The following is a 57,520-nucleotide window of genomic DNA, read 5'->3' as shown; positions in this document are numbered from 1 at the left end:
GGCCTCTTCGCGGGCAAGCCCGCTCCCACAGGGATTCATGTAGTCCTTGTGGGAGCGGGCTTGCCCGCGAAGGCGTCAGCCCAGACACCACACATCTCAAGCCCACCCCCTAAAGCCCTGCCGTCTGCGCTACCATGCCTGGCCGGACGCAGCAGCCTGCTGCGCGCAGGAGTCAGCATGGCCCACCCGTTTGAAACCCTTACGCCAGACCTCGTGCTCGATGCCGTTGAAAGCATCGGCTTTCTAAGCGACGCACGCATCCTGGCCCTCAACAGCTACGAGAACCGCGTCTATCAGGTCGGCATCGAAGACGCCGAACCGCTGATCGCCAAGTTCTACCGGCCGCAACGCTGGAGCAACGAAGCGATTCTGGAAGAGCACCAGTTCACCGCCGAACTCGCCGACTGCGAGGTGCCGGTCGTGGCGCCGTTGATCCACAACGGTGAAACCCTGCACGAGCACAACGGTTTCCGTTTCACCCTGTTCCCCCGCCGTGGTGGCCGCGCGCCGGAGCCGGGCAACCTTGATCAGCTGTATCGCCTTGGCCAGTTGCTCGGGCGCCTGCATGCGGTCGGCTCGACCCGGCCGTTCGAGCACCGTGAAGCGCTGGCGGTGAAAAACTTCGGCCATGACTCGCTGGCCACGTTGCTCGACGGCAATTTCATCCCCCGTAGCCTGCTACCGGCCTACGAATCGGTGGCCCGCGATCTGCTCAAGCGTGTGGAAGATGCCTACAGCAACACGCCGCACCAGAACATCCGCATGCACGGTGACTGCCACCCCGGCAACATGATGTGCCGTGACGAGATGTTCCACATCGTCGACCTCGACGACTGCCGCATGGGTCCGGCGGTGCAGGACATCTGGATGATGCTCGCCGGCGATCGTCAGGATTGCCTGAGCCAGTTGTCGGAACTGATGGACGGCTACAACGAGTTCCACGACTTCGACCCCCGTGAACTGGCCTTGATCGAACCGTTGCGCGCCTTGCGCCTGATGCACTACAGCGCCTGGCTCGCCCGCCGCTGGGACGACCCGGCCTTCCCCCGCAGTTTCCCGTGGTTCGGCACCGAGCGTTATTGGGGGGATCAGGTATTGGCGTTGCGCGAACAACTGGCGGCGCTCAACGAAGAGCCACTGAAGCTCTTCTGACAAACACAGACCCCATGTGGGAGCGGGCTTGCTCGCGAAGGCGGTCTATCAGTTGAAACATGAAGTGACTGACACCACGCATTCGCGAGCAAGCCCGCTCCCACAGGTACTGTGTTCACAAATGACCTACCTATTCAGTCAGGACATTCGCAGACAATTCTCCTTACAATCCCCTCTTTGTTAGCTGCCTAAGCAAGGATTCTGCATGCAAGCCGCCAACCCGCGTCGCGGGTACATTCTGGGCCTGAGTGCCTACATCATCTGGGGACTTTTCCCCCTCTACTTCAAAGCCATCGCCAGCGTGCCCGCCGTGGAAATCATCATCCACCGGGTGCTGTGGTCGGCGTTGTTCGGCGCCTTGTTGCTGTTGGTCTGGAAGCATCCCGGCTGGTGGCGCGAGCTGCGGGAAAACCCGCGACGCCTGGCGATCCTGGCCCTGAGCGGTGCGCTGATCGCGGCCAACTGGCTGACCTACGTCTGGTCGGTGAACAACGGCCGCATGCTGGAGGCCAGCCTCGGTTACTACATCAACCCGTTGGTAAACGTATTGCTGGGCATGCTGATCCTCGGCGAACGGCTGCGGCGCATGCAATGGATTGCCGTCGGTCTGGCGGCTGTCGGTGTGGCCCAACAGGTCTGGCAGGTCGGCAGCCTGCCGTGGGTGTCGCTGGTGCTGGCACTGACCTTCGGTTTCTATGGCCTGATTCGCAAGCAGGCGCCGGTCAAGGCGCTGCCAGGGCTGGTGGTGGAAACCTGGATGCTGGTACCGATTGCCATCGGCTGGTTGCTGCTCAATCCGACGGCCAGCAGCGCCCAGGCCGAATTCTGGACCACGTCCCAGGCCTGGTGGCTGGTCGCCGCCGGTCCGATCACGCTGGTGCCGCTGGTTTGCTTCAACGCTGCTGCACGGCATTTGCCCTACACGACACTGGGGTTCCTTCAGTACCTGGCGCCAACCCTGGTTCTGCTGCAAGCAGTCCTGCTGTTTGGTGAGCACCTGTCGTCCAGCACCTTGGTAGCGTTCATGTTTATCTGGGCCGGCCTGGCGGTTTACAGCGTCGATGCGTGGATAAGTTTGCGCCGCCGCAGCTGATCAAAAAACGCACAAAAACCTACAGGCCACGTCTCCCGTGGCCTGCATCATTCCTTCCCAAGGTTATCCACAGCGTGATCCCCGCCGTTTGTGCGCAAGTAGCTGAAACTGCTGGTTTTTTGATCAGAACCTGAATAGCCCCGGTCGGCGTGGCCTGGCGGAGTGTCTCTACAGGTTATCCACAGGCCGGTGCACGTTTAACTTGGATAACCTGATCAAGGTTCACTGCGCAGCACCAATTCGACCATCAGGTCGTCAGCCAGGGTTTCCAGGCGCGATTGCAGTACGTCCAGCGACAGCGTCAGCGGGACCGCGAGAATCGCTTCGGCATGGAACAACGGCTCGCTGCTCATCGGTGCCGGGCGCACTTCGGTGACCAGCCGTTCAAGACTCACCCCCTGCTCGCTCAACAAGCGCGTGATGTCACGCACGATCCCCGGGCGATCATTGCCCACCAGCTCCATGGCGATCGGTTTCCAGGTGCAGGATTGTTCGATGCTGCTTTCGGCGATCAATACGCGAATGCCCAGGGTGGACAAGCCTTGCAGGGCATCGACCAATTCGTCGTAGGCCTCGGCCGGCACCCCCACTCGAAGAATCCCGGCGAATTGTCCCGCCATGCGCGACATGCGGCTTTCCAGCCAATTGCCGCCGTGCTCGGCAATGCACTGGGCGATGCGCTCGACTTGTCCGGGCTTGTCCGGAGCAAAAACAGTGAGTACGAGGTGGTCCATGGCACAGCCCTCTGGTCATGACTTTTGTTATAGAGAACCAAGTATAGGCAAGGGATGGGAGGTGCCTGGGCAGATCCGGAATCAAAGGTGAATCGACTGGCCCCTTCGTCGGAACGCCGCCCGGACCAAGCCCGCTCCCACAGGGTCATGCGCTGTCCTTGCGGGAGCGGGCTTGCTCGCGAATGGATGCACCGCCGATCTGACCGACCAAACAAATCGTGTACAACTTTTGATATTTAACTGGAACAATCTACTGGTTTTTTGAGAACATCCTGCTCCGCGCCGTGACCGCAATGCGTCATGGAGTCGCAGAACGACGTAATTAGTCTAATTTTCACAACCGCAATTCATCATGTAGTATGCCGCAGCGCGCACTACATAACGTTGGATCGATGTCTGCCGCAGGCACGTTCGCAACCCTGAAAGCCCTGTCAGCAAGGCCCCAAGCCGTTGATTGGTCCCAACCCAGCCGCCCGTCATGGGCATGTACTGGTAGAGGGGTTTGTGGTTTAAATGGCCAAAGGCTTCATTGTTAAATTGAAGAGCTGAAAAGCGAAATAGCTGAGCAGAGTGAGGCAAGCAATGACTGAACACGTTCAAGTCGGTGGCCTGCAGGTCGCCAAAGTCCTGTTCGACTTCGTGAACAACGAAGCCATTCCCGGTACCGGCCTCACCGCCGATAAGTTCTGGGCCGGTGCCGACAAGGTCATCCATGACCTGGCGCCGAAGAACAAAGCCCTACTCGCCAAACGCGATGATTTCCAGGCTCGTATCGATGGCTGGCACCAAGCGCGTCGAGCTCTTGGGACAGCCCAGGTGCACGACCCGAAAGCCTATAAAGCCTTCCTGCAAGAGATCGGTTATCTGCTGCCAGAAGCGGCCGATTTCCAGGCAACGACGCAAAACGTCGACGAAGAAATCGCCCGCATGGCCGGCCCGCAGCTTGTAGTGCCGGTGATGAATGCCCGTTTCGCCCTCAACGCCTCGAACGCCCGTTGGGGTTCGCTGTATGACGCGCTCTACGGTACCGACGCCATCAGCGAAGCCGATGGCGCGGAAAAAGGCAAAGGCTACAACAAGGTACGCGGTGACAAGGTTATCGCTTTCGCCCGTGCCTTCCTTGACGAAGCAGCGCCTTTGGCCGCCGGCTCCCACGTCGACTCCACCGGCTACAAGATCGTCGACGGCAAACTGGTGGTCGCCCTCAAAGGCGGCAGCAACACCGGCCTGCGCAACGATGCGCAACTGATCGGCTTCCAGGGCGATGCCGCTGCACCGACCGCGATCCTGCTGAAAAACAACGGCCTGCATTTCGAAATCCAGGTCGACGCCAGCACCCCGGTCGGCCAGACCGACGCGGCCGGCGTCAAAGACATCCTGATGGAAGCCGCGCTGACCACCATCATGGACTGCGAAGACTCGGTTGCCGCCGTCGACGCCGATGACAAAGTGGTGATCTACCGCAACTGGCTCGGCCTGATGAAGGGCGATCTGTCGGAAGAAGTCGCCAAAGGCGGTCAGACTTTTACCCGCACCATGAACGCCGACCGCACCTACACCGCTGTCGATGGCAGTGAACTGAGCCTGCACGGTCGTTCGTTGCTGTTCGTGCGTAACGTCGGTCACCTGATGACCATCGATGCGATTCTGGACAAAGACGGTAACGAAGTGCCGGAAGGCATTCTCGATGGCCTGGTGACTTGCCTGGCATCGATGCACAACCTGAACGGCAACACCTCGCGCAAAAACACCCGCACCGGCTCGATCTACATCGTGAAGCCGAAAATGCATGGCCCGGAAGAAGCAGCGTTCACCAACGAGCTGTTCGGTCGCATCGAAGACGTGCTGGGCTTGCCGCGCAACACCCTCAAAGTCGGGATCATGGACGAGGAGCGTCGTACCACGATCAACCTCAAGGCCTGCATCAAGGCGGCGAGCGAGCGAGTGGTGTTCATCAACACCGGCTTCCTCGACCGCACGGGCGATGAAATCCACACCTCCATGGAAGCCGGCCCGATGGTGCGCAAGGCGGACATGAAGGCGGAAAAATGGATCGGCGCCTACGAGAACTCCAACGTCGATATCGGCCTGAGCACCGGCCTGCAAGGTCGCGCACAGATCGGTAAAGGCATGTGGGCCATGCCTGACCTGATGGCGGCGATGCTCGAACAGAAAATCGCCCACCCGATGGCCGGTGCCAACACCGCCTGGGTACCATCGCCGACCGCTGCCGCTCTGCACGCGCTGCACTACCACAAGGTTGACGTGTTCGCCCGTCAGGCCGAACTGGCCAAGCGTGCCCACGCTTCGGTGGACGACATCCTGACCATCCCGCTGGCGGTGAACCCGCAGTGGACCGCCGAACAGATCAAGAACGAACTGGACAACAACAGCCAGGGCATTCTCGGTTACGTGGTGCGCTGGATCGACCAAGGCGTTGGCTGTTCGAAAGTGCCGGACATCAACGATGTCGGCCTGATGGAAGACCGTGCCACGCTGCGTATTTCCAGCCAGCACATCGCCAACTGGCTGCGTCACGGCATCGTCACCGAAGAGCAAGTGATGGAAAGCCTCAAGCGCATGGCGCCGGTGGTTGACCGTCAGAACGCCGGCGACGCGCTGTACCGTCCGCTGGCCCCCAACTTCGACAGCAACATCGCCTTTCAGGCGGCGGTCGAACTGGTGGTTGAAGGCACGAAGCAGCCGAACGGCTACACCGAGCCGGTCCTGCACCGTCGTCGTCGCGAGTTCAAGGCTGCCAATGGCCTGTAACTGAGCGTCTGCGCCGGACATGAAAAAGCCCTGATCGAAAGATCAGGGCTTTTTTGTTTGCAATGATTTGTTGCTCTTTGTGGGAGTGGGCTTGCTCCGGGCGGCGTTCCGACGAAAGCGGTGCATCTGCCAAAAAATACTCGACTGACACTACGTATTCGCGAGCAAGCCCGCTCCCACAGGGATTGTGCAGGGTTTACCGGCTTGGACTAAGGCTCCATCCCAAGCTCATGCTTGACCAACTCCAGCAGCTTGCCGGCATCGATCGGCTTGAGCAGAAAGTCCACCACACTCAAATGCATCGCGGCGATCGCATCTTTTACGTCGGCATCGCCCGATACGATGATGACCGGCAACGCCGCCCGTACCGACTCGCGGACCTGCCGGATCAGGTCCAGCCCGTCGACATGACCCATGCGCAGGTCGGTAATCAACAGTCCGATCGAAGGTTTCTCCTCCAGCATCTTGAGTGCCGCTTCGCCACTGGCCGCGGTCAGGCAGCGAATACCGTCCAGCGCCAGGATCTCTGACAGCAGGTCCCGGGCGTCTTTATCGTCATCGACGATCAGCACCCGTTGCGGTGGCAGGTCAGGTTCCAGCATGACGGCACTCAGCGCTTCGCGCTCGGCGTCGCTCAAAATATCGTGGTCGGACATGACTTTCCCTATATGTTCAATACCATTCCCTGGCACAGCAGTGAGGCATCCCTAAGCAGACCATCAATGTGCACCTCGTCGGAGAATAGTCCAATAGGGCAACAGAGAGGTTTTTCGCACAATTGCGTAGGACTTTTCCGACATTTCAGCGCGCTAACCGCCTACCTAGACTTACGTCCAATGGGCACCCCGACCGCAGGGGTCGACCATGTCCATGTCATCCGACTACAACAATTCAAAAAAAGACTGCGGTAATGGTTATGAGTAAAGCGGACGCCTTCACACAGGCAGGGAAAACCGCGGTGTTGCAGAACATCCAGGGCACGTTGCAATTCCTTCAGCGCTTCCCGCCCTTCAACCAGATGGAACACGCTCACCTGGCGTATCTGGTCGAGCAATGTCAGCTGCGTTTTTACGCCCCCGGCGAGAGCATCATCAAACCCGCCGACGGGCCGGTCGAGCACTTCTATATCGTCAAGCAAGGCCGGGTCGTGGGCGAGCGTCCGCATACGGCAAAAGGTGGCACCGAAACGGTCTTCGAGATCACCACCGGCGAGTGTTTCCCCCTCGCGGCGTTGCTGGGTGAACGGGCGACCCGCACCGAGCACCTGGCCGGCGAGGACACCTTCTGCCTGCAACTGAACAAACCGGCGTTCATCCGCCTGTTTTCGCTGTCGGACACCTTCCGTAACTTCGCCCTGCGCTGTGTCAGCAGCCTGCTGGATCAGGTCAACCAGCAAGTGCAGCAAAAAGCCGTGGAAACCCTGGGCACCCAATATTCGCTCAATACCCGACTGGGCGAACTGGCCATGCGCCACCCCGTAACGTGCGGCCCGCTGACGCCATTGCGCGAAGCCGTGACATTGATGCACGAACAACAGGTCGGCAGCATCGTGGTGGTCGATGAATTCAAGGCGCCATTGGGGATTTTCACCCTGCGCGACTTGCGTCAAACCGTGGCCAACGGGAGCAGTGATTTCAACGAAGCCATCGAAGGACACATGACCCGGGCGCCGTTCTTCCTGTCGCCGGATCACAGTGCATTCGACGCGGCGATTGCCATGACCGAGCGTCACATCGCCCATGTCTGCCTGGTCAAGGACCAACGCTTGTGCGGCGTGGTTTCCGAGCGCGATCTGTTTTCCCTGCAACGGGTCGACCTGGTGCACCTGGCGCGCACCATCCGCAACGCACAGAAGGTGGAAAACCTGGTGGCGCTGCGGGGCGAAATCGGCCAACTGGTCGAGCGCATGCTGGCCCATGGTGCGTCTTCGACGCAGATCACCCACATCATCACCCTGCTCAACGACCACACCGTGTGCCGGGTGATCGAACTGACCCTCGCCGAAAAAGGTGATCCCGGCGTGCCATTCAGCTGGCTGTGTTTCGGCAGTGAAGGCCGTCGCGAGCAGACCCTGCACACCGATCAGGACAACGGCATTCTGTTCGAAGCCAGGGATGCAGCCCATGCCGCCGAGATTCGCGGCAAGCTGTTGCCCATTGCCCAGCAGATCAACCAGAGTCTGGCGCTGTGCGGCTTCACCTTGTGCAAAGGCAATATCATGGCCGGCAACCCCGAGCTGTGCCTGTCCCGGGCCGAATGGGCGCGGCGCTTTGCGGCGTTCATCCGCGAAGCCACCCCGGAGAACCTGCTGGGTTCGAGCATCTATTTCGATTTGCGCGTGGTCTGGGGCAGCGAGCAAGGCTGCGAGCAGTTGCGTCGGGGGATTCTCGATCAGGTCGGCGACAACCGTTTGTTCCAGCGCATGATGGCTGAGAATGCGCTGCGCAATCGCCCGCCCGTAGGACGTTTCCGCGAGTTCGTGCTGGCGCGCAAAAATGGTGAGAAGGCCACCCTGGACCTTAAGATCCAGGGCCTGGCACCGTTTGTCGACGGCGCCCGGTTGCTGGCCATGGTCCACGGTATCGAAGCGAACAACACGCTGGAGCGTTTTCGCCAGCTGATCGACAAGGAGGTCATCGATCCCCTGGACGGCGCCGCGTACGAAGAGGCCTATCACTTCATTCAGCAAACCCGCATGCAGCAACACCAATTACAGACCCGGGAGAATTTTCCCTACTCGAACCGGGTCGATCCCGACAGCCTCAATCACCTGGACCGGCGCATCCTGCGTGAGTCCCTGCGCCAGGCACTGCGCCTGCAAAGCAGCCTGGCCTTGCGGTATCAGTTATGAGCCTGTTTTCGTGGCTGCGCCCGCCGAGCCTCACCCTGTCCGCCGACCTGCAGCATCGCCTGGAACGCTTGCCGGCCGCTGCCGCCCTGGGCGAATGCAGCCTGCGTGAGCAGCGCTGGGTGGTGCTCGATCTGGAAACCACCGGGCTGAACCTGAACAAGGACCATGTGTTGTCGATTGGTGCGGTAGCGATCGAGGACGGGGCCATCGACTTTCGCCAGCAGTTCGAACGCACCTTGCAATATCCGCAAGTAAAACTCGGCCCCAGCGTGCTGATCCACGGCATTGGCCCCAGCGCCATTGCAGCGGGCAGCGACCCGGCAGAAGCACTGCTCGACCTGATGGAGTACATCGGGGACAGTCCGGTGCTGGCCTTCCACGCGCCGTTTGACCAGCACATGCTCGGCCGTGCGCTGAAAGATCATCTGGGTTTCAAGTTGCAGCATCCGTTTCTGGACGTGGCGGACATTGCCCCGCTGCTATGCCCCCAGGCGCACTTTCGCGAGGCCGGGCTGGACGACTGGATCGACTGGTTCAAGCTCGAAGTCTTCGAACGCCACCACGCCAGCGCCGACGCCCTGGCCACCGCCGAATTGATGCTGATCCTGTTCAGCCGCGCGCGGCAGCAGCAGATTCATAGCCCGTTGAATCTGCAACAGCGCTTGAGTCAGTGGAAACGGCGCCAACAAACACCTTCCTTCTAGTCTTCGGCGCCTGCTCCGGCTTCATCGCGGGCAAGCCCGCTCCCACAGGAGTACCGAAATCCCTGTGGGAGCGGGCTTGCCCGCGATGAACGATGACGCGCTCTCCGACCAACGCCAATTGCTTACCTCCCTCGCCTCTGCCACAATCGCGAACAATTCTCGTTAGTTAATATTTCCCAATCGGTGATGCTGCGTGTCGTCAGTTCCAAGCCCTCAAAGTGAGCTCGTCGGTGCGTTATATCGCGACCATCGCGGTTGGCTATTGGCCTGGCTTCGACGCAACGTCGCCTGCCCGCAGCGGGCCGAAGACCTGAGCCAGGACACGTTCGTACGTTTGCTGGGCCGTGAGGAACTGAAGGTGCCGCGCGAGCCCCGGGCGTTCCTGGTGGCGATAGCCAAGGGCCTGCTGTTCGATTATTTCCGTCGCGCCGCGCTGGAACAGGCCTACCTCACCGAACTGATGCTGATCCCGGAAGCCGAACAACCTTCGGTGGAAGAACAGCAAATGATCCTCGAAGACCTGAAAAACATCGACCGCTTGCTCGGCAAGCTATCCAGCAAGGCCCGGGCGGCGTTCCTCTACAACCGCCTCGACGGCCTCGGCCACGCAGAAATCGCCGAGCGCCTCGGTGTGTCGGTGCCGCGGGTGCGCCAGTACCTGGCCCAAGGCATTCGCCAGTGCTACATCGCTCTGTATGGTGAGCCGACGTGAACCCGGTCAGTTCCAAACCAGTATCGGCCAACGTGCTGGATGCGGCGATTGCCTGGCAGTTGTCCATGGACTCCGCCAACCCGATAGAACGCGAAGAATTCGCCAAATGGCACGCGGCCCACGAAGAACACGCCCGCGCCTGGCGCCAATTGGGCATGCTCGACCAGCGTTTCAACGTGGCCAGCGGCCCGGCCCGCACGGCCTTGCTGCAATCGCGCGCAGGCATTCGCCGGCGAGTGCGCAAGCTTGGCAACGGTGTCGCCAGTATCGTCGCCGTGATCGGCCTGGCCCTGTTCGCCGGGGATCGTTACCTGTCGATCGACTATTGGCTGGCCGACCAGCGCACCGCCGTTGGCGAGCAGCGCACCCTGCGTCTGGCTGACGGCACGCTGATCAATCTCAATACCCACAGCGCGCTGGATCTGCGTTTCGATGAAAAGCAGCGGCGCATCGTGCTTCAGGAAGGCGAAATCCTGGTTGAAACCGGCCATGGCGATCCCCGGCCGTTCATCGTCGAAACCCGCGAAGGCAGCATGCGTGCGCTGGGTACGCGGTTTCTGGTCAAGCGCGAGGAAGACGGAACGCGCTTGAGCGTCTTGCAGTCGGCGGTGGCGGTTCACCCTGAGTCCAACCCGGACGAACAGATTCTGCGCGAAGGCCAACAGGTGCTGATCCGCAACAACGGCCTGGGCCCGGTTCTGGCCGTCAACCTCGGCGCGGATGCCTGGACCCGTGGCATGCTGGTGGTGGACAACACGCGGCTGGAAGATCTGGTGCATGAAATCGGCCGCTATCGAAACGGATACGTCGGGGTCGCGCCGGAAGTGGCCGACCTGCGCATCACCGGCAGCTTCCCGCTGCGCGACACCGACCTGGCACTCAATGCCCTGCTGCCGACCTTGCCGGTGCAGATCGAACAGCACACGCCATGGTGGGTGAAGGTGGTGGCCAAGGCTGATACCAAGCCCTGAAATCGTAGCGCCAGACAGTCTGCCTTCGCGGGCAAGCCCGCTCCCACAGGGGACCGCATTCAACTGTAGGAGCGAGCTTGCTCGCGATGACGGCGTTCGACTCCCCGCAAAAACCGGTTTGACCCAACAGGCGCTGCAACCGAGCGCTGAATCGAAATTATTTTCATCCAGCCCTATCACTTTTTGATTTTCGTTCGGCACACAGGCAATTGAGAAATGTTTCCATTCAGGAGCCGCTGTATGCCTCGTTCGCTAGACTCCCTGTTGCGCCACAGTTTGCTGGCGATCGCCATTGCCCTTTGCACCCCGTTGGCCAGCAGCCAACTGGTCGCCGCTGAACAGGCGTCCAGCGTCCGCGCCTACAACCTGCCGGCCGCGCCGCTGTCCAGCACCCTGAACCAGATCGCCAGCCAGGCCGGTTTGGCCCTGTCGCTGAATCCTTCCCTGGCGGCGGGCAAGACCTCGGCGCCGGTCAAAGGCCAATTCGACGCAGCCGGCGCCCTGCGCGAAGCCCTGCGTGGCACCGGGCTGCAATTGGAACAGAGCAATGCGGGCACCTACAGCCTGATGGCCGTGCCCGAGGGTGTGATGGACTTGCCGGCAACCAGCGTGATCGGCGTGCAAGACACTGAAAGCGCCTGGGGCCCGGTACAGGGCTACCTGGCCAAGCGCACCGCCGCCGGCACCAAGACCGACACCGCGCTGGTCGAGGCGCCACGTTCGATTTCGGTCGTCACTCGTGAGCAGATGGATGACCGCAACGCGCACACCCTCGATGATGCCGTGCGCTACTTGCCGGGTATCACCTCCAGCAGCTTCGGCAGCGACACCCGCGCCGACTGGTTGCGCGTGCGGGGGTTCGAGCCAACTCAATTCCTCGACGGCCTGCCACTGCCAAAAGGTGTGTACTCCAACCCGAAACAGGAAACCTGGAACCTCGACCGCCTGGCGCTGCTGCGCGGCCCGGCCTCCTCGGTGTACGGCCAAACCCCGCCGGGCGGCCTGCTGGACATGGTCAGCCGTCGCCCAAGCGCTGAAGCCAACACCGAGATCCAGTTGCAATACGGCAGTGACAATCATCGCCAGATCAACTTCGCCAGCACCGGCAAGATCGACGACGAAGGCCAGTTCCTGTACAGCCTCAGCGGCGTACTGCGCGACGGCGGTACGCCCATCGACCACATCGATGACAAGCGCTACAACATTGCACCGAGCCTGACCTGGAACATCGACGAAGACACCAAATTCACCCTGCTCACGCAGTTCACCCGTGACGATACCGGTATCACCAGCCAGTTCTATCCGATCCAGGGCACCAAGATCGACATGCCGTTCGGCGATATCTCCCACCACAAGAACCTGGGTGACCCGAACTATGACTTCTACGACCGCACCTACTACGCGCTGGGTTATGCCTTCGAACACCGCCTGAACGATGTCTGGCAGTTTCGGCAGAACCTGCGCTACACCAAGTCGGAGCTGTCGTTCCAGGCCGTGACCGTCAATAGTTACGGCCCCTCTTACGGGTCTATTGTTGACGATCAAGGCAACACCGGCCGTGGCACCACCAATGTCGACGAAGACATCGCCCAATTCGCCGTGGACAACAACTTCCAGGGCGACTTCGTCACCGGCGACGTCAGTCACACCTTGCTGATCGGCCTGGACCACCAGCGCAACACCACCAACTACCTCTCGATCTTCGGCACCGCGCCAGACATCAACGTCAACGACCCGGTCTATGGTTTGCCGATCACCCGTCCGCCACGCTCCACGGCGTTCTACGACTACGAACAGAAGACCCAGCAGACCGGCCTGTACATCCAGGACCAGATGGCCCTCGGCCAATGGCGCCTGACCCTCGGCGGCCGTGAAGACTGGGTCCATACCGGTACCACGTTCTTCAACAAGGGCGATGCCACCAACACCGAACGCGACAAGAACTTCAGCGGCAACGCGGCGATCAGCTACGTGTTCGACTCGGGCTTCGTGCCCTACCTGTCCTACGCCGAATCGTTCCAGCCGACTAGCAATGCGGTCGCCTCGCCGACCGAGTCGTTCAAGCCGACCGAAGGCAAGCAATGGGAACTGGGGATCAAGTACCAGCCACCGGGCAGCAACACCCTGTTGACGGCGGCTGTGTATGACCTGACCCAGAAAAACGTTTCCGTCACCAACAACGTGGGCAACGTGACCGTCACCAGCCAGACCGGCGAAGTGAAAGTCAAAGGCCTGGAGCTGGAAGCCGTTTCCGACGTGACCGAAAACCTCAAGGTCACCGCAGCCTACACCCTGGCCAAATCCGAAGTGCAAGAGGGCATCTACAAGGGCAATCGCCTGCAACTGATGCCTAACCAGCAAGCTTCGGTGTGGGGCGACTACACCTGGCACAACGGTGTGCTGGATGGCTTCGGCATCGGCGCCGGCGCGCGCTATACCGGCAATACCTATGGCGATCAGGCCAACACCTGGCTGGGCAAAGCCGATGCCTACACGGTGTTCGACGCGGTGGTTCACTACGACCTCGGTCGCCTGGACAACAGCCTCAAAGGCGCTTCGCTGGCCGTTAACGCAACCAACCTGCTCGACAAGGACTACATCTCGACTTGCGACAGCTACTACTGCTACTACGGCGACCAGCGCAGTGTCGTCGCAAGTGCAACCTACAAGTGGTAACGCGTTGAGCTGACACGCCCAATGACCAGGCCGTCCTTCGTGGACGGCCTTGGTTTTTCTGAAGGCTATGAAATGAAAAGTAAAACAATTCGCCGCTGGTCCGCTGTTCATACCTGGGCCAGCCTGATTTGTACGGTGTTCCTGTTGCTGCTGGCACTGACCGGCCTGCCGTTGATCTTTCACCACGAGATCGACCACTTGCTGGGCGATGCGCCGCAAGTGAAGGCAATGCCGGCGGACACCCCGCACCTGAATTTGCAGCAGTTGGTGCAGGCCGCCGAGCAACATCGCCCCGGTGAAGTCATGCAGTATTTTGGCTTCGAGGACGATGAGCCCAACGCGGTGCTGACCATCATGGCCGCGACCGCGGGCACCGAGCCGAATTCGTCCCACACCTTCATGCTCGACGCCCGTACCGGCGAAGCACTGGAGACGCCATCGGCCAACGGCGGTTTCATGATGACCATGTTGCGCCTGCACGTGGACATGTTCGCCGGCTTGCCAGGCAAGTTGCTGCTGGCGTTCATGGGCATTCTGTTCGTGGTGGCGATTGTTTCCGGTACGGTGCTGTACCTGCCATTCATGCGCCGCCTGAAATTCGCCACCGTGCGCCAGGACAAATCCACGCGCCTGCGCTGGCTCGACCTGCATAACCTGATCGGCGTGGTGACGTTGACCTGGGCCCTGGTGGTCGGCATGACGGGCGTGATCAGCGCCTGCGCCGACCTGATCATTGCCGCCTGGCGCAACGACAGCCTGAGCGCGATGGTCGCGCCGTACCGCGATGCGCCACCGCTGACGCAACTCGCGCCCGCGACCCGTTTGCTCGATATCGCCAAGGAAGTCGCGCCGGGCATGCAGCCGGACTTCATCGCCTTCCCCGGCACGCGCTTTTCCAGTGAGCATCATTACGCAGTGTTCATGAAGGGCAGCACACACCTGACCTCGCACCTGCTGACGCCGGTACTGATCGACGCCAGCACCCTGCAAGTCACCGCCGTGGCCGAACGACCGTGGTACATGGACGCCATGGGCATGTCACAACCGCTGCACTTCGGTGACTACGGCGGCATGCCGATGCAGATACTCTGGGCGACCCTGGATGTGCTGACCATTATCGTGCTGGGCAGCGGGGTCTACCTGTGGGTGGTGCGACGCAAGGCGGCCAGGCCGGTACCGGAAAAAGCGGAGAGCGCGGCATGAAGCCCCGGCAGTCGAATTTCTGGAAGGTCTTCTCGACGCCCACGGTAATCGCCCTGTTCAGCGCAGCCGGATTGTTTGCCGCACTACTTGGCGATGGAATCTGGGACGCCCTGAGCTGGCTGGGACTGGGAACTCCAGCCATCCTCGCCCTGCGCGGCCTCCTGCAACCCCGATAACCCGTAGCAGCTGCCGAGCCTGCGAGGCTGCGTTCGGCTGCGCAGCAGTCGTAAAACCTGCAATCGTGTTCTTTCAGGAGAACCGCATCCCCTGTATTACGACTGCTGCGCAGCCGAACGCAGCCTCGCAAGCTCGGCAGCTGCTACGAAATCCTGTCCACCTCTAACTGGATCACCTAGCTACTTGAGCTGTGGGTTCAACACGCTATGCTGCCCGTCACTGCCACCGATCGAGACGCTGCCATGTCCGCCCCGAGCATGACCCTGTACCACAACCCGCTCTCTCCCTTCGTTCGCAAAGTCATGGTGCTGCTGCACGAAACCGGTCAACAGGACCGCGTGGCGCTGCAGACCAGCGTCCTCACCCCGGTTACCCCGGACCCGGCCCTGATCGACGACAACCCCCTGAGCAAAATTCCGGCGTTGCGCCTGGCGGACGGCAATGTCATCCATGACAGCCGGGTCATCCTCGACTACCTCGATCAGCAACACGTCGGCAACCCGCTGATCCCCCGCGAAGGCTCGGCCCGCTGGCGGCGCCTGACCCTCGCTTCCCTTGCCGACGGGATCATGGACGCGGCCGTGCTGGTGCGCTACGAAACCGCCCTGCGTGCCCCGGAGAAACACTGGGACGAATGGCTCGACGGCCAGCGCGACAAGATCCGCCGCGCCCTGGCCCTGCTGGAAAAGGACGCGATTGCCGAGCTGACCTGCCACTTCGACGTGGCCGCGATCAGCGTGGCCTGTGCACTGGGTTACCTGGACCTGCGCCACCCGGATCTGGATTGGCGCGAAGCCAATCCGCAGCTGGCGGCGTGGTATTTCGAGGTGAGCCAGCGGCCTTCGATGATTGCGACGATGCCGAAGGTTTAGATCTTCGCTGACTGCTCCCCCCCTTCGCGAGCAGGCTCGCTCCCACCTTTGACTGCGGTCCCATGTGGGAGCGAGCCTGCTCGCGATGGCAGCACAACGAATCTGGCTCAAACAACCCGGCAATCAGCGTCGCCAACACCCTCCCCTCTCGCTGGTCTTCCCGCAACCCCACCGACCGGCTCATTGCACCGCTCCAATATCGAAGTCCAAAGGTTTCGGCGTTTTTTGCCCAACCCCATACCAGTCCAGCTTGCGGGTCAACACCATGAACACGCCCAGCAAGCCGAACAGCAGCAACGAGCCCATCAACAACGCGTAATCCTCAGCACTCAACAACCCGTAGAGCAGCCCATACAACGCCGCCAATCCTGCGGAAAAGCTCAGCCCGTGTCGCACGCTGCGCAACACGTGGCAAACGTAGAACCCGATCAACAACACACAACCGCTGGCTGACAACAGGAACGCCAGGGCAAAGCCGATGTGCTCGGACAACGACAGCAACAACAGGTAGAAGAACGCCAGTGCCACCCCCACCAACGCGTATTGCACCGGGTGCACCGCGAGGCTTTTCAGCACTTCGAACAGGAAGAACCCGGCGAAGGTCAGGACAATGAACAGCAACGCGTATTTAATCGCCCGATCGCTTTTCAGGTACTGGTCCACCGGGTCGATGAAGCTCACCCCGAAGCTGCGGCCGGACAACGTCTCACAACCGCCGCGGGACACGCAGCTGTTCAAAGTTTCTTGCAGGTTGGTGGAGAAAAATGAGGTCTGCCAATGGGCGGTAAAACCTTGATCAGTGATCTCGCGCTGGGCAGGCAGGTAGTTGCCGATGAAGCTTGGATGCGGCCAGTTGGCATTGAGCGAAACTTTGCTGGTCTTGCCCACCGGCAGGATCTGTAACTGACCGGTGCCTTGCAGCTTCAGGTCAAAACCGAAGGAAAACTCCGTGGCCTGCTTTGTCTCCAACACCGGCAGGGTCACGTGTACGCCTTCACCCAGCCAGCCCACCTGGCTGCCCGGAATGAAATCCAGTTTTTGGCCGTTGAGTTCAAGCTTCAAAGCGTTTTCGATACCCCGAATGTCGCTGATACCAACGGCGAGGAACGGCTGGTCGAATCGGTAATCGGCGAAATCTTCCTTGATGCCCAGTTGAACCGGCAGGGAAAAGTGGCCGCTGATGCGGTTGTCGGCATGGAACAGCCGCGCCTGGTAGATACCTCGGGAACGCAGTTCGGTCTGAACGTCTGCGTCGAGTTCGAAGCGCTCCGGCAGAAAATACAAACGACCGCGTTCCTCACCGATCTCCTGATAACGCTTGTTGGTTTTTTCGTGGATCTTCCAGGTGCGCACGACTTTACGATACGGCACCACCATCAGCGGCCCGCTCAATTGCTGGCTGTAACTGGAACTGCGGGCAATGTCTTCGAGCACGCCATCGCGCAGTTGCTGGCGGTCCTGGATCACGCCGTTGATCATCAGCAGTGGAACCAGCAGTAACAGAATCAACAGGGCAATTGCCCCGAATTTTAGGGCCAGGCTACGGTTCATGGGGCTCTCCCTGTTTTGGATGGGGAAAGTCTGGGTTGGCTGTGTGAGGAATGAATGGAGGGAGTGTGGAGACTTTGTGGAAACTGAGCCGGTCCTAAGGTAAGTGCAAAGTCACTTCCACACCGCCATCGACATTCCCGATGCTCATCGTACCGCCATGCAGCTTGACCACTTCCTCGACAAAATTGAGCCCAAGCCCGGTGCTTTTGCGCCCGCTGTCCGGTCTCGGCAACGAATAGAAACGCTCGCTCAACCGTGGCAACGCATAGTCGGGAATCGGCTCTGCCTGATTGAAAAGCTTGAACTCGACCTGCTCGCCTGCCCGTTCGGCGGTGAATCGCAGCCCCCCCTCAACAGGGGTGAAGTCCAGCGCATTGTCCAGCAGATTGCCCAGTGCCTGACGCAGCAAAAACGGCTCGCCGATCAGCGCCAGGTCCGATGGAATCGTTTGAGCTACGCGCAACTGTTTGCCTTCGATCCGCGCCGCTTGCGCGTTCAGCAGGCCATTCACCAACGCCGCCAATGGCACCGCCACCCGCTCCTCCAGCCCCTGGCGCTGCTCGACCTGAGCCAGATTCAGCAAGCGTTCGATCAACTGCTGCATGCGCGCACTTTCGCTGTCGATGTTGCCGACAAACCGCTGCCGTTGGGCCAGCGGCATCTCGCCTTGCAGCAACTCCGCCGCACCACGAATCGCCGCCAGCGGACTCTTCAGTTCATGGGTCAAGGTGTGCACGTAACGCTCGACGTAGGCCTTGCCTTCAAGCTGCGTGCGCATCTGCTCCACCGCCGTGGCCAACTGCTCCAGTTCACCGCCGCGATAATGCGGTACTTCAACCCGCCGGCCTTCACTGACGCCTTGGGCGTACACCGTCAACCTTCGCAGGGCGCGACTCAGCCACCAGGACAACAACGCGCCGAACAGCAGACCGAGCCCGATCAGCCCTGCGCCATAAGCCAGCAACCGGCGCTCCGTGCGATCCACATAAGGCTGCAACGAGCTGTTGGGCTTGGCCACGGTGACCACGCCGATGATCTGGCCATTGTCGCGAATCGGCGCGCCGACATGCATCACCGAAGACCCCGGATCGTTCGCATCATTGCGCGTGGAGCGAGCGCCGTATTCGCCGCGCAGGGTCAGGTAGACGTCATTCCAGCGCGAGTAATCCTGCCCCACCGCAGCCCCGCTGGAGTCCAGCACGACGATACCCTTGGCATCGGTGACGTAAATGCGATGGTTGACCTGATTCTTTGGCAAGCCCCAGATTTTCGCTCCGGGCTGCCGTTCACCATAGGCCTTGAGCAGTTCCGGCCAGCGGTTCTGATTCAGGCTGCCGGCCTTGAAGTCGTCGTGCAGGATCTCGGCCATCAGGTTGGCGGTATCGACCAGAGTTTCTTCGGTGGACTGACGAACGCCGGGCCGGATCTCTTGCATGACCGTGTTGAGCACAAAGTGGCCAGTCAGGCCGATGAACAATGCGTAGACCAGAAAAATCCGGATTCCCAGCGGCATCAGCTTTGCCCCGGGTTGTAGCTGTAGCCGAGGCCGCGGTGGGTCTGGATCGGCTCGGCGTCAGCCTTCACCAATCGCAGCTTGGCGCGCACGCTCTTGATGTGGCTGTCGATGCTGCGCTCGTAACCGGCGTCGGCGGCCACGCCCAGGGCATCGAGCAACTGTTCTCGACTGAAGACGCGCTCGGGCTGCTCGAGCAGGCATTGCAGCAGGCGAAATTCATGGCGGGTCAGGGTCAGCAGTTGACCGCGATAACTGATTTGCACACGTTCGCTATCGATGCGAAACAACGGCGTCGACGGTTCGTTCACCGTGCGGGGCGCCATGCGCTTGAGAATCGCCCGGACCCGCGCCGCCACCTCCCGAGGGCTGAACGGTTTGACCACGTAATCGTCGGCGCCGATTTCCAGTCCCACGACGCGATCGATTTCGCCATCCCGGGCGCTTAGGAACATCACCGGCACTTCGCTGAAGCGCCGCAGTTGCTTGCAGGTCTCGAAGCCGCTGATGTCCGGCAGGCCGATATCGAGAATGATCAGATCCGCCGGGGTCTGGCGCTGATGTTCCAGCGCCGCCGCGCCGAGGCTCAACCATGTGGTGGTGAAGCCCTCGCCTTGCAGGGCGAAAACCAGGGTGTCGGCAATGGCCGCTTCGTCTTCGACAATCAGGATATGAGGCATGGCGTCCGAGCCCGGCATGGATATGGGCGAACGGTGCCCCAAGCCTCACACCCCGTCAATCAGCAATCGGGCTTGTCCGCGGTAAACCGCCGCGCCGGGTTCACCGCCGCCCCGAACTCGCGCAATGCCTTGGCACCGATCAGCAACGGATAGTTAAAGCTGCTGCGGTCAGTCAGATTGACCTCGACCGTGCGCTTGACGTTGCCCAGGCACAGCTCCAGATCGACCACCGGACGCTTGGTCGGCGCAACGACTTCGCTGTCCTCCTCGTCCTCTTCGGTGCGGGTCTTGATCTTGCTGATGCGCGCGACCTTGTGTTCGTAGACCTGGTTGCCCGCATCCTTGGTGCCCAGGCGGAAACGCACCCAGTCTTCACCGTCACGCTTGAAGGTTTCGATGTCCTTGGCCGACAGCGACGCGGTCAGGGCGCCAGTATCCATTTTGGCCTTGAGGACCTGCCCGCCGATTTCCGGCAGGGCGATGTATTCATAACGCCCGTACAGGGTCGGCTCGGCGGCCATGACCGGCAGGGCGATGAGGGAGAGCACTGCAAGGAGGGATTTCACGTAATGGGTTTCCAGGAGAGTGAGCATTCGGATTTTAGACCGTCGTTCGCTTGATCGTTCCCACGAGGTTACCGACCCAAAAGTGAAACATTTGTCAGCACCGATTTGGCCTGTCGCCCGAAGCTGCTTATCATGGCGCGCCCAACCGCTTCCACGAGTGACTTATGCGCCGCCTGCTCACCGGCTGTTTCGTGACCCTGCTGCTTTTGCTCAACACCCTGGTCCTGATCGGGCCGTTGCTGGTGTTTGCCCTGCTCAAGCTGGTCCTGCCCGGCCGTTTTCGCGATTACGCCTCCTGGTCGGTGATGTGGATCGCCGAGACCTGGTCGGAGATCGACAAGCTGATCTTCCGTGTCTGCATCCCCACCCAATGGGAGATCCGTGGCGGTGACGATCTGCGTCGCGACACTTCATATCTGGTGATCAGCAACCATCAATCCTGGGTCGACATCCCGGCGCTGATCCAGACGCTGAACCGGCGCACGCCGTTCTTCAAGTTCTTCCTCAAGAAAGAACTGATCTGGGTGCCCTTCCTGGGCCTGGCGTGGTGGGCGCTGGATTACCCGTTCATGAAGCGCTACAGCAAAGCCTTCCTGGCCAAACACCCGGAGCTGGCGGGCAAGGATCTGGAGATCACCAAAAAGGCCTGCGAACTGTTCAAGCGCCAGCCGGTGACGGTGGTCAACTATCTGGAAGGTACACGCTTCACCGCAGCGAAAAGCGCTCAACAGCAGTCGCCATTCACTCACCTGCTCAAGCCCAAGGCTGGCGGTGTGGCATTCGTGCTGGCGGCAATGGGCGAACAGCTGGACGCCGTTCTCGATGTGACGGTGGTTTACCCGCAGCAGAGGATTCCGGGGTTCTGGGACCTGATCAGCGGCAATCTGCCAAGGGTCATCATCGACATCAAGACCCGCGAACTCGACCCGGCGCTGTGGCAGGGCGATTACGAAAACGACCCTGCGTTTCGCGAGAAGGTCCAGAACTGGGTCAACCAGCTCTGGATCGAGAAGGACCGGCGCATCGACGCATTGCGCGCCGGGCGCCGCTGAATCAGCTACCAGTGCCGGCACCCCAGATCCCGCCCAGGCTGCTCAGCAGCGAACCGCCGACACCCTGCTGACCGAGGTATTGCAAGAGCACCGGAGCAAACTGGCCGATCATGCCGGTGTCCATGCCCAAGGCGCTGAAAGCGTTGTTCAGGTCGTTGGTGTTCTTGACGTTACCCAAGGCATTGTCCAGTCCTGCAGCTTTGCCGCTGGAGCCGAGCAGACCGGCCAGTGCACCCAGCTCACCGCCGCCCGAGAGCATGTCGATGCCCGGCACGCTTTTGGCCAGTTCCGAGTAGTCGGTCGAACTCAACTGGTTCTTCGCCAGGCCCAGCATTGCCCCGGCGCCGCCGATGGCTTGCTCTGGGGTGATGTCCAATTCACTGAGGGTGCTCAGCAAATCGGCGGTCTGTGGTGTCGGAGCGGCGGTCGCGGCCGCGTCATCGCCCTTCATGCCGGCAATGGCATTGGCTGCATCGCTCAGGTTGAACTGTGCAAAAGCCGGGCTGGCAGCCAGGGTCAGGAGTGATGCCAGTGCAAAACCGCGTGAAATCTTCATTCAGACATCCTCGATGAACACCGCCCGGCAATGAGCGGCGAAAAACTGTGCATTGGACTGGCATCCCCGAGGATTGTTCCCAGCCCCCTGTAGGAGCGAGCTTGCTCGCGATGGACTCCAGGGCAACGCGTTGATTCAGGAAGTACGCGTTAGCGTTAGCGTCCATCGCGAGCAGGCTCGCTCCTACAGAAAAAATTCCCCCCGCACTGCATCCAGCCTGCCCCCACGCCCGTATATCAAGCACGGACAGACACTCCTGGCCGATTCTCATCACAAGGATCATCACCATGAAACGCACTTCGATCAAAACGCCATTGATTGCCAGCCTGCTGACCCTGGCCCTTGGTGGCGGACTCGTCCTGAACACCGTGCAAGCGGCGGACATGGGCCACGGCACCGTCACGGTCGGCGGCCAGACCATGCTGCCAAGCAAGGACATCATCGATAACGCAGCGAACTCCGCCGATCACACCACCCTGGTCGCCGCTGTAAAAGCCGCCGGCCTGGTTGACACCCTCAAGGGCAAAGGTCCGTTCACCGTGTTCGCCCCGGTCAATTCGGCCTTCACCGCCCTGCCCGCGGGCACCGTCGACACCCTGCTCAAACCGGCCAACAAGGCCACGCTGACCCACATCCTCACCTACCACGTAGTCGCCGGGAAACTCGACATGATGACCCTGTCCGAGAAAATCAGGGCAGGTGGCGGCAAGGCCGAACTGACCACGGTTGCCGGCGGCAAACTGTGGGCCATGATGAACGGTCCGCACAACATCACCATCAAGGATGAAAAGGGCGACGTCGCTGACATCACCACCTACGACGTGTACCAGTCCAATGGGGTCATTCAGGTCATCGACAAGGTGTTGATGCCGAAAAGCTGAGCCGTGCTGCCGCCCCCGCACATCGGGGGCGGCGGTCCGCCCGAGGTGTTCGCCGTGAATGGAACAACTGCACGCCGTGAACTAACCTCTGCCTGCAACCGGCCACCTGCCCCGCTTTCCGGGAGAACCGCCATTCCCATCGCCGACGCCGATCAGCTCAGGCAATTGCTGGCCCAGTGTTCACTGGGCGACCGCCGCGCCTTCGAGACGCTGTACCGCAGTGTCGGCCCGCGCCTGCACGGGGTAGCACTGCGCTTCATGGGCCGTCCGGATCTGGCCGAAGAGGTGCTGCAAGAGAGCTTCGTGCGCATCTGGAACAACGCATCGCGCTACGAAGCGCATCTGTCGGCGCCGTTGACCTGGATGATCAACATCACCCGTCATCAGGCCATCGACCAGTTGCGCAAACACCGCGATCGGCCATTGAGCGATCTCGAAGAACAGAGGCTCGTGGATGAAAGCCCATCGGCCCACGAACAACTGGACAGTGCTCGTGAAGCCAGCGCCTTGAACCGTTGCCTGGACAGCCTCGAAGGCATGCAGCGCCAGTCGATTACCGTCGCCTATTTCCAGGGACTGTCGTGCTCCGAACTGGCCGAACACCTGGCCGCGCCGCTGGGCTCGGTGAAGTCCTGGATCCGCCGCGGCATGGAACGTCTGCGCAGGTGCCTTGAATCATGAACTATCGAACCCCGATCCTGCGCCGCGCCCTCGCCGCCGACTATGCCATCGGCCTGATGCCTGCCACCGCGCGCCGGCGTTTCGAACAGTTGTTGCTGGAAGATGCGGTCTTGCGCGCAGAACTGGCACAGTGGCAGGAAAGCCTGGTCAGCCTGACCGACGCCCTGCCGGAGCAGCCGGTGCCGGATCGCGTCTGGCAAGGCATTACCGCGCGGATCGAACCACAAGTGCTGCACGTGCCAGAGAAGCGTCCGTTCTGGAGTTGGCTGCGAATGACGGCGGCGGTTTTCTCGCTGCTGATCGCAGTGACGCTTGGTGTGCTCTACCTCCCCGACGACGCGCACTACAGCGCCACGTTGGTCAACGCCGACGCGCAACCCGCGATGCGCGTACAGGCCTACGAGGATTACCTGCAAGTCGAGCCGCTAACGCTGGCGGCTGTCGAACCTGGACAAAGTCTGGAGTTGTGGGCGATTCCGGCGGACGGCAAGCCGATTTCCCTCGGTGTGATTCCGACTGGAGGCAAAGGCAAGGTCGCATTGAGCGAGACGCAGAAAGCGCTGATCGGCAAGCCGATCGCGCTGGCGGTCAGCCTTGAACCGAAGGGCGGCTCACCGACCGGGCAACCGACAGGACCGGTGCTGTACCAAGGGGCGTTGGCGGCACTCTAAAGCCTCACTCAAAACCAATGGCAGACACAAATCCTGTGGGAGCGGGCAAGCCCGCACATAGATTGCATGCGATTTGAAAGCAAAAAGAAGGGCGACCTCAGTCGCCTAATGCCGATCAGTTAAGCCACAACGCAATCTGTAGCAGCTGGCGTAGCCTGCGTCCGGCTGCGCAGCAGTCGTAAAATCCGAATTCGCGGTACCTCAGAGAGATCGTGCAAACCGGATTTACGACTGCTGCGCAGCCGGACGCAGCCTTCGGCAGCTGCTACAAGGAAGGCGTAGCTTCTGGGTTTTTAGCTACCGCCCTTACGCCGCGCTGAACATCTTGTGCGGATCGATCACAAACTTCTTCGGCACACCCGCATCAAACTCACCATAACCCTGCGGCGCCTGATCCAGGCTGATCACCTGAACACCCACTACTTCGGCGATGTTGATGCGGTCCCACATGATTGCCTGCATCAGCTGACGGTTGTACTTCATCACCGGGGTCTGGCCGGTGTGGAAGCTGTGGGATTTAGCCCAGCCCAGGCCGAAGCGGATGCTCAGGCTGCCCATTTTCGCGGCAGCGTCGACAGCGCCCGGGTCTTCGGTCACGTAGAGGCCAGGGATGCCGATCTTGCCTGCCACACGCACCACGCCCATCAGCGAGTTGAGCACGGTGGCCGGGGCTTCGTGTTTCACGCCGTCATGGCCGTGGCCGCGGGCTTCGAAGCCTACGGCGTCGATGGCGCAGTCAACTTCCGGCTCGCCCAGCAGTGCGGCGATCTGTTCATGCAGCGGCGTGTCCAGGGACAGGTCGGCGATCTCGAAGCCCTGGGCCTTGGCGTGGGCCAGGCGGATGGTGTTGACGTCACCGACGATCACCACCGCAGCGCCCAATAGGCGAGCGGAAGCGGCAGCGGCCAGGCCGACCGGACCGGCGCCAGCGATATACACGGTGCTGCCCGGGCCAACGCCAGCAGTCACGGCGCCATGGTAGCCGGTCGGCAGGATGTCGGAGAGGCAGGTCAGGTCGCGGATTTTTTCCATGGCCCGGTCGCGATCCGGCAGTTTCAGCAGGTTGAAGTCGGCATACGGCACCATGGCGTATTCGGCCTGGCCACCGGTCCAGTCGCCCATGTCGACGTAACCATAAGCACCGCCCGGACGCGCCGGGTTGACGCTCAGGCACACGCCTGTGTGCATTTCTTTGCAGGAACGGCAGCGCCCGCAAGCCACGTTGAACGGTACCGAGACCAGGTCGCCGATTTGCAGGTTCTCGACGTCACTGCCCTTCTCGATCACTTCACCGGTGATCTCGTGGCCCAGTACCAGACCGGTCTGAGCGGTGGTACGACCGCGCACCATGTGCTGGTCGGAACCACAGATGTTGGTGGAAACCACACGCAGGATGACGGCGTGGTTTATCTTCCTGCCACGCGGGTCCTGCATTTTCGGATAGTCAATCTTTTGTACTTCGACCTTGCCAGCGCCGAGATACACCACACCACGATTGCCAGACATGCTTTCACCTCGCTGTTGTTTTTATGAAACCGCGTTGCCCAGGCAGGCAGCGCGTTAAGTACTCGGGTATAGATGCTGTTTCTTGTGTTGCTTGTGAGGGCCCCATCGCGGGCAAGCCCGCTCCCACAGTGGATCGGGGGTGGACACAAGATCTGTGAACAACACAAAACCCTGTGGGAGCTGGCTTGCCAGCGATAGCTATCTAAAGAACGACCGTGCGATTGGCGTTCAAAAACACTCTTCTTTCGATGTGATATCCAACGGCACGCGCCAGCGTCAGCCCTTCGATATCCCGCCCCTTGGCGATCAAATCCTCGGGGTAATGGCTGTGGTCCACTGCCTCCACACCTTGGGCAATGATCGGGCCTTCATCCAGGTCGTTGTTGATGTAATGCGCCGTGGCGCCCACCAGTTTCACGCCCTTGTTGTAGGCCTGGTGATAAGGCTTGGCGCCCTTGAACCCGGGCAACAGGGAGTGGTGAATGTTGATCGCCTTGCCATCGAGCTTGCGGCACAGCTCCGGCGACAGCACCTGCATGTAGCGCGCAAGGATCACCAGTTCCGCACCGGACTCTTCGATGACCTGCCATACCTGGCGCTCCTGGGACGGCTTGTCGTTCGGGTCCAGCGGGAAGTGGTAGTACGGAATCTGGTGCCAGTCGGCCAGTGGCTTGAGGTCCGGGTGGTTGGAGACCACGGCGGCGACGTCCATCGACAACTGGCCGATGCGCTGGCGATAGAGCAAGTCGTTGAGGCAGTGATCGGCCTTGGAAACCATGATCACCACTTTCGGCCGGTAGTTCGGCGCGGTCAGTTCGAAGATCATGCCGAAGGCCTCACCGCGCTCGGCCAGGCCCGCGCGGAACGACTGCTCGTCGAAGCCATCGGGCTGGCGGAATTCCACACGAATGAAGAAACGGCCCGAGAGCCGATCATCAAAGGAGTGGTGTTCGGTGACGTAGCAGCCCTGCTCGAACAGAAAGCGGGTCACCGCGTCTACCGTGCCGAGCACGCTGGGGCAGTCGGCGGTCAGAATCCATGTGTCTGGGGCGCGGCTCATAATGCGTGACTCCTGTTCGAAAGTAGCAGCAACGCCGCTTTGTGTAGCAGCTGCCGAAGGCTGCGTTCGGCGGCGAAGCCGTCGTAAAACCTGAATCCCGGATCAGTCTGAAAGAACGCTGTCGCAGGTTTGACGACGACTTCGTCGCCGAACGCAGCCTTCGGCAGCTGCTACAGGGATTCAGGCCTGAACGCTCAGCCCATACTCGGCAGAAGCATCCTGCAACCACAGCCACCAGTAATCCGAGAAGCTGCGACGAATCAGCAGTTCCCAGGTGTCTTCAGCGGTGTGACGGATCATCAATTGCGATTTGGCGAACACCGTGCCGACGGCTTTGCCCACCGGGAAGTTGTTCGGGTGCACGTCGTAGCTGGTGGACTTCATCAGCACCTGGCGCACGTTCGGGCCGCTCAGTTCGAGGAGTTGCTGGCCGCCGCTGACGTTGACGATTGCAATGTGCAAATCGCCCAGCGCTTTGCGCAGTTTTTGCTCGGCGGCAAGCTCTTCACCGGTTGGCACGATCAGCAGCCACTCATCCGGCCCCATCCATTGCAAACTGGTCTCGCCTTTGACGATGACGCTCAGCGCGCCTGGCAATTCAATGCCCAGGGCCTTGTGCACGCCTGCGGCAAACGCGGCATCGTGGCCATCGCCACGAATGGTCAGGTGGCCGAGGAGTTTTTTCTCGTGCACGGTTACACCGGCGTTCTTGCGGCCCTTGCCCACCAGGCTGGCGAGGTCGGCGTGATGCAGCGACGACTCGGCCTTGGCCCCGGAGGTTGGGCGTTGTTGGTAAACATTGGCTGCGGTCATAAAGCACCTGTTCTGAATTCTGTTGTGCGGTTGGTCTCAACCTTTGTGGTGACTGGACTGCCGCCTTCGCGGGCAAGCCCGCTCCCACATGGATTGATGCCTGACTCAAATTCCCTTGGCGACTTCGGTCCTGTGGGAGCGGGCTTGCCCGCGAATAGGCCGACTCGGTGTCATTGCCCCCCCCCCACCGGACTTGAAGCCATCAAACGTTCTGGCGTTCGCCTTTCGGATCGAAGAACACCGAAGAAACGATTTCCGCCTCGATCACGCTGCCGTCGGCCAGGGGTGCGAACACTCGCTCGCCCATCCGCTGCAACCCGCCCTTGACCACGCCCATGGCGAACGAATAGCCCAGGGAGTTGTGCAGGTAACTGGAAGTCACGTGACCCACCATGGTCATCGGGATGGCTTGCTTGGTGTTGAACACCAGTTGCGCGCCTTCCGGCAGCCATTTGGTCGGATCGATCGGTTTCAGGCCAACCAGTTGCTTGCGCTGATCACGCACGCAGTCTTCACGGTTCATGCCACGCCAGCCGATCCACGAGAACGGTTTGGTGCGACCGACACACCAGCCCATATTCAGGTCGTCCGGGGTCATCGAGCTGTCAGTGTCCTGACCGACGATGATGAAGCCCTTCTCGGCCCGCAGCACGTGCATGGTTTCAGTGCCGTACGGGGTCAGGTTGTACTTCTTGCCGGCATCGACGATTTTTTCCAGCACGCCCATGGCGTAGTCGGCTTGCACGTTGACTTCGTACGACAGCTCACCGGTAAACGAAATCCGGAACACCCGCGCCGGCACACCACCGACCAGACCTTCTTTCCAGGTCATGAACGGGAAGGCTTCGCTGCTCAGGTCGATGTCGGTGACTTCAGCGAGCAGCTTGCGGCTGTTCGGCCCGGACAGGGTCATGGTCGCCCAATGGTCGGTGACGGAGGTGAAGAACACCTTCATGTCCGGCCATTCGGTCTGGTGGTACAGCTCCAGCCACTGCAGTACGCGAGCCGCGCCGCCGGTGGTGGTGGTCATGACGAAATGGTTGTCGGCCAGGCAAGCCGTCACGCCGTCGTCGAAGACCATGCCGTCTTCTTTGCACATCAGGCCGTAACGCGCTTTGCCCACATCGAGCTTGGTCCACGCATTGGTGTAGACGCGGTTGAGGAACTCGCGCGCATCCGGGCCCTGAATGTCGATCTTGCCCAGGGTCGAAGCATCGAGCAGGCCGACGCTGTCGCGCACGGCTTTGCATTCGCGTTTCACCGCGGCATGCAGGTCTTCACCGGATTTCGGGAAGTACCAAGGACGTTTCCACTGGCCGACGTCTTCGAACTCGGCGCCGTTTTTCAGGTGCCATTGATGCAGCGCGGTGTAACGCACCGGCTCGAAGATGTGCCCACAGTGACGACCGGCCACGGCGCCGAAAGTCACCGGCGTGTAGTTCGGACGGAACATGGTGGTGCCCATCTGCGGGATGGTCACGTTCAGCGAGCGGGCAGCGATGGCCAGGCCGTTGACGTTGCCGAGCTTGCCCTGATCGGTGCCGAAGCCCAGGGCGGTGTAGCGCTTGACGTGCTCGACCGACTCGAAGCCCTCGCGGGTCGCCAGTTCGATGGCGGCGGCGGTGACGTCGTTTTGCAGGTCGACGAATTGCTTCGGCGCCCGTGCGGTGTTCTTTTCATGGGGCACCTGGAACAGCGCCAGGGTCGGCTCTTCCAGACGGCTCAGGGCTTTTGGCAGCACACCTTCGACCGACTGGAAGCCGGCTTCGGCAGCAGCGCGAACGCCACCTTCAAAACCATCGGCCAGGGAATCGCCAAGACCATAGACACCGTTGATGCCACCGACGCACACGCGTTTCTGCGGTGCTTCGCCCGGTACGAAACCGAGGATGTCTTCGCGCCAGATCGGCTTGCCACCCAGGTGCGAAGCCAGGTGAACCACCGGGCTGTAACCACCGGAGCTGGCCACCACGTCGCATTCAAGCCATTCGCCTGGGCTGGTCACGGTGTGGGCTTTGACATCGATGGCGGCCACACGGGCAGCGGTCACGCGCTTGCTGCCACGGGCCTCGATCACGGCGCTGCCGGTGAGAATGCGGATGCCTTTGGCACGCGCCTCTTCCACCAGCGCACCACGCGGATTGCTGCGGGCGTCGGCGATGGCCACCACTTGCAGGCTGGCATCGAGCCAATCCAGGGCAACGCGGTAGGCGTGGTCGTTGTTGGTCGACAGCACCAGCTTCTTGCCCGGTGCCACGCCGTAACGACGCACATAAGTCGAGATGGCGCCGGCGAGCATGTTGCCCGGCACGTCGTTGTTGCCGTAGACCAGTGGGCGCTCGTGAGCGCCGGTCGCCAGTACCACGCGATTGGCGCGAACCCGGTGGATGCGCTGACGCACCTGGCCGATCGGTGCACGGTCACCGAGGTGATCGGTCAGGCGCTCGTGAATGGTCAGGAAGTTATGGTCGTGGTAGCCGTTGACGGTGGCGCGCGGCAACAGCAGCACGTCCGGGGTGTTCTTCAGCTCGTCGATGACGCTGGCCACCCACTCCATCGCAGGCTTGCCGTCGAGGCTTTCGCGGGAGTCGAGCAGGCTGCCGCCGAACTCTTCCTGTTCGTCGGCCAGGATCACACGGGCACCGCTGCGCGCAGCGGCCAGTGCAGCGGCCAGACCCGCAGGACCGGCGCCGACGATCAGCACGTCGCAGTGCTGGTTCATGTAGTCGTAGGTGTCCGGATCGTTCTCGGTCGGCGAGCGGCCAAGGCCGGCAGCCTTGCGGATGTACTTCTCGTAGGTCATCCAGAACGATTGCGGGTACATGAAGGTTTTGTAGTAGAAGCCCGGCGGCATCAGCTTGCCGCCGACCTTGCCGAGAATCCCCATCATGTCGTTGTTCACGCTCGGCCAGCCGTTGGTGCTGGTGGCGACCAGGCCTTGATACAGCGCCTGTTGCGTGGCACGCACGTTCGGGATCTGCGTGGCTTCGGTGGCGCCGATCTGCAGCACCGCGTTCGGCTCTTCGGCACCGGCGGCGAAGATGCCGCGTGGACGGGAATACTTGAAGCTGCGACCGATGATGTCGACGCCGTTGGCCAGCAGTGCAGCGGCCAGGGAATCGCCTTCGAAGCCTTTGTAGTTCTGGCCGTTGAAGGTGAAGGTCAAGACTTTGTTGCGGTCGATCCGTCCGCCGTTGGACAGGCGATTGATCTGGCTCATACCTTCTCTCCCAGAGCCGTGCTGGCCGCTTTCGGGCTATCGGTCTTGTCGGTGAATTGTGGCTTGGTGCCGATCTTGTAGCTTTCGAGAATCTCGTAGGTCACGGTGTCGCGGGTGACGTTGAAGTACTGACGGCAACCGGCAACGTGATCCCACAGCTCGTGGTGCAGACCGCGCGGGTTATCGCGGAAGAACATGTAGTCGCCCCACTCCTCGTCGGTGCAGGTGTTCGGATCCAGTGGACGCGGGATGTGCGCCTGGCCGGATGCATGGAATTCCTCTTCGGAGCGCAGTTCGCCGCAGTGAGGACAGAAGATATGCAACATGGGGATTTCTCCTGTTAGTGGGCAACCGCAGCAGCGCCGTGTTCATCGATCAACGCACCGTTGTGGAAACGGTCGATGGAGAAAGGTGCGGCCAATGGGTGCATTTCACCCTTGGCCAGGCTCGCGGCAAACACGTTGCCCGAGCCAGGTGTGGCCTTGAAGCCGCCGGTGCCCCAACCGCAGTTGAAGAACATGTTCGGTACCGGGGTTTTCGAAATGATCGGGCAGGCATCCGGCGTGGTGTCGACGATGCCGCCCCACTGACGGTTCATGCGTACCCGCGACAGCACCGGGAACATCTCGACGATGGCCTGGATGGTGTGCTCGATCACCGGGTACGAACCACGCTGGCCGTAGCCGTTGTAGCCGTCGATACCGGCGCCGATCACCAGGTCGCCCTTGTCGGACTGGCTGATGTAGCCGTGCACGGCGTTGGACATGATCACGCTGTCGATAATCGGCTTGATCGGCTCGGAAACCAGCGCTTGCAGCGGGTGGGATTCGATCGGCAGGCGGAAACCGGCGAGCTTGGCCATGTGCCCGGAGTTACCGGCAGTCACTACGCCGACGCGCTTGGCGCCGATGAAGCCCTTGTTGGTTTCAACGCCGATGCACACGCCGTTTTCCTTGCGGAAACCGATCACTTCGGTCTGCTGGATCAGGTCCACGCCGAGGGCATCGGCGGCCCGGGCAAAGCCCCAGGCCACGGCATCGTGACGGGCCACGCCGCCGCGACGCTGGACGGTGGCGCCCATCACCGGGTAGCGAGTGTTCTTGGAGCAGTCGAGGTACGGAATCTCGTCGGCAACCTGCTTGGCATCGAGCAGTTCACCGTCCACGCCGTTGAGGCGGTTGGCGCTGACCCGACGCTCGGAATCACGGATGTCCTGCAGGGTGTGACACAGGTTGTAGACGCCGCGCTGGGAGAACATCACGTTGTAGTTGAGGTCCTGGGACAGGCCTTCCCACAGTTTCATCGCGTGTTCGTACAGGTGCGCCGACTCGTCCCACAGGTAGTTGGAGCGAACGATGGTGGTGTTGCGCGCGGTGTTACCGCCGCCCAGCCAGCCTTTCTCGACCACGGCCACGTTGGTGATGCCGTGTTCCTTGGCCAGGTAGTAAGCCGTGGCGAGGCCATGCCCGCCACCACCGACGATGACCACGTCGTAGACCTTTTTAGGGGTCGGCGTGCGCCACATTTTCTGCCAGTTTTCATGATGGCTGAGAGAGTGTTTGAAGAGGCCGAAGCCCGAGTAGCGTTGCATAGTCATTTACTCCAAAACCGCACTCAGCGATAAACCGGGAAGTCCGCGCACAGGGCTGCCACTTGCTCGGCGACATTGGCCTCGACATCGGCGTCGCCGAGGTTGTCGAGGATGTCGCAGATCCAGCCGGCCAGCGTGACGCACTGGGTCACCTTGAAGCCGCGAGTGGTGACCGCCGGGGTGCCGATGCGCAGGCCGGAGGTCACGAACGGCGACTGTGGATCGTTCGGGACAGCGTTCTTGTTCACAGTGATGTGGGCGCGACCGAGGGCGGCATCCGCGTCCTTGCCGGTCAGGCCCTGACGGATCAGGCTGACCAGGAACAGGTGGTTGTCGGTACCGCCGGACACTACATCGTAGCCGCGTTTGATAAACACGCCGGCCATGGCCTGGGCGTTGTCGATCACTTGCTGCTGATAAGCCTTGAAGCCTGGCTCCAGCGCTTCCTTGAAGCACACCGCCTTACCGGCGATCACGTGCATCAGCGGGCCGCCCTGGGCACCCGGGAAAACCGCCGCGTTGAGCTTCTTCTCGATTTCTTCGTTGGACTTGGCCAGGATCAGGCCGCCACGGGGACCGCGCAGGGTCTTGTGGGTGGTGGTGGTGACCACATCGGCATATGGCAGCGGGTTCGGGTACAGTCCGGCAGCGACCAGACCGGCAACGTGGGCCATGTCGACGAACAGCAGCGCACCGACCTTATCGGCAATCTGACGGAAGCGCGGGAAGTCCAGGGTCTTGGAGTAAGCCGAGAAGCCGGCCACGATCATCTTTGGCTTGCACTCTACGGCCAGGCGCTCGACTTCGTCGTAATCGATCAGGCCGGTCTTGGTGTCGATGCCGTACTGCACGGCGTTGTAGAGTTTGCCCGAGGACGACACTTTGGCGCCGTGGGTCAGGTGGCCGCCGTGGGCCAGGCTCATGCCGAGGATGGTGTCGCCGGCTTGCAGCAGGGCCAGGTAAACGGCGCTGTTGGCCGAGGAACCGGAGTGCGGCTGCACGTTGGCGTAGTCGGCGCCGAACAGTTGCTTGGCGCGCTCGATGGCCAGGGCTTCAACCTTGTCGACGTGTTCGCAACCGCCGTAGTAGCGCTTGCCCGGATAACCTTCGGCGTATTTGTTGGTCAGGCCGCTGCCTTGCGCTTCCATCACGCGCTTGCTGGTGTAGTTCTCCGACGCGATCAGCTCGATGTGATCTTCCTGACGTTGCTCCTCGGCATTCATAGCCGCCAGCAGTGCATCGTCGTAACCCTGGATCTGGTCTTGCTTGCTGAACATCGCGTCTCTCCCAGCGGCGGCGGTGCGCCATTCGTCTCGGTGAGGCACTGGCTTTTCGGCAGTGCCCTTTGATAGCGATGGTATGACCGGCTTGGAGTCGTCAAATGCCTATGGACGCCACGCAAAGGTGCGTTTACGACATGCGCTACCGGAGCGCTCCTTTGTAGCAGCTGCCGAAGGCTGCGTTCGACGGCGAAGCCGGTGTAATACCTGATGCCGCCATCGGTCAGGTAAACCCGGATGCAACCGATTGCGACTGCTGCGCAGTCGAACGCAGCCTTCGGCAGCTGCTACAGGGGTTAGGCGATAGCTTGGCGTAAGGCCAGCAAAACGAGGAAATGCACGGGATACAGCGCATACGCCCAACGCCGCATCGGCGGTGCTTTTACGCCTTTTACATGTCGCAACAAGAACAGCCCGAGCCATGGCGCAATCAGACAAGTGGCGACTGCCACCATCGCCACGTGATTGCCCAATCGAACGGAGTAATACAGCACCTGCCATTGATTGGCCGCAAGACAGACAAGCCCCGGCAACAGCGCGAAATACCAGGGACGGCGGATCACCAGCAGTATCGCCAGCGGCAACAGGACGCCAAAGCAACCGAACATCAATCGCTGGGAGAACAACGCTGCCAGCAGCAACGCGCCCGCCGCCAGCAGTCGCGATGCAAGCACCGGCTGCTGCCAGCCACGAACCACCAGCAGACCCAGGGCAAGGGTGGGCAGCACGTTCAAGGTGTCGGGATCGGGAATGTACATCCGGTAGGGAATTTCACTCACCGCGCTAAACAGCAACAACCAACCCAGATAGCGCCACTGGCCGCCGGTCGTCGTAGTCCGCAGGCGCGCCAGGTTGGCCGCCATCGCCAGGCAGAACCACGGAAACGCCAGGCGCCCCGGCACATACAACAGATCGGCGGAATAACCGACATATCGCAGGTGATCGAGCACCATGCTCAAAAGCGCCAGCCACTTGAGCAGATCCAGTGCACCGTCGCGCGGCTTTAAGTGCATGGCCTTGTGCATGGTCTTGTGCATGATCTTGTGCGTTGTCACGTGCATAATTGCCCTTCCACACTGTATTTTCCCCACAGCGACATCCTGTGCGCTCCACCTGACGATCTTGGGTACAGTGCGCACCCTCATTGACCACGGGACGCTTCACCATAGGCATCTCGACCACGGAAGCAGGCCATGACCGACAAGAGCCAACAATTCGCCAGCGACAACTATTCCGGCATCTGCCCTGAAGCCTGGGCCGCCATGGAACAGGCCAACCACGGCCACCAGCGCGCCTACGGCGACGACGAGTGGACCGCCCGCGCGTCCGATGATTTCCGCAAACTGTTTGCGACCGACTGCGAAGTGTTTTTCGCCTTCAACGGCACCGCCGCCAACTCGCTGGCCCTGTCGTCGTTGTGCCAGAGTTACCACAGCGTGATCTGCTCGGAAACCGCCCACGTCGAAACCGACGAATGCGGCGCCCCGGAATTTTTCTCCAATGGCTCCAAACTGCTGATCGCCCGCACTGAAAACGGCAAGCTGACCCCGGAATCGATCCGAGAGGTCGCGCTCAAGCGCCAGGACATCCACTACCCGAAACCCCGCGTCGTGACCCTGACCCAGGCCACCGAAGTCGGCAGCGTCTACACCCCGGACGAAATCCGCGCCATCAGCGCCACCTGCAAGGAACTGGGCCTGAACCTGCACATGGACGGTGCACGGTTCTCCAACGCCTGTGCGTTCCTCGGCTGTTCCCCGGCTGACCTGACCTGGAAGGCCGGCGTCGACGTGTTGTGCTTCGGCGGCACCAAGAACGGCATGGCGGTGGGCGAAGCGATCCTGTTCTTCAACCACAAACTGGCTGAAGACTTCGACTACCGCTGCAAACAGGCCGGGCAGCTGGCGTCGAAAATGCGCTTCCTGTCGGCGCCGTGGGTAGGGATTCTGGAAAACGACGCCTGGCTCAAATACGCCCGCCACGCCAACCACTGCGCGCAATTGCTGGCCGAACTGGTCAGCGACATTCCGGGGGTGGAGCTGATGTTCCCGGTGCAGGCCAACGGCGTGTTCCTGCAACTGTCGGAACCGGCCATCGCCGCATTGACCGCCAAGGGCTGGCGCTTCTACACCTTCATCGGCAACGGCGGCGCACGCTTCATGTGCTCGTGGGATACCGAGGAAGAGCGCGTGCGGGAATTGGCGAAAGACATTCGTGAAGTGATGTCCCACTAAAACTCTGGTTTACACCGCCCCCCCCTGTGGGAGCGGGCTTGCTCGCGAAAGCGGTAGTACATTCAGCATCTGCGGTAACTGACCCACCGTATTCGCGAGCAAGCCCGCTCCCACAGAAGCCAATCCAATCGCCCCTCATCGTTCGCACCTGAAGACTTCGTCTACATTGTTTGTCGAGCCACCCCGCTCACATAAAAACAATCAGGAGCGTCAGCATGTCATTGCAAGGCAAAACCCTGTTCATCACCGGCGCCAGTCGCGGCATTGGCCGCGAGATCGCGCTGCGGGCCGCACGCGATGGGGCCAACATTGTGATCGCCGCCAAAAGTGCCGCCCCCCACCCCAAGCTTCCAGGCACGATTTTCAGCGTGGCCCAGGAAGTGGAAGCCGCGGGCGGCAAGGCGCTGGCCTTGCAGGTAGATGTGCGGGAAGAGGATGCCGTACGTGCGGCCCTGGCCCAGGCCAACGAACATTTCGGCAGCATCGATGCGCTGATCAACAACGCCGGGGCGATCAAGCTGACCGGAGTCCAGCACCTCGAACTCAAGCGTTTTGACCTGATGCACCAGATCAACACCCGTGCCGTATTGCTGTGCAGCCAGGCTGCTTTGCCCTATCTGAAGAAGTCCGGCGGCCATATCCTCAATCTTTCCCCGCCGCTGAACCTGGCCACCAAATGGTTCGCCCAATACAGCCCCTACACCGTCACCAAGTACGGCATGAGCATGCTGACCCTGGGCATGAGCGAGGAATTCAAGAACTACGGCATCAGCGTCAACTCGCTGTGGCCACAGACGATGATCGCCACAGCCGCCATCGAGTTTCAGTTGGGGTCGAGGGAATCGTTCAAGCATGCGCGCCTGCCTGCGATCATGGCGGATGCCGCCCATGTCATTCTGAGCAGCGCAAACCGCAGCTTGACCGGGCGGTTGTTGATCGATGAGGAAATACTGCGAGAACACGGTGTAACCGAGTTCGAGCATTATCGGTTCGCGCCCGACAGCAGCGAAAATCTCATGACTGACCTATTCGTCGACTGAAAAACACCGTACCTGTGGGAGCGAGCTTGCTCTCGATGACGGAGTCAGATTCAACATCAATGTTGGCTGACCCACCGCTATCGCGAGCAAGCTCGCTCCCACAGGGTTAATCGGCGTTGATTAGAATTCGATGCGCACGTCGCCCTTCGGCACGCTGCAGCACGACAGGATGAACCCTTCGGCTTCGTCTTCCTCGGTGATCCCGCCGTTGTGTTCCATCTCCACTTCGCCACCCAGCTTCATCACCTTGCAGGTGCCGCAGATGCCCATGCCGCAGGCTTTCGGAATCATCAGGCCGACCTTGGCCGCCGCTGCATGCACGGTCTCGCCCGGGGCCACGCGGATGCTCTTGCCGGAGGCGGTGAATTCCACTTGATGCAAGTCCGCGGCGTCGACTTCCGGTGCCTCGGCCGCTTGTTCTGCATGTTCTACCGCATCGGCGCGTGCCTCTGGCGGGGTCGCACCGAAGGATTCTTCGTGGTAACGCGACATGTCGAAACCTGCGCCTTCCAGCAAGCGCTTGACCGCATTCATATAGGGTGTGGGGCCGCAGCAGAATACTTCGCGCTCAAGGAAGTCAGGCGCCATCAATTCAAGCATTCTGTGGTTCAGGTAACCGCGATAACCGGCCCAGGGCTCACCCATACCGTGTTTTTCGCAGATCAGGTGCAGGCTGAAGTTTTCGATCCGCGATGCCATGTGCTCCAGCTCGCGGTGGTAAATGATGTCTTTAGGCGAACGGGCGCTGTGGATAAACACCATGTCGACATTGCCGTTGGTGTCATAGAACCAGCGCGCCATGGACATGACCGGCGTGATACCAACGCCGCCGCTGAGGTAGAGCACTTTCGGCGCGGTGAAGTCCATGGCATTGAACAGCCCGACCGGCCCGTGCACCGCCAGCTCCTGGCCTTCGTGCAAGGTGTCGTGCAGCCAGTTGGACACCTTGCCGCCCGGCACGCGCTTGATGGTCACCGAAAAGCTGTACGGCACCGACGGCGAGCTGGAAATGGTATACGAACGCATGATCGGCTGGCCTTCAATCTCCAGCTCCAGGGTGACAAACTGCCCTGGCTTGAAGAAGAACAGGATCGGCTGGTCGGCCATGAAGCAAAAGGTGCGCACATCCCAGGTTTCCTGGATGACTTTGACGCAACGGACGATGTGTCGGCCATTGGCCCAGGTCTGGGTGGTTACCGGGTTCAGGAAGCTGTTGGACATGCTGATCTCCACGGCCGACTGTCGGCCTTCATGTTGGCGATTCTGCGTATAGCGCGAACCATCCATTTACCTATCTGCGACATTGACATGCTTATCGCGACCAGCCCCCAACGACCGGGGCTTGCGCGTCGGGAACAGATTGCACCATGTCGCCCATGGATAAGGTTCTGGCCAGCGCCGGCCCCACACTCGCCCCATACCAAGACACAATCTTTACACCTTGCGTAGCAACCCTGAACAGCACACCTGATTAGCCACTTTCGCCGGCCACACAGAATGGCCTTGAGGATTAAACGATGGACGTCACTACTACCCTGAGCCTGGGCGATCCGCTGGAACCCGCACGCAAGGCCACCGCCCAGATGCTGCAAGAGCGCGAGCGCACCTTTTCGCTGCCGCAGCCGTTTTACTCCGACGAGCGCCTGTTTGATATCGACATGCAGGAAATCTTTCAGAAAGAGTGGTTGATCGCCGGCATGACCTGCGAGATCCCTGCCAAGGGCAACTACCTGACCCTGCAGATCGGCAAGAACCCGATCATCGTGATCCGTGGCGCCGAAGGCGTGGTGCACGCGTTCCACAACGTCTGCCGCCACCGTGGCTCGCGCCTGTGCACCAGCGACAAGGGCAAGGTCGCCAAGCTGGTTTGCCACTACCACCAATGGACCTACGAACTCGACGGCCGCCTGCTGTTCGCCGGCACCGAAATGGGCGCCGACTTCGATATGAACCAGTACGGCCTCAAGCCGGTGAACGTGAAGACCGCCGGTGGCTACATCTTCATCAGCCTGGCGGAAAACCCGCCGGCCATCGATGACTTCCTGTCGACGCTCAACCATTACATGGAACCGTACGACATGGAGAACACCAAGGTGGCGATCACCACCACCTTGATGGAAAAAGCCAACTGGAAGCTGGTGCTGGAAAACAACCGCGAGTGCTACCACTGCAACGCATCGCACCCGGAACTGTTGAAAACCCTGCTGGAATGGGACGACGTCACCGACCCGCGCGCCGACCAGGCGTTCAAGGACCACGTCGCCGCCTCCGCCGCAGCCTGGGAAGCCGAGAAGATCCCTTATGCCCACGCCAGCTTCGGCCTGCGCAACCGCATCGTGCGCATGCCGCTGCTCAAGGGCACCGTGTCGATGACCATGGACGGCAAGCAGGGCTGCGCCAAGCTGATGGGCCGCATCAAGAACCCGGACCTGGGCTCGATGCGCATCCTGCACCTGCCGCACTCCTGGAACCACTGCATGGGCGACCACATCATCGTGTTCACCGTGTGGCCGATCAGCGCCCAGGAAACCATGGTCACCACCAAGTGGATCGTGCACAAGGACGCGGTCGAAGGCGTGGACTACGACGTGGAGCGCATGCGCAAGGTCTGGGACGCCACCAACGACCAGGACCGTCGCCTGGCCGAAGAGAACCAGCGCGGCATCAACTCCACCGCGTACCAGCCTGGCCCGTACTCCAAGACCTATGAGTTCGGCGTAGTGAACTTCGTGGACTGGTACAGCGAGCGCCTGCTGAGCAACCTGGGGGCCGAGCCTGCGCCGTACCTCAAAGGGGTTCCGGTTCAGGGTTAAATCAAAAGCAAAAGCTTCGCGAGCAAGCCCGCTCCCACAATAGATCGGTGGCGTACACAACTTTTGTGAACGACACGGACAAATGTGGGAGCGGGCTTGCTCGCGAAAGCGCCCCCACTTTCCCAGATCATCCAGAACTGTACGAAATATGACCTATCTCGTTCAGGCCTATGCCCGCCGCACCTCCCAGCCTTCCGCGAACAAGTTATCCACACCTCCACCCACAGCTAATGGGGACAACTGTGGAAAATCCGCAAAATTTCTCCACAGAACCCAAAGAAAAACCGTGACTTATCCAGAAGCATGCTTCCACGGACGAGCTGATCATTTTTTAATCAGCAGCCTACAAGGCACGGACTGCATGGCGTTCAGAGGATGGCAAACACCTTATCCACAGAAGCACCAACAGACTTTGGGGTTAACTTCGCAACCTCTGTGGAAAACCTCTAAAACCCGCAGAAACCCGGCGTTTACGTGGAGTCTGAAGGTGCAAAACCGTCTTTTGATCAGTTTATGATCAGAAGCCTGCACGCCCCTGTTTATAAGGCCTACAGCCGACAACAAACATCTTATCCACAGAAGCGCCAACAGAGATTGGGGGCAAGTTCTCCTCAGCGACAGCACTTATCCCCTTGAAAATGCTTGGAAAAAACACGAGCAAGGCTGGTTGTTTTTTGACCGCCGGCTTACAGGGCTTTATTTATATGGGGTGTAGCGAGGGGCGAACATGTTATCCACAGAACCACCAACAGGGATTGTGGGTAAACACCGAAGTTGTTCAAACTTTATTGAGGCATGACCGACCTGAACCCAGGTCCAGGTTCAATTCGAAGTCTTTGAAGGCGCGCCAGCCGAGCAATATCGACGGAACATATTGCCCGCCCAGCAGCGACGGCGGGATGGTGAAGCCCGGATAGTACTTGTAACTGACCACCATGATGTTGCCTTGCATGACCAATACGCCGTCGAAGCGTTGAAAGTGCCTTTTGTCGCCGGTGTAAGCGTTCGAGCTTCCCGGTGTCAGCGCCTGCACAACGCTGAGCTGTCTGCCGGGCGACGAGGCCGTCAGGTAGTCGACATTTCCCGTATCGATGATGGCCTGCGTTACCCGGCGATCCAGCTGTGCGGCAACCACCAGGCGTTGATTGAGATCCTGGCGGCTAACGACAGTCAACGCATCACAGCGTGTGGCAGGCGGCGAATTTAGCTCCAGTGTTCTGCTGGTGATCTTCAAGCGCCCCAGCTTGCTGATCAGATCGAGCCCCAACAGATTATCCCGGTCGCTGACAAAGACCAGGACGTTCCTGAACTCGCGGGTGCCGACTTTCAGCGACCCGAGAATGCCCAGCCTCGCAGCCAGCCCCTTCTCGCCATAAAAGGTGCTGTAGCGATAAAAAGCATCGGGCAACAACCTGATGCCCATCTTTTTCGCAGTGTCGATATTGACCCGGGTTTGCGGCGCCCCCGTGTCCAGTACAAAACGCGCCGAGGCACCATTGGCCGCGCCCACATCGATAAACGGCAACACTTCTTCAGCGACATGAAAGTTGTCGGCATACGGGTGGAGCGGCAGCACCTCATGCCGCGCCAAACCGTTGACCGAGAAATCGCCGGTCGCCGCCAGGATAGCCAGTGATTTGCTGCCAAACGTGGAGAACAGAGGCTTCAGATCGGCGTCGGCTGCAATCGCCCGGGCATGCTTGTCCTTGATCGCCAGATAGTATTCGGGGAGTTGGTTGGCGGCCTTGGCTTCCAGCATTCTGGCGAAGACCGTCACCGAACAGCTGAGGTGTCTATCGGGATCCAGCACCTTGTCGCACTGTTGCCGCAGTTGCGCCAGGGACGCGCTACGACCCTGTTCGGAGTCTATCCAGCGGTAAAAATCCTGGTCATCCACGGACGTTGTCCGGGCGGCAGAGATCAAGCCTGTGGATACCCACAAGCTTGATGCAAAGAGCGCCAGAAGAGCGAAAGTCTTCATATTCAGGCCAGTCATAAAAACCGGGGTTTATGAGTCAGCGCTGAATGTCTGAAACCTCCCGAAAGCGTGTCGCACCCTTGATCAGCGCATAGAGAACTGTAGCTCACCGCCCCCGTCAGCGCGGGACGGGAACGAGGGTTTGCGGCGTTGTGGATAACCGTCGCCGGTCGAGCGCTCGGGCAAGCTCAGGGCCTGTGCATAAGATAGGCGTCACCGGTGACGCGAATCATCGGATGGGGTGTGACCTGGCAGGTCTTGATGATCCCGAAACCGTGCCGCTCGTAAAAACGCCGGGCGCCAGTGTTGGCGGCATAGTCGATCAGGCTCAGGCCATTGAGCCCCAGTTGATCGGCACGTTCTTGAGCATGGGCGAGAAACCGCACGCCCAGCCCCCGGTTGCGCCAGCCTTCATGCAGGGCCAGGCTGGAGATGTACAGGGTATCGGGCACTTCCATGTCGGCGTAAGGCGCCAGTACCGGATCAGTCGTCGGCACCGCCAAGGGGTCGTGACGCATCACATAGCTGTGCATCATGCCTATGACCTGGCCATCGGCCTCGGCAATCAGGCAGTTCTGGTAGGAGAAGTCCACGTCGTCGCGTGCATAGCGAATGGCGCCGACATCCAACAGATCCTGGCCGGGCTCTGCGATCTGGCTCCAGATGTAATCTGAAGCGCCCTCGGATGAAATCTGGAACAAGCGCGCAATCTCACGCGCATCCGCGCGCACTGCCGAACGAAATGCAACTGCCATTGTTCCCCCATAAATGTCGGTGAGATGAAGCTTTTCTGTGGGAGCGGGCTTGCTCGCGAAAGCGGCGGGCCAGGCAATATTCGTGTCGACTGACACACCACCTTCGCGAGCAAGCCCGCTCCCACATTTGATCCAGGGTGACTATTTGTCAGCGGACCACACCTTCTTCAATCAGCAACTTGAGGATCGCTTCAGCCCCCGCTTGTGCCGTAACGCCCTTGAGCACCTGCCCGCCTCCACCACTGGCCTTGGCCGTTGCGGCTTTCATGCGGTCGGCGCCACTCTTGGCCTTGATCACCTTCAGGCGCTTGGGCCGTGGCTTGGCCGGTTGCAGGCTGGCGACCGCGAGCAGCTCATCGTCGATGACCTCGACGTCCTGTGCTTGCAGCACGCCGCGTCGAGCCGGGCCGTAAGCGCTCTGTCGAGGCTTGGGTGCGGCGTTATCCACCGTCGCCACAAACGGCAGGCGCACCTTCAGCCGCCGACGTTGACCACGGGGCAAAGCTTGCAACACTAGCGCCGAACCGCCATCGATGGACTCGACCTGCGCCAGCCCCACCACCAGCGGCCAGCCCAGGCTTTCGGCCAGCAGGAAGGGCAACATGCCCGAACCTTCACCGGTTTCCGCCTGGCTGCCGGTCAACACCACCTGCGCCCCGGCATCACGCAGATACTCGGTCAATGCCGGCAGCGCATCGGCGCCTTGCGGTTGCTCGAGCACATGCAGCTGTTCGAGCCCCATGCCCAGGTAAGCGCGCAAGGCTGGCTCGGCGATGTCACCGGCATGCAGCACCTGCAAGTTATCCCCAGCCAATTGCAGGCCCAGTTCAACCGCCCGCGCATCCTGCTCCGCGCGACGCGGCCGACCGGATGTCGGGTGGGCGCCGATCGACACCAGGCTGATGATTTTCGTGCTCATAACCCTTTCCTTCCCTTAAGCCGCATCGCGCTTGGCGTCGTTGCGGTAAGCCTCTACCGCCTCGATCAAGGCTTGAAGAATCTCCGCGCTCTCACCGATCACCGAGAGGTCCGCGCGCTTGATCATGTCGCAGCCAGGGTCGAGGTTGATCGCCACCACCTTGTCGCAGGCACCAATGCCTTGCAGGTGCTGGATCGCCCCGGAAATCCCCACCGCCACATAGACCCGTGCGGTGACCCAGGTACCGGACGCGCCGACCTGGCGGTCGCGGGCCATGAAGCCGTCGTCCACCGCCACCCGGGAGGCACCTTCGGTCGCGCCAAGGGCCTCGGCGGTCCTGTGGAAAAGTCCCCAGTCCTTGACCCCGTTGCCGCCGGAGAAAATGAACTCGGCTTCGGCCATGGGGATTGCCGCCGGATCGACGGCCACTGCGCCCAGATCTTCGATCCGCGACAGGCTGCGTGCCACGGTTGTGGATAACTCCACGGGCAAGGCTTCGTGACGGGTTTCGCTGACCGGTTCGGCGCATTCGGCAGCGGCCAGAATCAAGCGAGCCACGGGACGCGCAAGGTCTTGCAAACCCGCACCGGCGCGGCCGATGCACTCCTGATCCTTGACCTGCCAGACCCGCGTGGCCGGGCGTTCGCCCAATGCGGCGGCAAAGCGTCGACCCAACTCACCACCACCGCTGCGGCTGTCCGGCAGCAACCAATGACGTGGGCTGAACTGGTTATCCACAGCCCGCAGTCCCTGGACCCGTTGTTCCGGTGCATAACCGCTAAACTCGTCGCCTTTCAGCACCAGCAAGCGATCCACGCCAGCCGTGGCGAAAGCGTTTTCCTTGTGCTCACCGAAGACCACGGCCAGCACCGCGCCGTCCTTGCCGGCCAGTTGATGGGCCAGGCCCAGCAGGTCACGGTCGTGGCTGCTCAAGCGGCCACCGACCATGTCCGGCACCACGCTGATGTAAAACGCCGGCGCGGCCACCTGATGTAGCGGCAATTGCACCTCAACAGCGGCTGAACGTTTTGTCGCTCCACCCTGCTGAGCGCCGCTACGATCGATACGCTTGATGCCGTTGGGGCCAATGAAACCGATGCCATGAGGATTCTTGCGGATGACACCGTTAGGCCCCATCCAGCTGTGTTGCGCCGGCTGCATGGCCGCGTGCAGCGGGTGCAGACGGTTGCGGGCGATCCATTCGGCCCGTGGGTCGCGGCGGATAATGTCGCTCATCAGTGCACCTCCGCAGGTTCACGTTTGGCCGGTGCCGAAGGCTTTCCCGGCGCGGCGTCTTCGAGCAGCGCATCAGCCACCAGTTCGGCGATGTCCTTGATCAACGGCCGTGGTTCGACCACGCCTTCGAGCATCGCGGTGCACTGTGGACAACCCACTGCCACCAGTTCGGCGCCGGTTTCACGGATGTCCTCCATGCGCATGTCGGGAATCCGCTGCTTGCCGGGAATGTCGGTGATCGGCGCGCCGCCGCCACCGCCGCAGCAGCGGGAGCGGAAGCCGGAACGTTGCATCTCTTTCACTTCGATCCCCAGGGCGCGCAGGACCTGACGCGGCGCCTCGTATTCGCCGTTGTAGCGGCCGAGGTAGCACGGGTCGTGATAAGTAACGCTGTCGCCTTTGTGCTGACCGAGATTGAGCGCGCCAGCATCGATGATTTCCGCCATGTAGGTGCTGTGGTGCTGCACCAGGTAGTTGCCATCGAAGGCGCCGTACTCGTTCTTCAGCACGTGGAAACTGTGAGGATCGCAGGTGACGATGCGGTTGAAGCTGTACTTGGCCAGGGTCTGGATGTTGCGTTTGGCCAACAGCTGGAAGGTCGCTTCGTCGCCCAGGCGTCGTGCCACGTCACCACTGTCACGCTCTTCAAGGCCAAGCACTGCGAAGTCGACCTTGGCCGCTTTCAGCACTTTGACGAAGGCACGCAGAGTGCGCTGGTTGCGCATGTCGAACGCACCGTCGCCGACCCAGAACAGCACGTCGGTGGATTTCTTTTCGCTGAGCAAATTGAGGTTCAAATCCGCCGCCCAGTTCATCCGCCCGCCCGGTGCGAAACCGCCCGGGTTGTCGGTGGCGATCAGGTTCTCCAGGACTTCGGCCCCCTTGTTCGGGGTCGCGCCTTTTTCCAGGGTCAGATGACGGCGCATGTCGACAATGGCATCGACGTGCTCGATCATCATCGGGCATTCCTCGACGCAGGCGCGGCAGGTGGTGCACGACCACAGGGTCTCGGCATCCACCAGACCGTTGACGATCGGTTGATGCGGATTACCGGCGTGCTCACCAATCGGTTTGCCCGGATACGGGCTGCCGGCGAACTTGGCATCGGTGCCACCGGCCAGGCCGACGACCATGTCCTGAATCAGTTTTTTCGGGTTCAGCGGCTGACCGGCGGCGAACGCCGGGCACGCGGCTTCGCATTTACCGCACTGCACACAGGCGTCGAAGCCGAGCAACTGGTTCCAGGTGAAATCCTTGGGTTTTTCGACGCCCAGTGGCGCAGTCGGGTCGTTCAAGTCCAGAGGCTTGAGGCCCGTGGAACGACCACCACCGAAACGCTCGGCGCGACGGTGCCAGGCCAGGTGCAGCGCACCGGCGAAGGCGTGCTTCATCGGCCCGCCCCAGGTCATGCCGAAGAACAGTTCCGACACGCCCCACAACACGCCAACCCCGAGAATCGCCGCCAACAGCCAGCCACCGAAGTTTTCCGGGAGGATCCCGGCCACCGGCAGGGTCAACAGGAAGAACGAAGCCGAGAACGCCAGCAGGCTTTTCGGCAGGCGCATCCACGGGCCTTTCGACAGGCGCGCCGGCGGGTTGCGTCGACGCAGGTAAACAAAGATCCCGCCGACGAACATGATCGCCGTCATCAGCAACAGCGCATAGCCGAGGAAGCGGTTATGCAGGCCGAAACCATGCACCAGAATCGCCAGCACGATGGACGCCACCGCACCGCCGGCCGTAGCGACGTGGGTGTTGGCAATGTATTTGTCCCGCGCCACCACATGGTGCAAGTCGACCATGTAGCGCTTGGGCATGGCCAGCAGGCCACCGATCAGGTCGACTTTCGAAGCCCGGCCCCGGCGCCACATGGCCACCCGCCGAAACGCGCCCAGGACACCAAGGCCGAGGGCAGCGAACAACAGGATTGGAAGAAGGGTGTTCAACATGGTGAAGCTCCCACCAGTACATCTTGGAAAAACGCGGTCGGCGGTTCCTGTGGGAGCGGGCTTGCCCGCGAAAGCGGTGGGTCAGTCGACATCAATGTCGGCAGACAGATTGCATTCGCGGGCAAGCCCGCTCCCACAGGGTCAAGTGCAGCCTTTAGAAATCCTTGCACAACCGCAGCGCGTCATAGATCGCCGCGTGCACGTTACGCTGGGCCACGCAGTCGCCGATGCGGAACAACAGGTAGCCGTCGCCGCTCTGCTCCAGGCAAGGTTGCGGCTTGATCGCGAACAAGGCTTCGACGTCGATCTGGCCTTTGTTGCGCGAGCCTTCCTTCAGCGCGTAGTAGATTTCTTCGTCCGGACGCACGCCGTTTTCCACGACCACCTGGTCAACCACCCGCTCCTCTTTGGCACCGGTGTATTCGTTTTCCAGTACCGCCACCAGCTTGTCGCCTTCGCGGTAGACCTTCTCCAGCATCATGTCGCCGGTCATGATCACTTCTTTCGGGTACATGCTGCGGTAGTAAGTCGGGAACGATGTACCCCCGATGGCGACGCCCGGCTTGATGTCGTCGGTAACGATCTCGACCTGGCTGCCCTTGTCCGCGATGAAGTCAGCGGTCGACATGCCGGTGAATTCGCAAATGGTGTCGTAGACCAGCACGTTCTTGCCCGGTGCAACCTTGCCGTCGAGGATGTCCCAACTGCTGACCACCAGGCCTTCAGCCGCGCCCCAGTGTTCGTTCTGCTCGATGAACGGATGACCGCCGACGGCCAGCACCACCACGTCCGGACGCAGGTCCATGATGGTTGGCGCGTCAGCCGCGGTACCCAGGCGCAGGTCGACTTTCAACCGCGCCAGTTCCAGTTGATACCAGCGGGTGATACCGGCGATCTGGTCCCGTTGCGGGGCTTTCGATGCGGTGGTGATCTGCCCGCCGATGAATTCCTTTTTCTCGAACAGGGTCACGTCGTGGCCACGCTCGGCGGCCACGCGGGCGGCCTCCATCCCGGCAGGACCGGCGCCGACCACCACCACCTTGCGTTTCACGCCAGTGGTTTTTTCGATGATGTGCGGCAGGCCCATGTATTCACGAGAGGTAGCAGCGTTCTGAATGCACAGCACATCCAGGCCCTGATACTGACGGTCGATGCAGTAGTTGGCACCGACGCATTGTTTGATCTGGTCGATCTGGCCCATTTTGATCTTGGCGATCAGGTGCGGGTCGGCGATGTGCGCGCGGGTCATGCCGACCATGTCGACGTAACCGCCTTCCAGGATACGCGTGGCCTGGTTCGGGTCCTTGATGTTCTGCGCGTGCAGCACTGGAACCTTGACCACTTCCTTGATGCCGGCAGCCAGGTGCAGGAACGGCTCCGGCGGATAGCTCATGTTCGGAATCACGTTGGCCAGGGTGTTGTGGGTGTCGCAACCCGAACCCACGACGCCGATGAAGTCGAGCATGCCGGTATCGTCGTAATACTTGGCGATCTGCTTCATGTCTTCGTGGGACAGGCCATCCGGGTGGAACTCGTCACCACAGATGCGCATGCCCACGCAGAAATCGTCACCGACCTCGGCGCGTACGGCTTTCAAGACTTCCAGACCGAACTTCATCCGGCCTTCGAAGGTGCCGCCCCATTCGTCGGTACGCTTGTTGACCCGCGGGCTCCAGAACTGGTCGATCATGTGCTGATGCACCGCCGACAGTTCGACACCGTCCAGGCCACCGGCCTTGGCGCGGCGGGCCGCTTGAGCGTAGTTACCGATCACCCGCCAGATCTCTTCCGGCTCGATGGTTTTGCAAGTGGCACGGTGCACCGGCTCGCGCACACCCGACGGCGACATCAGCGTCGGCCAGTTGAAGCCGTCCCAACGCGAGCGACGGCCCATGTGGGTAATCTGGATCATGATCTTGGCGCCGTGCTTATGCATGGCATCGGCCAGATTCTGGAAGTGCGGAATGATGCGGTCGGTGGACAGGTTCACCGAACTCCACCATTCCTGCGGACTGTCGATGGCCACCACGGACGAACCGCCGCAAATCGCCAGGCCGATCCCGCCCTTGGCTTTCTCTTCGTAGTACTTGACGTACCGATCGGTGGTCATGCCGCCGTCGGTGGCATAGACCTCGGCGTGCGCGGTGCTGAGCACGCGGTTGCGGATGGTCAGTTTGCCGATCTGGATCGGCTGGAACATTGCTTCGAAAGCCATGGCGGGTTCCTCGACTTACAACGGCTTGACGGTGAACAAGCCGTCTTCGTGGCCCTCTTCGGAGCCACCGTAGACTTGTTCGGCCACGGTGCGGATCTTGCTGCCGCGAGCGGCGAGGATCTGGTCCATCGCCCCTGCAAACCAGCCAGTGAACATGTAGTCGACCTTGCGCCCGACCTTGCCGTACACGTAGACGAATGCCGAGTGTTCGAGCTTGACGCTGGCGGTGCCTTTGTCGAGGTCGATGTCCTGGATCTTGAACAGGCCCCAGCCGCGCTGCGACAGGCGTTTCATGTAGTGCTCGAACACCGCGACGCCTTCCAGGCCGTGGCATTCGGCTTCTTTTTCACACCAGTGCCAGGCGGACTTGTAGCCGGCCTTGTAGAGGATTTCGGCATAGGCTTCGGCGCCCAGCACTTCCTCGATGCCCATGTGGTTGTTGACGAAGAAATGGCGCGGCACGTACAGCATCGGCAGGGCGTCGGAGGTCCAGACACCGGTTTCGCTGTCGACTTCGATTGGCAATTGCGGGGCGATCTTGGCCATGGAAACTTAACTCCAGAAAATTCGTTGTGTGTTTTGCGTAGCAGCTGCCGAGGTACGAGGCTGCGTTGCGTGTCCGTAGGACCGCCCTCGGGGGCCGCTTCGCAGCCCGACGCAGCGTCGTACCTCGGCAGCTGCTACAAGGGATCGTTGTTCAAAGTGGGCTTATTCGCCCCAAACGTCTTTCAGGACGTTCACCCAGTTTTCGCCCATGATCTTGCGTACCACTCGCTCGGAGTGGCCGCGCTTGAGCAGGGTTTCGGTCAGGTTCGGGAACTCGCCCACGGTGCGGATGCCCAGCGGGTTGATGATCTTGCCGAAGCTGGTCAGGCGGCGGGCGTAGCCCTTGTCGTGGGTCAGGTACTCGAAGAAGTCCTGGCCATGGCCCTGGGTGAAGTCGGTGCCGATGCCGATGGCGTCTTCGCCGACGATGTTCATCACGTACTCGATGGCTTCGGCGTAGTCGTCGATGGTCGAATCGATGCCCTTGGCCAGGAATGGCGCGAACATGGTCACGCCAACAAAGCCACCGTGGTCGGCAATGAACTTGAGTTCTTCATCGGACTTGTTGCGCGGGTGCTCCTTGAGCCCCGACGGCAGGCAGTGGGAGTAGCAGACCGGTTTCTTCGATTCGAGGATGACTTCTTCGGAAGTCTTGGAACCGACGTGGGACAGGTCGCACATCACGCCAACCCGGTTCATCTCGGCGACGATTTCGCGACCGAAGCCCGACAGGCCGCCGTCACGCTCGTAGCAGCCGGTGCCTACCAGGTTCTGGGTGTTGTAGCACATCTGCACGATGCCGACGCCGAGTTGCTTGAACACCTCGACATAGCCGATCTGGTCTTCAAAGGCGTGGGCATTCTGGAAGCCGAAAAGGATGCCGGTCTTGCCCTGCTCCTTGGCTTTACGGATGTCGGCGGTGGTGCGGACCGGAATCACCAGGTCGCTGTTCTCGCGGATCAGCTTCTGGCTCGCGGCAATGTTGTTGACGGTGGCCTGGAAGCCCTCCCACACCGACACAGTGCAGTTGGCTGCGGTCAAACCGCCCTTGCGCATGTCTTCGAACAGTTCACGGTTCCACTTGGCGATAATCAGCCCGTCGATAACGATGCTGTCGGCGTGCAATTCGGCTGGGCTCATCAGGCTGTCCCCTTGTTGGCGATTCATGCGCCGAATCGTCTGCCGGCGCTTTGGGGCCAGCATATGCCTCGGTGCCTCGGCGCCCGGGTGCAAAAACGACAGGGGAATTGCCGAAAGCGTCAATCCGCGACAAAGGGTCGTCGCACGGCACAATCTCCGACCTGTTCAAGGCCCTCGGCTTGGGCCAGAATTCGCCGCATCACTGGATGCTTCACTGGACAAGAGCGGCGACGATAATGAAATCGATCATTCTGGCAATGGCACTGATTGCGACCGGCGTACGCGCAGCGGAGGTGTCCGACGACAACCCGTGCGACAAAGTCGAAAACGACGTCCAGACCCTGGAATGCTCGGCCTTCAGCAAAACCACCGCCGAAGACCTGCTCAAGGAAAACCTCCAGGGCCTGACCGAACGCATGCAGTCGCAGTACGGCAAAAACCCGTCGCAACTGACCGACATCACCGCCAGGATCAAAGCCGCCCAACAGCAGTGGCTGAAGACCCGCGACGCAGACTGCGCCGTCGAAACCTTCCCGGCCACCGCCGGCAGCAAGGCGTTGACCATTGCCCAGAACGATTGTGTGGCGCGGATGAGCGATGAACGGTCGGAGTTTTTGGAGTCGATTGGGCAGGAATAGTCCTGAATATTCCGGTGAAAGCTGGAACTGCGTCCAGCTTTCAACAGCACTTTCCCTTTTTCCTACAACACGCTCTCCCCCTGCCTACACGTATTGCCTGAAAGCCCCAATCTGTGGGCTTTTCACGCAACATGCTGATAATTGTTGTTGATTGTGCACCTGAAAAATATAAGTAAATATTCGCAAATCTTATAAAAGACTTATATTCTTTCATGAATAGCATCCACTGGACTCGAAAGGCCGTTAAGCAACTCTTGAGATTGCATTCCGTTCACCAGATTCAGGTTCGTGATGCCATCACGGCGCTGGCAGACATGCCCGATGTAGGCAATGTCAAAGCACTGATCGGTCATGACTACACTTATCGGCTGCGTGTCGGTAATTACCGGGTTATGTTCGACTGGGATGGCGCGATCAAAGTGGACAGTATTCAAGAGGTCAAAAAACGCGATGAACGCACCTACTGACATCCAAATCATCAACGACGCCGAAGGCAATCCAGCCTTTGTTGTCATTCCCTATGCACAATACGTGGCACAGAAAATCGAGCCCGATTTGATCCCTCACGAGGTGGTGAGCCGCATTGTCGATGGCGCTACCCCAATTCGCGCCTGGCGCGAACACTTGAACCTTACCCAGGATGAAGTGGCCAAACGAATGGGTATATCCCAGCCGGCATTTGCCCAACAGGAAACAGTCGCCAAGCCTCGCAAGGCCACCCGCGAAAAGATCGCCGCGGCGTTTGGTATCACCGCCACTCAACTTGAGCTGTAAGCTGCACACCCTCTGTCACTAATGGGATTGAACATGAAAGTCTGCGGCATCGAAATCAAAGGCAGCGAAGCGATCATCGCCGTCGCCACGCTGGACGGTCAGGCGCTGGGCCATGTCGCGCTCGCCACCAAGAAAATTGCCCTGGACGATGACGACGAAGCCGCCAACGTCAAAGTGTTCGCCGCTCAGGTCGCTTCGTTTGTTCGTGAGAATTCCATCGACCGCATCGCGATCAAGAAGCGCAGCAAGAAAGGCGAGTTCGCTGGCGGGCCGACCACCTTCAAGATCGAGGGGGTTTTCCAGTTGCTGGAGAATTGCGAAGTGAGCTTGCTGTCGCCGCAGACCATCAATGCCCAGGCTAAAAAACACAATTTCGAACTGCCAGGGACGCTGAACAAGTATCAGCATGAGGCCTATAAAGCGGCATGTTCGGCGTTGGTGAAGAAGTAACTCCAGGCGCCACCGTACAAATGTGGGAGCGGGCTTGCTCGCGAAGGCGGTAGGTCAGTCAATTTAAATGTCGACTGGTACATCGCATTCGCGAGCAAGCCCGCTCCCACAGGGATATCAGGTGTTCAGGCATTGGCGGTACGCCGATCCTCCCGCGGGCAGCGCTCATACTTCGCCCGATAGCTGCGAGTGAAATACGACGGCGATTCAAACCCGCAGGCAATGCTCACCTCCAGCACACTCATGTCTGTTTGCCGCAATAACTGCCGCGCCTTCTCCAGCCTCAACCGCAGATAGAAATTACTCGGCGTGTCGTTCAGGTGCAGGCGAAACAGGCGCTCCAGTTGTCGCCGCGTCACCTTGATCGATTCCGCCAGTTCCAGCGTGCTCAGCGGTGGTTCGCTGTGCTGCTCCATCTCACCGATCACATGCACCAGTTTCTTGTTGCTGATGCCATAACGGGTGGCGACTTCCATGCGCTGGTGGTCTTTGCGCGGGCGGATGCGGCCGAGCACGAATTGCTCGCTGACCCGGATCGCCAGTTCCGGGCCGTGGGCCTGGGCAATCAGATCCAGCATTAAATCAATGGAAGCGGTACCTCCGGCGGACGTGATGCGACGGCGGTCGATCTCGAACAATTCCTGGGTGACGCTGAGCTGTGGATAGGATTCCTTGAAGGCGTCGATGGCTTCCCAGTGCAGGGTCAGGCGATGGCCGTCGAGCAAACCCGCCTCGGCGAGGATGAAGCTACCGGTATCGATGGCGCCGAGGGTCACTCCTTCGTTGTCCAGGCGGCGCAGCCAGTGTTCCAGCGCCGGGGTGGTGAACTTCAGCGGTTCGAACCCGGCGACCACCAGCAGTGTCGCGCCTTTCTTCAGCGGTTCCAGCGCCGCATCGGCGTTGACCGACATGCCGTTGCTGGCCAGCACCGCCCCGCCATCCGCGCTCAGCACATGCCAGCGATAGAGCTCGCCGCGAAAGCGATTGGCGACCCGCAACGGCTCGATGGCCGAGATAAATCCGATGGCCGAGAAACCCGGCATCAACAAGAAGTAGAAATCCTGGGACATGGAGCGCACTCGCTTAGCAGGTAACAGGAGGCCAGGTAACGAGAGGGCGGGCAGCGTAGGGATGTTGATACGCCACTTGCGAGCGGCATTCAAGAGCACAGGTCGCTGCAGTGCAAGAGCTTGTCGCCGCAGTGCGCTTTCATCGGTGCTTTGCTGCGTAACTTGGCATCACCGGCGCATCAGACACCGGAACTCACAATAAACGAACTGCCGAGGAACCTGAGATGAAACGACTGATCAGCAGCTGTGTTCTTGCACTCAGTGGTACCGCTTTGCTGAGCGCCAGTGTCATGGCCGCCGAACCCGCCGCATGCCAGAACGTGCGCATGGGTGTAGTGAACTGGACCGACGTGATCGCCACCAGTGCCATGACCCAGGTATTGCTCGATGGCCTCGGCTACAGCACCAAACAAACCAGCGCCTCCCAGCAAATCATCTTCGCCGGGATCCGCGACCAGCGACTGGACCTGTTCCTCGGCTACTGGAACCCGCTGATGACCCAGACCATCACCCCGTTCGTCGACGCCAAACAGGTCAAGGTGCTTGAAGCGCCAAGCCTGCAGGACGCCCGCGCGACCCTCGCCGTGCCGACCTACCTCGCCGACAAGGGCCTGAAAACCTTCGCTGACATCGCCAAATTCGAAAAGGAACTGGGCGGCAAGATCTACGGCATCGAGCCTGGCTCGGGCGCCAACACCCAGATCAAGGCGATGATCTCCAAGAACCAGTTTGGCCTCGGCAAGTTCCAGCTGGTCGAGTCCAGTGAAGCCGGCATGCTCGCCGCCGTGGATCGCGCCGTACGTCGCAACGAAGCCGTGGTGTTCTTCGGCTGGGCGCCGCACCCGATGAACGTCAACGTGAAAATGACCTACCTCACCGGCAGTGAAAACGCCCTTGGGCCGGACGAAGGAAAGGCCACGGTGTGGACCGTCACTGCACCGACATACGCCGAGCAATGCCCGAACATCGGTCGCCTGCTGAGCAACCTGACGTTCACCGCCGAAGACGAGAGCCGGATGATGCAGCCGCTGCTGGATCACAAGGACGCTTTCGAGTCGGCCAAACAATGGATCAAGGATCACCCGCAGGACAAAAAGCGCTGGCTTGAAGGCGTCACCACCTTCGATGGCAAACCGGCCGCTGAAAACCTGCAACTGACCACTAAATAAACCCGAACGAACCACCGACTCGCAGCCCCAAAGGGCTGCGAACGGAACCACCACGCCTGGCCAAAGCCAAAAACTCGCCTGTAAGGAACCGCCAAATGAACCACGACGTCATCATCACCTGCGCACTCACCGGTGCTGGCGACACGACCGCCAAGAGCCCACATGTGCCGGTCACCCCGAAACAAATCGCCGCTGCCGCCGTGGAGGCTGCCAAGGCCGGCGCCACCGTGGTTCACTGCCATGTGCGTGACCCACAAACCGGCAAGTTCAGCCGCGACGTGGCGCTGTACCGCGAAGTGATGGAGCGCATCCGCGAGGCGGACGTCGACATCATCGTCAACCTCACCGCCGGCATGGGTGGCGACCTGGAGATCGGTGCCGGCGAGAATCCGATGGAATTTGGCCCGAACACCGACCTGGTTGGCCCGCTGACCCGCCTGGCCCACGTCGAAGAACTGCTGCCGGAAATCTGCACCCTCGACTGCGGCACCCTGAACTTCGGCGACGGCGACACCATTTACGTCTCCACCCCGGCCCAGCTGCGCGCTGGCGCCAAACGCATTCAAGAGCTGGGCGTGAAAGCCGAGCTGGAAATCTTCGACACCGGCCACCTGTGGTTCGCCAAGCAGATGATCAAGGAAGGCCTGCTCGACAACCCGTTGTTCCAGCTGTGCCTGGGCATCCCTTGGGGCGCGCCGGCAGACACCACCACCATGAAAGCCATGGTCGACAACCTGCCGGCCGACGCGGTCTGGGCCGGCTTCGGTATCGGCCGGATGCAGATGCCGATGGCGGCGCAAGCGGTGTTGCTCGGCGGCAACGTGCGGGTCGGTCTGGAAGACAACCTGTGGCTGGACAAGGGCGTGCTGGCGACCAACGGCCAACTGGTCGAGCGCGCTGGCGAAATCCTCAGCCGCCTCGGTGCCCGCGTCCTGACTCCGGCTGAAGGCCGGGCAAAAATGGGCCTGACCAAGCGCGGCTAATCCGAACCTGCACCTCACCCTGTGGGAGCGGGCTTGCTCGCGAAGAGGCCGGTACATCCGGCACATCTTCAGCGGTAGAACCACCGTTTTCGCGAGCAAGCCCGCTCCCACAAGGGATCTCTGAACTCTTTAGGAAACCACCATGAGCTTTATCACCGAAATCAAAACCTTCGCAGCGCTGGGCAGTGGTGTCATCGGCAGCGGTTGGGTGTCCCGCGCCCTCGCCCATGGTCTGGATGTAGTGGCCTGGGACCCGGCCCCCGGCGCCGAAGCGGCCTTGCGCAAACGTGTCGCCAATGCCTGGGGCGCGCTGGAGAAACAAGGCCTGGCGCCGGGTGCATCGCAGGATCGCCTGCGCTTTGTCGCGACCATCGAAGAGTGCGTGCGCGATGCCGATTTCATCCAGGAGAGCGCCCCGGAACGACTGGAGCTGAAACTGGACCTGCACAGCAAAATCAGTGCGGCGGCCAAGCCCAATGCGTTGATCGGTTCCAGCACTTCCGGCCTGCTGCCAAGCGAGTTCTACGAGAGCGCCATCCACCCGGAACGTTGCGTGGTCGGTCACCCGTTCAACCCGGTTTACCTGCTGCCACTGGTGGAAGTGGTCGGTGGCAAAAACACCGCCCCTGAAGCGGTGCAAGCGGCCATGAAGGTTTATGAATCCCTGGGGATGCGCCCGCTGCACGTGCGCAAGGAAGTACCGGGTTTCATCGCCGACCGCCTGCTCGAAGCGCTATGGCGTGAGGCGCTGCACCTGGTCAACGACGGCGTGGCGACCACCGGCGAAATCGACGATGCCATCCGCTTCGGCGCGGGCTTGCGCTGGTCGTTCATGGGCACCTTCCTGACCTATACCCTGGCCGGTGGCGATGCCGGCATGCACCACTTCATGGCACAGTTCGGCCCGGCATTGCAATTGCCGTGGACCTACCTGCCAGCACCGGAACTGACCGACAAACTGATCGACGACGTGGTCGATGGCACCAGCGATCAACTGGGCAAACACAGCATTTCGGCGCTGGAGCGCTATCGTGATGACTGCCTGCTGGCAGTGCTGGAGGCGGTGAAGACCACCAAAGAGAAGCATGGGATGGCCTTCAGCGAGTAAACCTTACGTTATGAGGCCAGCAGTACCGACCTCTTCGCGGGCAAGTCCGCTCCCACAGGGTTCTGCTGAGTGAACAAGTCAGTGTTCACACCACAAATCACTGTGGGAGCGGCGGTGCGACGATTCGACTTGCCCGCGAAGACGGCAGCCCAGTCACCATCAATGTTGGAACTAACATCATGCCCACCCTCACCACCTACCAGACCACCATCATCCCCGACTGGGTCGACTACAACGGCCACCTGCGCGACGCCTTCTACCTGCTGATTTTCAGCTACGCCACCGATGCCCTGATGGATCGCCTGGGCCTGGACAGCAACAGCCGCGAGGCCAGTGGCAACTCGCTGTTCACCCTCGAACTGCACCTGAACTACCTGCACGAAGTGAAGCTCGACGCCCAAGTCGAAGTGCACACCCAAATCATCGCCCACGACAGCAAGCGCGTGCACCTCTATCACAGCCTGCATCTGGTCGGTGATGCCCAGGAACTTGCCGGCAACGAACAGATGCTGCTGCACGTGGATCTCGCCGGGCCGCGTTCGGCGCCGTTCAGCGAACAGTCCTTGAGCCGGCTGCAAGCCATCGTCGCCGAACAGGCGGACCTGCCAGCGCCCGACTACATTGGCCGAGTGATCGCATTACCCCCAAAAAAATAACAAGGAGATCGCCATGAACACCGCCGCAGCATTTGCCGACTTTCGTACCTATCCGTTGATCAGCGCGCTGACTGGCGTGCAGACCCTGGCGGACCGTGTTCTGGTGAAGTGGGCCGACAATCGCGTCAGCCCTTTCCACCATCAATGGCTGCGGGATAACTGCCCGTGCCCGCAGTGCGTCTACACCGTGACCCGCGAGCAAGTGCTGGAAATCGTCGATGTGGCTCAAGATCTGATGCCCGATAACGCCCGTATAGACAGCGATGGCTGCCTGGCAGTGGATTGGCAGGACGGCCACGGCAGCCGCTT

General features: G+C 60.8%; 52 protein-coding genes. 27 read left to right on the top strand and 25 right to left on the bottom strand.

Annotated elements, in window-relative coordinates; all coding sequences use genetic code 11:
• The first annotated feature begins 177 nt into the window (after positions 1–177).
• Together PMI34_RS19635 and rarD are read left to right on the top strand one after the other, a co-directional pair.
• Positions 178–1,152, top strand: coding sequence for a serine/threonine protein kinase (locus PMI34_RS19635; protein WP_008048240.1), 975 nt, complete (start codon positions 178–180; stop codon positions 1,150–1,152).
• A gap of 205 nt (positions 1,153–1,357) precedes the next feature.
• Positions 1,358–2,245, top strand: coding sequence for an EamA family transporter RarD (rarD, locus tag PMI34_RS19640; protein WP_008048232.1), 888 nt, complete (start codon positions 1,358–1,360; stop codon positions 2,243–2,245).
• Positions 2,246–2,460: 215 nt separating this feature from the next.
• Here rarD and PMI34_RS19645 read toward each other — a convergent pair whose 3' ends face one another.
• Positions 2,461–2,979: a glycine cleavage system protein R gene (locus tag PMI34_RS19645; RefSeq protein WP_008048231.1), complete on the bottom strand. Its 519-nt coding sequence runs from the start codon at positions 2,977–2,979 to the stop codon at positions 2,461–2,463.
• 582 nt (positions 2,980–3,561) lie between these two features.
• Between PMI34_RS19645 and PMI34_RS19650 the strand changes: the two genes are divergently transcribed.
• Positions 3,562–5,751, top strand: coding sequence for a malate synthase G (locus PMI34_RS19650; protein ID WP_008048230.1), 2,190 nt, complete (start codon positions 3,562–3,564; stop codon positions 5,749–5,751).
• A 209-nt stretch (positions 5,752–5,960) separates the two neighbouring features.
• Here the strand turns inward: PMI34_RS19650 and PMI34_RS19655 are convergent, their stop codons facing one another.
• Complete coding sequence (locus tag PMI34_RS19655; protein WP_008048229.1) at positions 5,961–6,407, bottom strand: response regulator; 447 nt, start codon at positions 6,405–6,407, stop codon at positions 5,961–5,963.
• Between the two features lie 254 nt (positions 6,408–6,661).
• On the opposite strand from PMI34_RS19655, the gene PMI34_RS19660 reads away from it, so the two are divergent.
• The 8 genes from PMI34_RS19660 to PMI34_RS19695 all read left to right on the top strand — a co-directional run bounded on the left by PMI34_RS19660 (position 6,662) and on the right by PMI34_RS19695 (position 15,917).
• The gene (locus tag PMI34_RS19660) at positions 6,662–8,602 is read left to right on the top strand and encodes a DUF294 nucleotidyltransferase-like domain-containing protein (protein ID WP_008048228.1); all 1,941 of its coding nucleotides are present in this window, start codon (positions 6,662–6,664) and stop codon (positions 8,600–8,602) included.
• A complete protein-coding gene (locus PMI34_RS19665; protein WP_008048226.1) occupies positions 8,599–9,306 on the top strand; it encodes a 3'-5' exonuclease in 708 nt (235 codons plus the stop codon). The genes PMI34_RS19660 and PMI34_RS19665 overlap by 4 nt, the downstream gene beginning before the upstream one ends.
• A 193-nt stretch (positions 9,307–9,499) precedes the next feature.
• Positions 9,500–10,018 carry an RNA polymerase sigma factor gene (locus PMI34_RS19670; protein WP_008048225.1) on the top strand — a complete coding sequence of 173 codons (519 nt, stop codon included), beginning with the start codon at positions 9,500–9,502 and terminating at the stop codon, positions 10,016–10,018.
• Positions 10,015–10,989: a FecR domain-containing protein gene (locus PMI34_RS19675; RefSeq protein ID WP_008048224.1), complete on the top strand. Its 975-nt coding sequence runs from the start codon at positions 10,015–10,017 to the stop codon at positions 10,987–10,989. The genes PMI34_RS19670 and PMI34_RS19675 overlap by 4 nt, the downstream gene beginning before the upstream one ends.
• A 240-nt stretch (positions 10,990–11,229) precedes the next feature.
• Entirely contained in the window at positions 11,230–13,665 is a 2,436-nt protein-coding gene (locus tag PMI34_RS19680; RefSeq protein ID WP_008048223.1) for a TonB-dependent siderophore receptor, read from the top strand.
• A 72-nt stretch (positions 13,666–13,737) separates the two neighbouring features.
• Positions 13,738–14,868, top strand: a complete 1,131-nt coding sequence (locus PMI34_RS19685) for a PepSY-associated TM helix domain-containing protein (RefSeq protein ID WP_032829503.1) — start codon at positions 13,738–13,740, stop codon at positions 14,866–14,868.
• On the top strand, positions 14,865–15,044 hold the full coding sequence (locus tag PMI34_RS19690; protein WP_008048220.1) for a hypothetical protein: 180 nt from the start codon (positions 14,865–14,867) through the stop codon (positions 15,042–15,044). The genes PMI34_RS19685 and PMI34_RS19690 overlap by 4 nt, the downstream gene beginning before the upstream one ends.
• Before the next feature lie 243 nt (positions 15,045–15,287).
• Entirely contained in the window at positions 15,288–15,917 is a 630-nt protein-coding gene (locus PMI34_RS19695) for a glutathione S-transferase (RefSeq protein WP_008048218.1), read from the top strand.
• A 180-nt stretch (positions 15,918–16,097) separates the two neighbouring features.
• On the opposite strand, the gene creD is transcribed toward PMI34_RS19695, so the two are convergent.
• The 4 genes from creD to rloA2 all read right to left on the bottom strand — a co-directional run bounded on the left by creD (position 16,098) and on the right by rloA2 (position 20,227).
• On the bottom strand, positions 16,098–17,468 hold the full coding sequence (gene creD / locus PMI34_RS19700) for a cell envelope integrity protein CreD (RefSeq protein ID WP_008048216.1): 1,371 nt from the start codon (positions 17,466–17,468) through the stop codon (positions 16,098–16,100).
• Positions 17,469–17,562: 94 nt separating this feature from the next.
• Positions 17,563–18,981, bottom strand: coding sequence for a two-component system sensor histidine kinase CreC (gene creC / locus PMI34_RS19705; protein ID WP_008048215.1), 1,419 nt, complete (start codon positions 18,979–18,981; stop codon positions 17,563–17,565).
• Complete coding sequence (gene creB / locus PMI34_RS19710) at positions 18,981–19,661, bottom strand: two-component system response regulator CreB (protein WP_032829502.1); 681 nt, start codon at positions 19,659–19,661, stop codon at positions 18,981–18,983. The genes creC and creB overlap by 1 nt, the downstream gene beginning before the upstream one ends.
• Positions 19,662–19,720: 59 nt before the next feature.
• Entirely contained in the window at positions 19,721–20,227 is a 507-nt protein-coding gene (gene rloA2, locus PMI34_RS19715) for a retropepsin-like aspartic peptidase RloA2 (protein WP_032829501.1), read from the bottom strand.
• 164 nt (positions 20,228–20,391) lie between these two features.
• Between rloA2 and PMI34_RS19720 the strand changes: the two genes are divergently transcribed.
• On the top strand, positions 20,392–21,279 hold the full coding sequence (locus PMI34_RS19720; protein ID WP_008048210.1) for an acyltransferase: 888 nt from the start codon (positions 20,392–20,394) through the stop codon (positions 21,277–21,279).
• Between the two features lies 1 nt (position 21,280).
• Here PMI34_RS19720 and PMI34_RS19725 read toward each other — a convergent pair whose 3' ends face one another.
• On the bottom strand, positions 21,281–21,835 hold the full coding sequence (locus PMI34_RS19725) for a DUF2780 domain-containing protein (protein WP_008048208.1): 555 nt from the start codon (positions 21,833–21,835) through the stop codon (positions 21,281–21,283).
• A gap of 287 nt (positions 21,836–22,122) precedes the next feature.
• Between PMI34_RS19725 and PMI34_RS19730 the strand changes: the two genes are divergently transcribed.
• The 3 genes from PMI34_RS19730 to PMI34_RS19740 are packed head-to-tail and all read left to right on the top strand — an operon-like array spanning position 22,123 to position 24,068.
• Entirely contained in the window at positions 22,123–22,716 is a 594-nt protein-coding gene (locus PMI34_RS19730; RefSeq protein ID WP_008048206.1) for a fasciclin domain-containing protein, read from the top strand.
• A 54-nt stretch (positions 22,717–22,770) separates the two neighbouring features.
• Complete coding sequence (locus PMI34_RS19735; RefSeq protein ID WP_032829498.1) at positions 22,771–23,397, top strand: RNA polymerase sigma factor; 627 nt, start codon at positions 22,771–22,773, stop codon at positions 23,395–23,397.
• Positions 23,394–24,068 (top strand): anti-sigma factor, encoded by a 675-nt coding sequence (locus PMI34_RS19740; RefSeq protein ID WP_008048201.1) that lies wholly within the window; start codon positions 23,394–23,396, stop codon positions 24,066–24,068. Before PMI34_RS19735 ends, PMI34_RS19740 begins: the two co-directional genes overlap by 4 nt.
• Before the next feature lie 306 nt (positions 24,069–24,374).
• Here the strand turns inward: PMI34_RS19740 and fdhA are convergent, their stop codons facing one another.
• The 8 genes from fdhA to PMI34_RS19780 form a co-directional block, all read right to left on the bottom strand.
• Positions 24,375–25,574, bottom strand: a complete 1,200-nt coding sequence (gene fdhA / locus PMI34_RS19745; RefSeq protein ID WP_008048199.1) for a formaldehyde dehydrogenase, glutathione-independent — start codon at positions 25,572–25,574, stop codon at positions 24,375–24,377.
• 202 nt (positions 25,575–25,776) lie between these two features.
• Positions 25,777–26,634 (bottom strand): formyltetrahydrofolate deformylase, encoded by an 858-nt coding sequence (purU, locus tag PMI34_RS19750; RefSeq protein ID WP_007981374.1) that lies wholly within the window; start codon positions 26,632–26,634, stop codon positions 25,777–25,779.
• 180 nt (positions 26,635–26,814) lie between these two features.
• Entirely contained in the window at positions 26,815–27,447 is a 633-nt protein-coding gene (locus PMI34_RS19755) for a sarcosine oxidase subunit gamma (protein WP_008048197.1), read from the bottom strand.
• A gap of 202 nt (positions 27,448–27,649) precedes the next feature.
• Positions 27,650–30,667, bottom strand: coding sequence for a sarcosine oxidase subunit alpha (locus tag PMI34_RS19760; RefSeq protein ID WP_008048196.1), 3,018 nt, complete (start codon positions 30,665–30,667; stop codon positions 27,650–27,652).
• Positions 30,664–30,993: a sarcosine oxidase subunit delta gene (locus PMI34_RS19765; protein ID WP_008048193.1), complete on the bottom strand. Its 330-nt coding sequence runs from the start codon at positions 30,991–30,993 to the stop codon at positions 30,664–30,666. The genes PMI34_RS19760 and PMI34_RS19765 overlap by 4 nt, the downstream gene beginning before the upstream one ends.
• A gap of 14 nt (positions 30,994–31,007) precedes the next feature.
• Entirely contained in the window at positions 31,008–32,258 is a 1,251-nt protein-coding gene (locus PMI34_RS19770) for a sarcosine oxidase subunit beta (protein WP_007947735.1), read from the bottom strand.
• Positions 32,259–32,281: 23 nt separating this feature from the next.
• The gene (gene glyA, locus PMI34_RS19775; RefSeq protein ID WP_008048190.1) at positions 32,282–33,535 is read right to left on the bottom strand and encodes a serine hydroxymethyltransferase; all 1,254 of its coding nucleotides are present in this window, start codon (positions 33,533–33,535) and stop codon (positions 32,282–32,284) included.
• 299 nt (positions 33,536–33,834) lie between these two features.
• Entirely contained in the window at positions 33,835–34,599 is a 765-nt protein-coding gene (locus PMI34_RS19780) for a TraX family protein (protein ID WP_008048188.1), read from the bottom strand.
• Positions 34,600–34,731: 132 nt separating this feature from the next.
• Between PMI34_RS19780 and PMI34_RS19785 the strand changes: the two genes are divergently transcribed.
• Both PMI34_RS19785 and PMI34_RS19790 read left to right on the top strand, forming a co-directional pair.
• Positions 34,732–35,772: a threonine aldolase family protein gene (locus PMI34_RS19785; RefSeq protein ID WP_008048184.1), complete on the top strand. Its 1,041-nt coding sequence runs from the start codon at positions 34,732–34,734 to the stop codon at positions 35,770–35,772.
• A 215-nt stretch (positions 35,773–35,987) separates the two neighbouring features.
• A complete protein-coding gene (locus PMI34_RS19790) occupies positions 35,988–36,812 on the top strand; it encodes an SDR family oxidoreductase (protein WP_008048182.1) in 825 nt (274 codons plus the stop codon).
• A gap of 120 nt (positions 36,813–36,932) precedes the next feature.
• Here the strand turns inward: PMI34_RS19790 and gbcB are convergent, their stop codons facing one another.
• The gene (gene gbcB, locus PMI34_RS19795; protein WP_008048181.1) at positions 36,933–38,033 is read right to left on the bottom strand and encodes a glycine-betaine demethylase subunit GbcB; all 1,101 of its coding nucleotides are present in this window, start codon (positions 38,031–38,033) and stop codon (positions 36,933–36,935) included.
• 296 nt (positions 38,034–38,329) lie between these two features.
• Here gbcB and gbcA point away from each other — a divergent pair, with 296 nt between their 5' ends.
• Positions 38,330–39,625 carry a glycine-betaine demethylase subunit GbcA gene (gene gbcA, locus PMI34_RS19800; protein WP_008048180.1) on the top strand — a complete coding sequence of 432 codons (1,296 nt, stop codon included), beginning with the start codon at positions 38,330–38,332 and terminating at the stop codon, positions 39,623–39,625.
• A gap of 778 nt (positions 39,626–40,403) precedes the next feature.
• Here gbcA and PMI34_RS19805 read toward each other — a convergent pair.
• From PMI34_RS19805 to PMI34_RS19840, 8 genes are all read right to left on the bottom strand, one after another.
• Positions 40,404–41,621, bottom strand: coding sequence for a retropepsin-like aspartic protease (locus tag PMI34_RS19805; protein WP_032829493.1), 1,218 nt, complete (start codon positions 41,619–41,621; stop codon positions 40,404–40,406).
• A gap of 170 nt (positions 41,622–41,791) precedes the next feature.
• A complete protein-coding gene (locus PMI34_RS19810; RefSeq protein ID WP_008048178.1) occupies positions 41,792–42,358 on the bottom strand; it encodes a GNAT family N-acetyltransferase in 567 nt (188 codons plus the stop codon).
• A 148-nt stretch (positions 42,359–42,506) separates the two neighbouring features.
• Positions 42,507–43,277: an electron transfer flavoprotein subunit beta gene (gene etfB / locus PMI34_RS19815; RefSeq protein WP_008048177.1), complete on the bottom strand. Its 771-nt coding sequence runs from the start codon at positions 43,275–43,277 to the stop codon at positions 42,507–42,509.
• 15 nt (positions 43,278–43,292) lie between these two features.
• The gene (gene etfA, locus PMI34_RS19820; RefSeq protein ID WP_008048176.1) at positions 43,293–44,513 is read right to left on the bottom strand and encodes an electron transfer flavoprotein subunit alpha; all 1,221 of its coding nucleotides are present in this window, start codon (positions 44,511–44,513) and stop codon (positions 43,293–43,295) included.
• Positions 44,513–46,462, bottom strand: a complete 1,950-nt coding sequence (gene dgcB / locus PMI34_RS19825) for a dimethylglycine demethylation protein DgcB (RefSeq protein WP_008048175.1) — start codon at positions 46,460–46,462, stop codon at positions 44,513–44,515. Before dgcB ends, etfA begins: the two co-directional genes overlap by 1 nt.
• Positions 46,463–46,616: 154 nt before the next feature.
• Positions 46,617–48,677, bottom strand: coding sequence for a dimethylglycine demethylation protein DgcA (dgcA, locus tag PMI34_RS19830; RefSeq protein WP_007975506.1), 2,061 nt, complete (start codon positions 48,675–48,677; stop codon positions 46,617–46,619).
• A 15-nt stretch (positions 48,678–48,692) separates the two neighbouring features.
• Positions 48,693–49,223, bottom strand: a complete 531-nt coding sequence (locus tag PMI34_RS19835) for a DUF5943 domain-containing protein (protein ID WP_008048169.1) — start codon at positions 49,221–49,223, stop codon at positions 48,693–48,695.
• A gap of 162 nt (positions 49,224–49,385) precedes the next feature.
• Entirely contained in the window at positions 49,386–50,363 is a 978-nt protein-coding gene (locus tag PMI34_RS19840; RefSeq protein ID WP_032829497.1) for a dipeptidase, read from the bottom strand.
• A gap of 236 nt (positions 50,364–50,599) precedes the next feature.
• Here PMI34_RS19840 and PMI34_RS19845 point away from each other — a divergent pair, with 236 nt between their 5' ends.
• The 4 genes from PMI34_RS19845 to PMI34_RS19860 all read left to right on the top strand — a co-directional run bounded on the left by PMI34_RS19845 (position 50,600) and on the right by PMI34_RS19860 (position 52,225).
• The gene (locus tag PMI34_RS19845; RefSeq protein ID WP_008048167.1) at positions 50,600–51,001 is read left to right on the top strand and encodes a lysozyme inhibitor LprI family protein; all 402 of its coding nucleotides are present in this window, start codon (positions 50,600–50,602) and stop codon (positions 50,999–51,001) included.
• Between the two features lie 212 nt (positions 51,002–51,213).
• Positions 51,214–51,468: a type II toxin-antitoxin system RelE family toxin gene (locus PMI34_RS19850; RefSeq protein ID WP_008048166.1), complete on the top strand. Its 255-nt coding sequence runs from the start codon at positions 51,214–51,216 to the stop codon at positions 51,466–51,468.
• A complete protein-coding gene (locus tag PMI34_RS19855; RefSeq protein WP_007975501.1) occupies positions 51,452–51,775 on the top strand; it encodes a helix-turn-helix domain-containing protein in 324 nt (107 codons plus the stop codon). The genes PMI34_RS19850 and PMI34_RS19855 overlap by 17 nt, the downstream gene beginning before the upstream one ends.
• Before the next feature lie 33 nt (positions 51,776–51,808).
• Positions 51,809–52,225, top strand: coding sequence for a DUF3010 family protein (locus tag PMI34_RS19860; RefSeq protein ID WP_008048165.1), 417 nt, complete (start codon positions 51,809–51,811; stop codon positions 52,223–52,225).
• 125 nt (positions 52,226–52,350) lie between these two features.
• Here PMI34_RS19860 and PMI34_RS19865 read toward each other — a convergent pair whose 3' ends face one another.
• Entirely contained in the window at positions 52,351–53,295 is a 945-nt protein-coding gene (locus tag PMI34_RS19865) for a GlxA family transcriptional regulator (RefSeq protein ID WP_008048163.1), read from the bottom strand.
• A 224-nt stretch (positions 53,296–53,519) separates the two neighbouring features.
• Between PMI34_RS19865 and PMI34_RS19870 the strand changes: the two genes are divergently transcribed.
• The 5 genes from PMI34_RS19870 to PMI34_RS19890 all read left to right on the top strand — a co-directional run.
• Entirely contained in the window at positions 53,520–54,464 is a 945-nt protein-coding gene (locus PMI34_RS19870; protein ID WP_008048161.1) for a choline ABC transporter substrate-binding protein, read from the top strand.
• A 95-nt stretch (positions 54,465–54,559) separates the two neighbouring features.
• Entirely contained in the window at positions 54,560–55,447 is an 888-nt protein-coding gene (locus PMI34_RS19875; RefSeq protein WP_008048151.1) for a 3-keto-5-aminohexanoate cleavage protein, read from the top strand.
• Between the two features lie 142 nt (positions 55,448–55,589).
• A complete protein-coding gene (locus tag PMI34_RS19880) occupies positions 55,590–56,555 on the top strand; it encodes an L-carnitine dehydrogenase (RefSeq protein ID WP_008048148.1) in 966 nt (321 codons plus the stop codon).
• Positions 56,556–56,734: 179 nt separating this feature from the next.
• Positions 56,735–57,211 carry a thioesterase family protein gene (locus tag PMI34_RS19885; protein WP_008048134.1) on the top strand — a complete coding sequence of 159 codons (477 nt, stop codon included), beginning with the start codon at positions 56,735–56,737 and terminating at the stop codon, positions 57,209–57,211.
• 13 nt (positions 57,212–57,224) lie between these two features.
• Positions 57,225–57,520, top strand: a 296-nt coding sequence (locus PMI34_RS19890) for a gamma-butyrobetaine hydroxylase-like domain-containing protein (RefSeq protein ID WP_008048131.1), incomplete at its 3' end; no start/stop codon positions are given.

Origin of the sequence: Pseudomonas sp. GM74, assembly GCF_000282455.1 — a bacterium.
Lineage (GTDB): Bacteria > Pseudomonadota > Gammaproteobacteria > Pseudomonadales > Pseudomonadaceae > Aquipseudomonas.
The sequence above is the reverse complement of the archived record's forward strand: the minus strand, read 5'-3'. Positions and strand labels throughout refer to the sequence as shown.

Coding starts and splice junctions, on each gene's coding strand:
- rarD (WP_008048232.1), top strand. CDS start 1,358: ATGCAAGCCGCCAACCCGCGTCGCGGGTACATTCTGGGCCTGAGTGCC.
- PMI34_RS19860 (WP_008048165.1), top strand. CDS start 51,809: ATGAAAGTCTGCGGCATCGAAATCAAAGGCAGCGAAGCGATCATCGCC.
- PMI34_RS19870 (WP_008048161.1), top strand. CDS start 53,520: ATGAAACGACTGATCAGCAGCTGTGTTCTTGCACTCAGTGGTACCGCT.
- PMI34_RS19660 (WP_008048228.1), top strand. CDS start 6,662: ATGGTTATGAGTAAAGCGGACGCCTTCACACAGGCAGGGAAAACCGCG.
- PMI34_RS19805 (WP_032829493.1), bottom strand. CDS start 41,621: ATGACTGGCCTGAATATGAAGACTTTCGCTCTTCTGGCGCTCTTTGCA.
- PMI34_RS19840 (WP_032829497.1), bottom strand. CDS start 50,363: ATGAGCCCAGCCGAATTGCACGCCGACAGCATCGTTATCGACGGGCTG.
- PMI34_RS19780 (WP_008048188.1), bottom strand. CDS start 34,599: ATGCACGTGACAACGCACAAGATCATGCACAAGACCATGCACAAGGCC.
- creD (WP_008048216.1), bottom strand. CDS start 17,468: ATGAACCGTAGCCTGGCCCTAAAATTCGGGGCAATTGCCCTGTTGATT.
- PMI34_RS19785 (WP_008048184.1), top strand. CDS start 34,732: ATGACCGACAAGAGCCAACAATTCGCCAGCGACAACTATTCCGGCATC.
- PMI34_RS19755 (WP_008048197.1), bottom strand. CDS start 27,447: ATGACCGCAGCCAATGTTTACCAACAACGCCCAACCTCCGGGGCCAAG.
- dgcA (WP_007975506.1), bottom strand. CDS start 48,677: ATGGCTTTCGAAGCAATGTTCCAGCCGATCCAGATCGGCAAACTGACC.
- PMI34_RS19650 (WP_008048230.1), top strand. CDS start 3,562: ATGACTGAACACGTTCAAGTCGGTGGCCTGCAGGTCGCCAAAGTCCTG.
- creC (WP_008048215.1), bottom strand. CDS start 18,981: ATGCCGCTGGGAATCCGGATTTTTCTGGTCTACGCATTGTTCATCGGC.
- PMI34_RS19850 (WP_008048166.1), top strand. CDS start 51,214: ATGAATAGCATCCACTGGACTCGAAAGGCCGTTAAGCAACTCTTGAGA.
- PMI34_RS19760 (WP_008048196.1), bottom strand. CDS start 30,667: ATGAGCCAGATCAATCGCCTGTCCAACGGCGGACGGATCGACCGCAAC.
- PMI34_RS19720 (WP_008048210.1), top strand. CDS start 20,392: ATGCGCCGCCTGCTCACCGGCTGTTTCGTGACCCTGCTGCTTTTGCTC.
- PMI34_RS19730 (WP_008048206.1), top strand. CDS start 22,123: ATGAAACGCACTTCGATCAAAACGCCATTGATTGCCAGCCTGCTGACC.
- PMI34_RS19635 (WP_008048240.1), top strand. CDS start 178: ATGGCCCACCCGTTTGAAACCCTTACGCCAGACCTCGTGCTCGATGCC.
- PMI34_RS19885 (WP_008048134.1), top strand. CDS start 56,735: ATGCCCACCCTCACCACCTACCAGACCACCATCATCCCCGACTGGGTC.
- PMI34_RS19880 (WP_008048148.1), top strand. CDS start 55,590: ATGAGCTTTATCACCGAAATCAAAACCTTCGCAGCGCTGGGCAGTGGT.
- purU (WP_007981374.1), bottom strand. CDS start 26,634: ATGAGCCGCGCCCCAGACACATGGATTCTGACCGCCGACTGCCCCAGC.
- PMI34_RS19790 (WP_008048182.1), top strand. CDS start 35,988: ATGTCATTGCAAGGCAAAACCCTGTTCATCACCGGCGCCAGTCGCGGC.
- PMI34_RS19765 (WP_008048193.1), bottom strand. CDS start 30,993: ATGTTGCATATCTTCTGTCCTCACTGCGGCGAACTGCGCTCCGAAGAG.
- PMI34_RS19655 (WP_008048229.1), bottom strand. CDS start 6,407: ATGTCCGACCACGATATTTTGAGCGACGCCGAGCGCGAAGCGCTGAGT.
- PMI34_RS19645 (WP_008048231.1), bottom strand. CDS start 2,979: ATGGACCACCTCGTACTCACTGTTTTTGCTCCGGACAAGCCCGGACAA.
- PMI34_RS19875 (WP_008048151.1), top strand. CDS start 54,560: ATGAACCACGACGTCATCATCACCTGCGCACTCACCGGTGCTGGCGAC.
- PMI34_RS19740 (WP_008048201.1), top strand. CDS start 23,394: ATGAACTATCGAACCCCGATCCTGCGCCGCGCCCTCGCCGCCGACTAT.
- PMI34_RS19835 (WP_008048169.1), bottom strand. CDS start 49,223: ATGGCCAAGATCGCCCCGCAATTGCCAATCGAAGTCGACAGCGAAACC.
- PMI34_RS19725 (WP_008048208.1), bottom strand. CDS start 21,835: ATGAAGATTTCACGCGGTTTTGCACTGGCATCACTCCTGACCCTGGCT.
- PMI34_RS19855 (WP_007975501.1), top strand. CDS start 51,452: ATGAACGCACCTACTGACATCCAAATCATCAACGACGCCGAAGGCAAT.
- dgcB (WP_008048175.1), bottom strand. CDS start 46,462: ATGTTGAACACCCTTCTTCCAATCCTGTTGTTCGCTGCCCTCGGCCTT.
- gbcB (WP_008048181.1), bottom strand. CDS start 38,033: ATGTCCAACAGCTTCCTGAACCCGGTAACCACCCAGACCTGGGCCAAT.
- PMI34_RS19680 (WP_008048223.1), top strand. CDS start 11,230: ATGCCTCGTTCGCTAGACTCCCTGTTGCGCCACAGTTTGCTGGCGATC.
- PMI34_RS19865 (WP_008048163.1), bottom strand. CDS start 53,295: ATGTCCCAGGATTTCTACTTCTTGTTGATGCCGGGTTTCTCGGCCATC.
- PMI34_RS19685 (WP_032829503.1), top strand. CDS start 13,738: ATGAAAAGTAAAACAATTCGCCGCTGGTCCGCTGTTCATACCTGGGCC.
- gbcA (WP_008048180.1), top strand. CDS start 38,330: ATGGACGTCACTACTACCCTGAGCCTGGGCGATCCGCTGGAACCCGCA.
- PMI34_RS19845 (WP_008048167.1), top strand. CDS start 50,600: ATGAAATCGATCATTCTGGCAATGGCACTGATTGCGACCGGCGTACGC.
- PMI34_RS19690 (WP_008048220.1), top strand. CDS start 14,865: ATGAAGCCCCGGCAGTCGAATTTCTGGAAGGTCTTCTCGACGCCCACG.
- PMI34_RS19770 (WP_007947735.1), bottom strand. CDS start 32,258: ATGCAACGCTACTCGGGCTTCGGCCTCTTCAAACACTCTCTCAGCCAT.
- etfB (WP_008048177.1), bottom strand. CDS start 43,277: ATGAGCACGAAAATCATCAGCCTGGTGTCGATCGGCGCCCACCCGACA.
- etfA (WP_008048176.1), bottom strand. CDS start 44,513: ATGAGCGACATTATCCGCCGCGACCCACGGGCCGAATGGATCGCCCGC.
- glyA (WP_008048190.1), bottom strand. CDS start 33,535: ATGTTCAGCAAGCAAGACCAGATCCAGGGTTACGACGATGCACTGCTG.
- PMI34_RS19665 (WP_008048226.1), top strand. CDS start 8,599: ATGAGCCTGTTTTCGTGGCTGCGCCCGCCGAGCCTCACCCTGTCCGCC.
- creB (WP_032829502.1), bottom strand. CDS start 19,661: ATGCCTCATATCCTGATTGTCGAAGACGAAGCGGCCATTGCCGACACC.
- PMI34_RS19810 (WP_008048178.1), bottom strand. CDS start 42,358: ATGGCAGTTGCATTTCGTTCGGCAGTGCGCGCGGATGCGCGTGAGATT.
- PMI34_RS19695 (WP_008048218.1), top strand. CDS start 15,288: ATGTCCGCCCCGAGCATGACCCTGTACCACAACCCGCTCTCTCCCTTC.
- fdhA (WP_008048199.1), bottom strand. CDS start 25,574: ATGTCTGGCAATCGTGGTGTGGTGTATCTCGGCGCTGGCAAGGTCGAA.